This window comes from Treponema sp. OMZ 790, assembly GCF_024181285.1.
Taxonomy (GTDB): Bacteria; Spirochaetota; Spirochaetia; order Treponematales; family Treponemataceae; genus Treponema_B.
Genome location: NZ_CP051201.1, coordinates 2,535,563 through 2,593,233 on the forward strand (window position 1 = coordinate 2,535,563; position 57,671 = coordinate 2,593,233).

A 57,671-nucleotide genomic window follows, 5' to 3' on the forward strand; every position below is an offset into this window, starting at 1 on the left:
GTTTGCCAGTTCACCGTATTTAGGAAATGTAGAAATGTCGTAGTAAAGATTTCCTCCGGCCATGTAAGTATGCCCGTTTGCTTCTATTCTTTTTATGAGCTCTATCATATCGTTTATGTGCTCGGTCGCCTTACATACAATGCCGGGTCTTTCTATATTTAGTCTTTCGGTATCGTTAAAAAATGCCTTTGTGTAAAATTCTGCAATTTCAAGAACCGATTTACCCCGCTCTTCAGCGGATTTTACCATCTTATCTTCACCCGAATCTTCGTCATCAGTCAGATGCCCGACATCGGTTATGTTCATAACATGGGTAACATCATAGCCCAAAAATCTTAAAGTTTTAACAAGGACATCTTGAAAAACATAGGTGCGTAAGTTTCCGATATGTGCATAGTCATACACTGTAGGCCCGCATCCGTAAACACCGGCCTTACCTTCTTTAATCGGAATAAATTCTTCTTTTTTATTGCCTAATGTATTATATAATTTTAAACTCATGCCTTACCCCTTTCAATATCTCTTGCTATTTCGATACATAATGATATATACTGAAATTTAATGAACAGTCTATTTAGTATACTTCATAATAACCCTTTATTTCAAGAGGGAACAGTCAAATTCGATGCACCTGTAAGCGGACTCACATCATATAAAATCGGAGGCCCGGCAGAAGCTCTTTTTTACCCAAAAGACGAAGAAAATTTAAAAGCAGCTATAGCTTTCTTACGTAAAAATAAGGTTTTAACTTCTTTGATCGGAGGAGGAGCAAACATTCTTGTATCGGATAAGGGATTTAAGGGAGTATTAATAAATCTAAAAAACTTAAACAAGATAGAAATCATAGGCGAAACTGAAGGCAAGGTTTTTGTGAGAGCGGGAGCCGGAGTTCTTATCGATGATCTTACAAAATGGGCTGCAGAAAACTCTCTTTCGGGTTTGGAGTGTTTTGGAGGACTCCCCGGAACTGTTGGGGGCGCCGTATTTATGAATGCCCGCTGTTATGAAGTTTCAATCTCGGATATAATAAAATCGGTAAAATACATTTTAACCGAGAATGAAAAAGCAGAATTTGCAGAATATCAATACAAGCCATCCGACTGGGATTATAAAATTTCACCTTTTCAACAAAATCCGGTGAGCACGGAAATTAAGGACGGCAGAAAGATCATACTTTCAGCTGTGTTTAGTTTAACGCATGGAGTAAAAGAAAAAATTGCTGCAAAAACCGATGAAAAAATTCAAGACAGAATTGCAAAGGGGCATTTTAAGGCTCCATCTGCCGGAAGCACCTTTAAAAACAACAGAACATTCGGTCAACCCAGCGGTAAATTGATAGAGAATGCAGGATTAAAAGGCCTTTGTGAAGGAGGAGCTCAGGTAGCACCTTGGCACGGAAATTTTATAATTAACAAAGAAAAAGCTGCGGCTGCCGATGTGAAAAATCTAATAGAAAAAGTGCAAACAGCTGTTAAAAATAAAACCGGTTTTACCCTTGAACCGGAAGTCATTTTTGCAGGTGATTGGGGTTAGATTTTTTAGAGATTACCGCAATAAACCGCAATAAATGTAATTTTTTTATGTATTTTTCTGTAAAAACGCAAGAAAAAGATAGTTTTTCTCGTAAATTCGCTTGACTTATTTTTTCTTTTAAAGTATAGTATATATATCAAATGCAGGTAAAACTGCAAATATCTTTTAAAGGAGAAAAAGATGAAAACATTATTAAAATTTATTAAATCAACCAGGAAAAACGGAACACCCCAAAGATCTGAAGTGTTAACACCCCAAGAAAAAATCCATGAGCAGACTCTTGTTTGGAAGGCTCATGTAGGAACCAATTATTTTACAATCTAATTTTGTAAACTTTTTAGGCTATAAAATCTTTAGGTAAAGATTTATCCATAAAACTAAGACCCGCGAAAGCGGGTCTTTTTTTGTCTTTTGCCTGTCATAATAATTTCTATAATATATCTAAATCTGAAGAAGTTTCTTGTAATAAAAATTGTTCCAGACCTATATATAAAATCCCTGTATTATCATGCCTTGGAACAATCTTATCTTTTACAACAATTATCTTCTTAAATGAATCTCCTATTTTTTTTAAAGATGCTGTTTCCTGCTCTTTTTTTTCCTTATCTGCCACAGATAATGCCGATTGAATATAGTATCTTCTATGTCCCTTATTTACGACAAAATCAACTTCCAACTGTATTTTTTTTCTAGCTCCATCCTTATTCACTTCATGCTCTACCACTCCTACATCAACATTATAACCTCTTCTCCTCAAATCATTATATATAATGTTTTCCATAATGTGAGTTTCTTCCACTTGCCTAAAATTCAATCTGGCATTTCTAAGGCCTACATCGGCAAAATAATACTTGACCGGTGTGCTAAAATATCGTGCCCCCTTAACATCATAACGCTTTGCACAATACAATAAATAAGCCTCCTCAAAATATGCAAGATATTTAGAAATTGTTAAAGAAGAAATCTTTATCTTTTTTTCGGATAAGAATCTTTTTGCTAATTTATTCGGGTTAGTTAAAGATCCGATGGCAGATGATACAAAATCCAACAAGGTTTCAAAAATTTCGTTTTCATTTTGAATCTTATGTCTTTCAAGAATATCTTTTAAGTATGTTTCATAAAACAAATCCTTTAAATATTTACTTTTTTCTTCATCGCTCTCCAAAGAAAAAATATAGGGCATACCTCCATAAATAGCATAATCTTGAAAAGCCTGTACTTTATCTTCATACAAATCGTATATTTCAGAAAAAGATAAGGGATTTACATGGATTTCATCACCTCGATCCCTAAATTGTGTCAGGATATCGCTTGACAGCATTTTTGAATTACTACCCGTTACATAAATATCTAAATTTTCAATTTTCATTAAACCAAGAAGTACATCAACAAAGGTAATATTGTTTTCAGAATTTTCAATGTAAGGGTTTTTTATGGTTTCTGATAATTGAATTTCGTCAATAAATATATAGTATTTTTTATTTTTATTCTTAGCCTTATCTTTTATATATTCATTCAACTTAAATGGGTTTCTATATTCTATATTTTCAATCTCATCTAAGGCGATTGAGATAATCTGATTTTCTTTTACGCCTTTCGATAACAAATACTCTCGGTATAACTTAAATAGCAAATAAGATTTTCCACAGCGCCTAATACCCGTAATTATTTTAACACGGCCATTGTCTTTTTTACGGATCAGCTGTTTTAGATAATAATCTCTTTTAATCATCACATGCACCTCACTCGAAAAATTTAGGCGTATTTCCACCTTTTTTTTTCGTATATATAATAACATAGATTACAGTTTTTTACAATACAATCTGCACACTATACTAAACAAGAATTTATGTGTAAAATATAAGGGCTGTTTTTTTAGGCAGTAAAGGAGCTAAATATGAGCAAAATTGTAGTGGTAGGTGCCAATCACGCCGGAACATCGGCCATTAATTTTTTAACGGATCTTTCAAAAGAAAATGAAGTAGTTGTTTTTGACAAAAACACCAATATCAGCTTTTTAGGCTGCGGAATGGCCCTTTGGATAGGAAATCAAATCAGGGGCTCCGAGGGCCTCTTTTATTCCAATAAGGAAAAACTGGAAGCAAAGGGGGCTAAGGTTACAATGGAAGCCGATATTACCCGAATCGACTTCGATAAAAAAATCGTATACGGAACAGTGAAGGGCTCACAGCCGATAGAAGAATCCTACGATAAATTAATCCTTGCAACAGGTTCAATTCCCATAATGCCTAAGATTAAGGGCATGGACTTGGAAAATGTTCAGCAGGTAAAGATTTTTCAAAACGCCCAAGAGGTTATCGACAAACTAAAAAATCCCGAAATCAAAAACATTGCCGTAGTGGGAGCAGGCTACATCGGTGTCGAACTTGCCGAAGCTTTCCAACGCCATCAAAAAAATGTAGTCCTCATCGATGCAATGCCTTCAAGTCTTTCAAACTATTACGATAAACCCTTTACCGATTTGATGGATAAAAATCTAAGCGATCACGGAATAAAACTTGCATATAACCAACTCGTTCAAGAGATTAAGGGAACAACAAAGGTAGAAGCCGTTGTTACCGACAAGGGAGAATATCCTGCCGATATGGTAGTGGTCTGCATCGGGTTTAGACCCAACACCGACCTCGGAAAGGATAAGATTGAAACCTTTAAAAACGGAGCTTATTCGGTCAACCTAAAACAAGAAACAAGCATAAAGGATGTTTACGCAATAGGAGACTGTGCAACCGTTTTCGATAATTCTTTAGGAGAAAAATCCTACATCGCCCTTGCAACAAATGCAGTAAGAAGCGGAATTGTGGCCGCCCATAACGCAGCCGGCGTTCCCTTAGAAAGCATCGGCGTTCAAGGTTCTAACGGCATCAATATCTATGACTTAAAGATGGTATCAAGCGGTGTTACTGTAGAGCGCGCAAAAAAACTCGGCCTTGACGTTGACTTTACCGACTTTGAAGACTTGCAGCGCCCCGAATTTATGGATCACAATAATCCTCCCGTAAAATTGAGAATCGTATACGACAAAAAAACAAGGGTTATAATCGGAGCTCAAATGGCTTCAACCTATGATATGTCTATGGGCATCCACATGTTCTCCCTTGCTATTCAGGAGAAGCTTACAATCGATAAGCTTAAACTCTTGGACATCTTCTTTTTGCCCCACTTCAATAAACCGTATAATTATATAACGATGGCTGCCTTGGGTGCAAAATAAGCTTTAACAATTTGTACGGCTTGCAATTTTAAACGAGCCGTACAAGAGTTAGAACGACGCGCTAACGCACGAAAAAAAGAAAAAATTAGTATATATTTATTTAATATATTAAAATATTTTTATTTATCCATTGACAAATATGCACTGTAATGCATATAATATAAATATGTGGAAAGTTAATGTAACAGAAGAATACGAAGAAAGGTATAAATCTTTGGACAAGGATAGTATGTCAGAGTTATACTATTTGACGGAGCTTTTGAGATTAAATGGTCCTGAATTAAGCGTCCATATGCGGATATTATCCATGGTTCAAAGAAGATAAAAAATTTAAAAGAATTAAGAGGCCGAACTTCTGAAACAGTTTTAAGAGTTTCTTTTTTCTTTGATAAGGAAAGAAAAGCAATTTTGCTTATAGGCGGGGATAAAAAAGGTGTAAATGAAAAGAAGTTTTATAAAAATTTAATAAAACGATCGGAAGAAATTGCTGAAAAATATGGATATATTTAGGAGGTTAATATGAAAGATGCGTTTGAAATGATGGAAAGATATATGAGTGAGGAAGAAATAAAGAAAGCCAAATTAAAAGCAGAAAGAGAAAATTTTTCAATCAAATTAGCTAGGATTAGAGAATTACAGGAACTGAAGCAAAACGAGATTGCAAATTTTAGTCAGTCATCTGTTTCAAGATTAGAAAAAAGAAAGGATATAAAGCTATCAACACTTATTGATTATATTGATAGTATTGGAATGGGGCTAGAAATAAAAATATATCCTAAATTAACTAATTCAAAAGTAAAAGAAGAAGTTTTATTAAGAACATAAGATATCCTAACACCTGCTTCAACCTGACAACAAGGACTTTAGCCCTGTTGTCAGGTTAAGCAAATTCTATCTAAAAAAATCTATCGGAATTGTAATTTCAGGCAAGCCTTCAGAATACGGAGCGACCTGATATTGCTCAAAAATAATTTTTATCTTTCCTTTTTCAATTTTAAAAATTTTGAAATTTTCAAGCTTGGGCTCTGTTCCTTCTTTTATCATTCCCTCATCGGAGGATAATTCGCCTTTCTTCACCTTTTCCATTAACTGCTTTCTTGCCTCATTTGAGAGCTTGACAAGCCAATTCTTTGAATTGGAACGTGCAACATCGGCCAAAGACACAAGCTTTTTTGTTTTTATATCGTAGTTTACGGGAACCAATTGCGTAAGGCCGTGGGCACCTCCCATGTATTCATAAACCGATAGAACAAAGCTTATATAATTTCCATCCCGTATGATATCATCATAGCCGATAACCAGTTCAAAATTTCGGGCAGTAGGCGACTTTGCCATATCATCGGGTGAAACGGAATAATAGTCATTCCAAAATGAGGTAATCTGACTTTTTACCGTTTTTGAAACAATAGCATTTAAAGCCGGAACATCTTCAAAAATAGGAAAATCTATTTTCAATTCGCAATGAACGGCTTCCTTTTCAACCGCAGCCATAGAATTACTTTCGGTAGCGCCTCCTACTGCATCATAATAATAAGTTTCCGCAGCACCTACGGCATTAAGCGAAAAAACAAAAAGAATAAGGCAAAACATAGCCATAATTTTTGATTTCATTATATTTCTCCATAATAAAAATATTTTGGAACATTGTATAATATACGGTAAAAATGTAAAGAGGGGCTTACCTTATTTTTAGAACATTATTGCATAAAAATTCTTTTTATTATATAGTTATTTATGAGTGTGCCAGATATGAAACTTTTTACATGGGAAGAAAAAGATGAGACCGCACAAAGATTGAAAAATCTATTAAAAAATCAAAATAAATTTTCTTTTACCGAAAACAAGATAAAAAGTTTTAATGCAGACATTGCAAAAAATTTATATATAGAATCGGATAACCTCTATGCCCTCCTTTTTTTACAAAAAGATTATAAAGAAAAAATAAAAATAATATACATTGACCCTCCGTATAATACAGGTAAAAAATTTACTTATGCCGATAATTTTCAAAGCAAGGCCGAATGGATGAATTATCTTTATATAAGATTGAGCCTCGCAAAAACCTTATTAAGTAATGACGGACTTATTTTTATAAGCATTGACGATAAGGCCTATCCTTATTTAAGAATCATCCTTGATGAAATTTTCGGTATGGAAAATTTTATTTCTACCCTCGTCTGGAATAATTCTACCGGCGGAGGCTTGCGGAAAAAACATATCAACACATCGCATGAGTACATCGTCTTATATGCCAAGGATAAAACTAAGGTAAAGCCCATGACAGCCCCGATGCCTGAAAAGGCAAAAAAAATGTATAAATACAAGGATGATGACGGACGATTTTTTAGGTACCAGCAATTTGCGTGGAAAAATAAAACGCAAGCCAAAAACCAAAGATATCCTATAAAAACTCCTGACGGAAATTTTATAATCCCAAAAGATGGTTATATTTACCGCTTTGTCGAAAAAACTTTTTTAAACCTTTTAGAAAAAAATTTAATAGTATTTAAAAAAACGGACAAATCCGTTTTTAAAGAGATAAACGGCAATCCTACCCGGTGGACGGTTTGGGTAAAAACCTATCTTAAAAAAGAAGAAAAAACCGTTCCTAAATCGCTCCTCCCAACGGAGTATGTTAAAACAAATATACAAAGTGCTTATGAACAAAAAGTTTTATTTGGAGCAAAGGTTTTCGATTATGCAAAGCCTGTAACTCTTTTAAAATATCTTTTTAAACTGGTTCCCGATTCTGAGGATGCAATTATCTTAGATTTTTTTTCGGGCTCGGCAGCAACAGCCCAAGCTGTAATGGAACTAAACGCAGAGTTTAACGAAACCCGAAAATTTATTTTGGTACAAAGGGACGAGCCCTGCCCTGAGGACTCCCCTGCCCTCAAAGCCGGTTTTAAAACGATAGCCGAGCTGGGCAGGGAAAGAATTATAAGAGCCTCCGCCCTAATCCAAAAACGGTTCCCGGAAAAAACTTTCGGGTTCAAGTATTTGGAATTAAGCGGAGAGAATGGCCCTACTTTTTAAGATGTTTTTCAAACCAGTTGAAGATCTCGGTTAAACGGCGGATTCGGTGCTTGGGCTTTCCTGTTCGGGAGAGGTCATGATTTTCCCCGTGGAACAAAACAAGCTTAGCTTCGCAGCCGTGATATTTGAGGGCCGTAAACATTTGGAAGGCGCAGGCCTCAAAACAGCGGTAGTCCTCATCCGATTGAATAAAAAGAGTCGGAGTCTTGCACTTATCGGCATACTTGAGGGGACTGTGATCCCACATTTTTTCTACCCCCTTCCAAGGCGTAACATCTCCGTTTTGATCCGAGTTAAAATAATAACCGATATCGGTTATTCCGAATTTGGAAATCCAGTTAGAAATAGAACGCTGGGAGCAGGCTGCAGCAAAGCGGTTTGTGTGGCCGATAATCCAGTTAGTCATAAAGCCGCCGTAGGAGCCGCCCATAACGCCTACCCTATCCTTGTCGATGTCCTTGTATTTTTTTAGAACTTCATCGGTTAATTTCATTAAGTCGGAGTAATCGATTGTACCGTACTTGCCCCGAATGTCGGCAAAGCCCCGGCCCATTCCGTCGGCACCGCGAGGGTTTGTATAAAACACAAAGTAGCCTGATTGGGCTAAAAACTGCATCTCGTGATAAAAGATTGAACCGTAAACAGTCTTAGGCCCACCGTGGATGGTCAAAATACCGGGATATTTTTTTCCGGCCTTGTAGTTTAAGGGTTTTAAAACAAAGCCGTGGAGTTTAACGCCGTCATTTGTAAACTCGAATTCTTCGGGAACAATCTTTTGAAGTTTTGAAGCGTAAGCATTGTGCTTTGTAAGACAGTTTTCTTTTTCGCCGTCAAAAAGATAAACTTCCTGCAATTCCTGCTTTCTAAACCCGATAAAAAGAATTTTTTCTTCATTAACGGCAAAGCAATCTACCGAGCCCTTTTCTGTAATAACTTGTTTTAATTCTCCTTTTTCGTCAATGACATTTACAAAAGAAGAATCATCCTCGGTTGTAATAAAATAATATTTTCCGTCCTTGACATGGGAGTTAGCTCCGCCCCCGTACCTTGAATCTGAACCTACGGAATTCCATAAGCTCTTGTCGTAATTCTTGGGCGAAATCATCTTGGCTCCGGTTCCGGTTTTGGGGATAAGATAAATATCGGCATCTTGATTTACGCCGTATTTTTTGCCGTCGGCACCCGTATAAAGAATTTTATCTGCGAAGAATTTGGCATCGGCATACATAAAATCTTGACCGGCATTTAAGAGCTTTGCTTTTTTGGTTTTTAAGGGCATGAGCATGAGCTCGTTATAGATGGGCATCTTATCTGTATAAGTAGACTTTGTAAATAAAATCTCTTGGGTCTTTTTATTGAAGTCAAAGCCGTCAACCTGAGTAAACTCATCTGTGAGGGCCGTACCCTTCATGTTTGAAAGATTGTAAACAAAGAGCCTGTTCCTCTTGCGTGAGGTAAAACCGCCTCCGTTGCTCCAAAAAGGAATCTCTTCAAAGGTCTCATAATCAGCCTCGTCTTTTTTTGCTTCTTCGGCCTTTTCTTTAGGCAGCTTTTTAAACGGGTCATCCTTCCATGAGTGTAAAACGACAGCCGTCTTTTTATCGGCAAATTCCATTTTTAAAACGGGATGGGGAAAGGTGTAGGCAAGCAAGGCTTCACCGCCCGACACTGGAATAGAATAAACAAAGGTTTTCTCTTTTTCTTCCTTTTCCTTTTTTGTTCTTCTTGCAGAAAAAAGAAGCCTGTCTCCGTCAAAGCCGTAAAAAGAATTTACGTCCTCGCCCGTCAACTGTTTGGTCTTTTTTGTTTCCATGTCCAAAAGAAAAAGGGCCTTGTTATAATCGTTTTCGGTCAAGTCGGCATGGGCACACACATAGGCCGCATATTTTCCGTCTTCCGAAAATTTAACATTGCTTAAAAAAGCGTAATTTTTAAAATCGTCCAACTTTATTGTTTTCATCAAAGTTCTCCTTTAAAATTTTTGTTAAATAACTATAACACTATTAAGAAGTTTGAACAAGGGGAGACATCCTTATTTTGAAATTAAAACTACAACCGTACGGGCCAGTACAACATACACTTGCTGGTTCATAATTTGCTCGGCAGCTTCTTCATCCAAAAAATCTTTGCCGCTTGTGTACGAGGTGTCTATCAGGCGGTGCCAAATTTTTCCGCCTGAAGAAGGAGGAGGAAGTCTTACCGTCATATCGTTATTGTAACTATTGGCCATAACATAAAAATCGTTGTCGTCTTCATCACTTTCCAAATTGATTTTATTTCCGTCTATTAAAAAGGCTAAAAAATTAGAAGGCTTGGTCCAGTCCGGAGTTTTAGCCTGATAATCAAACCATGTAATATCATTCGGGGTTCCGTTATTTTTAGGCACACCTGTAAAAAAATGTTTTCTTAAAAAAGAAAAATGTCTTTTTCTCAAGTTTACAAGTTTTTTTGTGAATTCAAAAAAGTCCTTATTTTCTTCAACAAGTTCCCAATCAAACCAAGACATTTCATTGTCCTGGCAATAGGTATTGTTGTTACCGTTTTGTGTACGGAATACCTCATCTCCCATGTTAATCATAGGTGTGCCCGCCGAAAGAATAAGGGTTGTCAAAATATTTTTTGCAGACCTCATCCTCATAAGCTCAACCTCGTTAGAAGCCCGTCCCTCTATTCCGTGATTATAGCTTAAATTTTCATTTGAACCGTCACGGTTATTTTCTCCGTTTTCTTCATTATGTTTTTCGGAGTAGCTTAATAAGTCCCAGAGGGTAAAGCCGTCATGGCAGCAAACAAAATTTATTGACTGATAAGGCCGTCTTCCGCTCTGAAAATATAAATCCGATGAACCGGTTACCCTGCTTGCTAAGTGCTTTATGTCGGGATTCGGCTGAAGCCAAAACTGCCTGACCGAATTCCTAAATAAATCGTTCCACTCTGCCCAGCGTCCCGGGAATTTTCCAACCATGTAGGCGCCGGCGGCATCCCAAGCTTCAGCTATAATCTTTGTAGAATGAAGCGCAGGATCATCCGCTATAGCCTGTATCATAAAAGAATTGAAATCTATATTTCCGGTTTTATTTCGTGCCAAAACAGGAGCCAAATCAAAACGGAATCCGTCCACATGCATTTCGGTTACCCAATAACGTAAGCAATCCAGAATAAATTTTATGACCGGAGTTTCCGATGCCTTTATACTATTACCGCAGCCTGAAAAGTTTTTATAATAAAGCTTATTATCTTCAAGATGATAGTAAATGGAATTATCAAATCCTTTAAAAGAAAAAACGGGTCCGTTTTCGTTTCCCTCTGCGGTATGATTAAACACCACATCCAATATTATTTCGATACCTGCCTTATGAAACTCCCTCACCATGAATTTAAACTCGTTTACGGCATTGCCAGGATCTTCGGCATAGAGGGCCTTAGGGGCAAAAAAAGCAATGGTACTGTAACCCCAATAATTTTTTAACCTGAGGCCTGTTTTCGGGTTCACGTTCATATTTTCGTTTTCATCAAATTCAAAAACCGGCAGGAGCTCAAGAGAGGTAATTCCCAAATCCTTTAAATACGGAATCAGCTCCACGAGCCCCGAATATTTACCGCGCTTTGTAGGGCTTATCTTATCATTCAAAAAAGAAAAACCTTTTACATGAGCTTCATATATTACACATTTTTGAAGCGGAATGTTTAAGGGCCTATCCCCCTGCCAATCGAATTCCCTTTCATCTACAACAACACATTTAGGAAAGCCTTTTGCCGTCGGCTTATGTTGATTTTTACCGCCTGCAGCCTTACCGCTTATTTGATTAAAAGTCTGCTCCGAATTGAATATGGAATGAGCACTTATAAGCCGCGCATAAGGATCGAGCAAGTAATTATTTGTATCGAATAAATGGCCGGCTGAGGGTAAAAAATCCCCGTCTGCCGTATACAGATAAAAGGCCCAATTTTTCAGCCCGGCAACAAAAACATGCCAAATATCCCCTGTCCTATTTATTTGAGGATCAAGCCTATAGGAAATTGCAGGTTCGGAATCTTCCAATGTTTCAAATAAATGAAGAACTATTTCTTTTGCATTTCCGGAAAAAATACTAAAATTTACACCATCGGGGTTCAGCTGTGCCCCAAGAGGAGTTGTTCTTCCTTGAAAAAAAGATAAATCGTTCATATTCATCATTAAAGTATAGTATGTATTTCAAATTTATGCTATAATATAAGATATATTTTAAAGGAAATAATGATGAAAAAGGTACCTATAATAAGCACAATAAAAACTACAGTAAACGGCTTAAAAGATGCTGCAGCAAATATTGAAAACGTAGACATTGCAGTTCTTGACAAGTATGAAAACATTGTTTCATTCTTTAAATATGAAATGCCTGAAATTAAAATTATTGATTTCGCGGATCCCAATATCGACGCCGAATCTTGTGTCAGAATTATAAAAGAAGACCCATGGCTTTTGTTCGGAGGAATCATTGCAATTACCGAAACTCGCCATGAAAAAGCAAAACTTGAACAAATAAAAGAACCTAACTTTTTGTTTGTCTGTACAAGAAAAGATTTTGAAAAAAACACACAACAAATTATAAAGATTTTAAACCAACATCAACATTTTCTTTTTAATCGAGGAATGCATCAAAGACCTGATGAAAAAGAAACAGGGCACTTTGTAAGTGATACCGATCCGTTCGAAATAGTTTTTTATGCTAACCTAATCGGAACTTATCTTTACAACACCGACAGAGTTAATGAAGAGGAAAGATCTTCACTTCAAACGGCAATGATGGAGTTTTTACTTAATGCAGTAGAACACGGAAACTGCAACATCTCTTATGAAGAAAAAAACAAATGGCTGCGAAGCGGAAAAAACATGCTTGATTTAATTGCTGAAAAACAAAAACAGCCCGAAATCAAAAAGAAAAAAGTTTATATCACATATTCTGTACTGCCCGAAAAAACAAAGATAACCATTAAGGATGAAGGAAACGGCTTCGATTGGAAAAGTCATCTTGAAGCAGATTTTGAAGCCGGCCTGCACGGTATGGGCATCAAGCTTTCGCAGACTCTCGTAAAAAATATCAGATACAATAATATCGGAAATGAAGTTTCATTTGAAGTACCCAATCAAAGAAATATAGCCAACCTTACGCCGGCTATTTTAAAATCGCAGCAGCTTTTAACCTTTAAACATATGCAAATTGTCTGCCGCGAAAACGAAGATTCAAGCGATCTTTTTTACATAAGCTCGGGCCGGTATGCTGTATATGTAAACAATAAACTAATGTCTGTTCTGACTCCCGCAGATATTTTTATAGGCGAAATGGCTTTCTTGATGAATGACAGAAGATCCGCTACGGTCGTATCAATTGGAGAAGGATCTCTCATTAAAATTCCTAAGATGAATTTTATGAAATTGATCGAGAAATATCCTCATTACGGAATCTTCTTGTCCCGGCTTTTAGCAAACCGTCTGGCACGTCAATCAAAAATTACGGCAAAGCTAAAAGAAGAACAAGAAAACTTGGGCAAATCAGAAACCGATTAATGAATACAAAAATTAATTAGCGGAATTCGTTTAAAATTTCTTTTAAACTTTTAACAAAGATTTCAAGTTCTTCCTTTTGTGTTGCAGGGCCTATCGAAACTCTGACTGAATTTAACTGCATTTTAGGTTCCACTTTCATCGCTTCCAAAACCGGGCGAGTCTGTTTTTTTGAAGAGCAGGCAGAACCTGTCGAAATGCAAATTCCTTTTTCGGACAAACAACGCACAAGCACTTCACCCGTCAATTCTTTAACCGCAAACTGTAAAATCCACAGCGAAAACTTATCTTTTTGCTGAGGACGAACTTCCGGAATAAAACTTAAACCCTCAATGCCGGCCAGTTCTTCAATTAAAAAATCCATTAATTCTTTTGCATGAAAAAGATAATCACCTAAGTTTTCATGATATTTTTTAAGACAGCCGGAAAGGGCTAAAATACCTGCAAGGTTTTCAGTTCCGGGTCTAATACCTCCTTCTTGCCCGCCCCCGCGGATAAAGGCTTCAATATTTTTTGCAAGATACAAAAAACCGATTCCTCTGGGCGCGCCTATTTTATGCCCGCTAAACGATGCGGAATGAACGGGCAGTTTTGAAAGCTCAAACGGAATCTTACCTATAGCCTGCACCGCATCGGTATGAAAGTGAATTTTTCTTTTTCCCTTAGAATACTCTTCAAGGGCCTTGCCTATTTCGGATATGGGTTGGATTGCTCCGGTTTCATTGTTTACGGCCATAACCGAAACAAAGGCCGTCTCTGAATCTATGGTTTTTAAAACCGCATCGGCACTTATAAAACCGTTTTTATCGGCCGGAATTTGCAAAATCTTATAACCTCTGGCCTTCATTACATGAGCCTGCTCCCGGACTGCAGAATGCTCTATATTGCTTACCGCAATCGAACATGCAGAAGGTAAAGATAAAAGAGAAAGCATCGGAATGTTATCGCCTTCGGTTCCTCCGGACGTAAAAATTATATGCTGAGAAGATATGTTTAAAATCTCTGCAAGTTCTGCACGGGCTTCCTCAAGAATTTTTCGAGCTTCTTTACCCATAAAATGTTTTGCAGAAGGGTTTGCAAAGTATTCAAAAGATTTTTTTAAGGCCTCAGTAATTATGACCTCTTGAGGGAGAGCTGTCGCGGCCCAATCCAAATAAATCATAACACCTCCCTGATATCTTTTTCGGAAACTTCGTAAGCAAAGGTTTCGCAAATATTTTTTTGTAAAATTAAGCGGATTTTACCGTTTATGTTTTTTTTATCTTTTTTCATTGCTTCAATTATTGAATCTGCATCAGGCAAAACCGATTGATTCATTCGGCTGTAAGACCTTATAAGAGAACAAACTTCGTCTGCATAAGCCGGATCAGTCAAGCCCAATCGCCGGCCTATAAGCATTGCCTTTGAAATGCCCCAAGCAACAGCTTCCCCATGCGAAATTTTTGAAAAGTTTAAAACCGATTCCAAAGCATGCCCAAAACTGTGGCCTAGGTTTAAAAAAGCTCTTTCATTTTTTTCGTCAAAGTCGCGGCTGACAACCATGGCCTTAGCTTCGATGGCTTTTTTTACAAGCTCTAAACAAAGAGCATCATCTCTTTTTAATATTTTTTCTTTTTGCAAAGCGAAAGCTCGATAAATATCTTTAGAATACAAAAGCCCCATTTTAAATATTTCGGCCAAACCTGAAAGATATTCTTTTTTGCTCAAGGTTTTTAAAACCCCGGTACTTATGTAAATTTCATCAGCTTTAAAAAAAGTCCCGACCATGTTTTTATAGCCGTCAAAGTTTATTGCGGTCTTTCCCCCTATTGCGGCATCCGACATAGCCAAAAGGCTGGTCGGAACGAGAGTACATTTTGCGCCTCTCATATAAACTGAAGCCGCAAAGGCAGCCAAATCGCAGACGAGTCCGCCGCCGACACCGATAAAAACCGAATTTCGGCTTAAGCCCGCATCAAGGGCTGTTTTCAATATGAGAAGAAGCGAAGTGAAATTCTTATTTTCTTCTCCGGCTTCAATAATAACCAAGGGTAAATCGGAGCGGAAATTCTTTGCGCTCTTTGCAATAGGAGCAGTATTGGAATCGGCAATATACATTCCGCCATGCGAATCTACACACGGCAAAAATAGAGCATCACAATAAAAAACTTCGGTTTTTCCTTGAACTGTTGTAAAACTAAAACTATCCATAATTATCAAAATACTTTACAGCATTTTCAGCATTTGCAATACCAAAAGTGAAGAATCCTTTGCTGCCTGTGCCGAAAAAACATCATAAGAAATTTTAGCCGCATCATCTTTTCCGGCTGTATCGGAAATGCTTCTCAAAATTAAAAACGGAATTTTATTTATTTTACAAACTTGGGCTGCGGCGGCTCCTTCCATTTCAACACAGGCAGGGTTAAATTCTTTGATAATCTTTGCCCTGATTTTTTCATCGGAAACAAAAACATCCCCCGAAGCGATGCGGCCTTCAATAAGTTTTAAGTTTTTTATGTGCTCGTCATCATGTTCTTTTTGCATGGCCTTAAATGCCTTTACGGCAAGATTTTTAAGCTTTTTATCGGCAGGCCAAAAAGGAGATTTTGTCATAGGAACCTGCCCGAGCGGATAGCCGAAAGCAACAGCATCCACGTCATGCTGAACAGCCTCTGACGATACAACAATATCAAAAACGTTTAAATCGGTTAAAAGACCGCCGGCCGCTCCGGTGTTTATTACGGCATCAACCTTAAACTCCGAAATAAGAATCTGACAGCAAAGAGCGGCATTAACCTTGCCTATTCCGCTGCAAACAAGAACAACATCTTTTTCCATAATCTTGCCTGTAAAAAAACTAAGACCGGCAATTTTACGGATTTCTCCTACTAAATGCTTTTTTAAAAGTTTAACTTCCTGTTCTTCCGCTCCAAAAATTCCTATTTTCATGTACTTACCTCTTTTAAATTCAAAATAGAAAAACCATTGTAACAAAGGTTTTGTAGTTTTTCAATGGCTTATAATTCTTCCGTTTTCCATTCGCCGATAGTTCTTTCTTCTTCATCAAAACTTGAACCTATCAGGATTATTTTTTTGCGGGCAGCTGTAAATTGATCGGCATAGCCTTTTTCTTTTATCTGCGCTATTGCATCTTCCGCCGTACCCGCACTCATCAGTTTAAACTCAAAGATATAGATTGAATCCTTTGTATGCACTATACAATCAACTCGGCCCTTTGCACAGTGTATCTCTGTTTCTACAAATTGCCCCATGAGTTTAAAGATTAAGTAGACAGCCGTCTGGTAGTTTTGTTCTCTTAATTTTAGCTTGTCTTTAGGCAAATTATCGTAAGGAACGCCCGATATTATCGCCTGAATTCTTTCCATAAAGCTGTCTACATTCCCCGCTTTTACATCCTCTACAAATTCCCATACCGACACACCTGTTTCGTCAAGCCCAAGAGAGCAGTATGCAGGTAAAAGATTTTTTAAAAAGCCGTAACGCACCTCATCATTGGGAAAGCCTAAACGGTATATATTCGCATCTTCGATATATTCTTTTATCGTTAAATATCCAGATTGAAAAAGTATGGGCAGGGGATTTTTTGCATCTGCCCTATATAGCTCTATACCGGACTCATCAAGCTCAACATTCCCGTCCAAAGCGGGCACATTGTAATAAGCATCTTTTAGGTAATTCACCAAAAATGTAGGAGTGCCGGTTGCAAACCAATAGTTTTTTAATTCGCCTGAATTAAGAGTGTTTAGTATGCTGAAAGGATTATAAACCGATTCTCCTAAAACACTGAACTTATAACCGTCATAACGCTTTTTTAATTCTTCAAGCATTTTATCATAAGAGTTTTTGGTGTTATTCGCCAATCGCTCTATTTCGGGTTTAAAAGTATTCTCTATTTCGCTTTGAGTTAATCCGCATATTTCCGCATAATTATTCAGCATACTTATATCCTGTAAATTGTTTAAATCGCTGAAGATGCTCACCTTACTGAACTTTGTTACACCCGTCAAAAAAGCAAAGCGGATATATTGGTCGCAGGTTTTTATTACCGAATAAAAGGCTTTGAGGGTGTTGCGGTACTCTTCGTTCAAGGCTTCGTTTAATCCCATAGTTTGTAATAGAGGCTTGTCGTACTCGTCTACCAAGATAACTGCTTGACGGCCGGTCTTTTCATAAGCCCGCTTTATTATACCTGCAAAGCGTTGCGCAGGTTCTTCTTCTTGTTTATGTGCTCCATATATTTCTTCAAACTGACTTAAAACAAGATTGAGATGACTGTTTAAAGACCGGGGATCCTCGTACTTACCAATGTTAAAATCCATATAAAGAACCGGATACTCAATCCAAGCCTCTGTTTTTTCGATTTCAGCCCTCTTTTCTTCGGCTTTTTCGAGGTATAAACCCTTAAACATCTCTTTTTGTCCTAAAAAGTAAGACCGTAATGTAGAAAGAAAGAGGCTTTTACCGAAACGGCGCGGACGGCTTAAAAAGTATACCCGGTTTGAATGCGCAAGTTTGAATAAAAAGTGAGTTTTATCGACATAGAGAAATTTATCGTTACGCATTACCTCAAAACTCTGAACCCCTATCGGTATCTTTCGTGAAAAATCAAATTCCATTTTTAACACCTCTCGATAATGATTATACCATAAAAAGATGGGATTATTCAATGTTACATTATAGAACAATAAAAAACCCCGCTCAAATTGAGCGGGGCAATAATTACATCAGGTAAATACCTTATGTAAGATTAGTATTTAACTTTAACACCGAGCACAAATTTTCCATTGTGGTTTCGATAGTTTGCAGGAGCTTTAATCATACCGGGGCCTTCATATTTATTATCTTCTGTCTCACCATGAGACCATTTGGCATCAATTTCAACTTTTTCCATCGGAGAGAAAGTCATACCTGCTTCATAAGCAACACCGAAATAATGTTTGTTCGATGTAGTTCCATCAGCGCGGCTTGTGTGGTTGGATTCTGCCCAAACTGTTGTATAGGGCTTAATCCACATTGAATCGGTAAGGGCATACTTGTAGCTGACCCAAGATGTAATACCCATAGGCATAATCTTCAAATTATCTTTATCGGCTTTGCTGATAGCTGTCAACATATGGTTAAGTCTGAAATCGACACCGAATGCCAAACCTTCAACAAAGTTTGTATCGCCTGAGTCTTCAGAGTTAAATGCGAGCATCGCAGCCATATCACCTATATCTTTACCGTCCTTGTCTTTTCCTGCATAGTTAGACAATTCGTTACCATAGTAAAGTCCCATTTTTACCCACTTATATGAAGCGTCAAACACAAGGTCAAATGCAACCTTTGAATCTTTACCTACATTCATAAAGGCATCCATACCAAAGTTTAAAGCAAGACCGTCAACAGGTTTTGATCCGAGTTTGAAACCCATACCTATATAAGGCTTCTCCATATTTGATACCGACTTGGCTCCTTTTTTATAGGAATCCACACCGGCTTCACCAAATGATTCTATAGGATCAAATGTAGCATTTATACCGAAATCAAAAGTTACCCATTTATCGAAACCTAAGCTTAAATCAAAACCGAAAGCATATTTATTTGCTGCAGGACCTGTAGCAGCAGATTTAGACTTTGCTAAATATTTTCCGGCTTCACCCGCAGCTACTGTGGGAAGACTCGTTACAGGATCTGCCACACCTGTGAAAACAGTAGCAGTAGAACTAAATATAGGCTTACCTTCTTCATTTAAACCATTTTGCTTAAAATATTCTGTACCTGGAGTTTGCTTGTCACCGTCTTTTAGATCTACAACCTTAAATTCATCTTTGGCAGCTTTTCCTTCCGCATTCCATGCACCATTTGAACCAAATTTTAAACCGGTATCAAGTTTAAGTCCCGTTCCTGCAAGATCATCGCTTGCATAACCGAGTTTTGTACCAAAACCGGTAATATCACCAGATGTTTGCGGTCGATTTATTCCACGTCCATCATCTGTGATTGGAGTCCAAATTTTTGCAAAGTTTGTAGAAAAATCTGGGCGACCATAAACATTCATATAACCGCCAAAAAAGTGAATAGAAGCTGACATACCGCTTAAAGTTTTTCTCCAAAGAGCAAGTTCCATGTCTGACTTATGAGGTAAATGAGGTGAATCACTGTTAGATTTCTCATCATAAAATCTATAAGCCAAATTTACTCCAAGGTCAAAGTTCATGTGAACATCGCCTTCGGTTTTTGAGTTTAGTTTACCCATATAGAGGGGGACAACAACCTTAGCAAGAAAGTAATTTTCAAAACCATGTTGAGGTTTCGCATCTTTTCCTGCGCCGAGATCAATACCCCATTTTACTGCAGCACTTGCTGTAACTTCAGGCGTAAGTTGAGCAAAGGCGACTCCGCCCACAAGAGCCAAAATCATCAAAATTGACAGAATTTTTTTCATAAAAAATTCCTCCTTGTTATTTATTTAATGCGATTATAACACACGCAATTTCAGTTGTCAAGCAAAAACAAAAAAAAGTTACACAAAATACAAATTTTTTTATAAATTTATGCCGTAATTTACTATTTTTTTCAAATAATCCCTATAAATATAATAAAGAGGATAAATATAAAAAATTTAAGGAGAAAACGAATGTTAAAAAAATTTGAAGATTTAACATTGCAAGATGACTTTATGTTCTACAAAGTCATGCAGAATGCAGATTTATGTAAAAAACTTATCGAAATGGTACTGTCAAGTACAATAGGCAAAATTATATATATCTCAGTACAACATAATATTAAAACCTACAAACAAGCGAAATCTGTAAGATTTGATGTATTGGTACAAACAGAAAACGGAAGACTTTATGATGTTGAAATGCAGATACGCAATGAACGAAACATACCTAAACGAATGCGGTTTTACCAGGCGGCTATTGATATTTCTTTTTTGGACACAGGAAATTCCTATAGCAATTTAAACGACAGCTTTATAATTTTTATCTGTTTATTTGATGTTATAGGTCAAAAAAGGCCCGTTTATACTTTTGAAAATATTTGTCTTGAAGATAAAAACATATCTTTACAAGATGGAACAAAAAAGATTATAATAAATGCGGAAGCCTTTAAGAAAACAGAAAATGGAGAATTAAAAGAATTTTTAAAATATCTTAAAACGGGCAAGGCAAAAACCGAATTTACAAGGAGGATAGAAACTATGATACAAAGAATAAAAAATAATGAACGAGCACGGCAAGAATACAGATTAATGTCTACTTTTGAGATGGATGCTAGGGATAAAGGATTTTCAGAAGGCGTAAAACAAACTGCAAAAATGTTAAAATCTATGAATTTACCTATAACTCAAATAATTCAGGCCACAGGCCTTTCTGAAGCCGAAATAGAAAAACTTTAGTCTATTTGTAAAAAAGCCCATTTTTAAGACAATTTTAATTCTATTGACAAAAACTTTTTAGTATGTAAACTATGAGCTATGATAAAAGCCTTAAACAATTTACTCAAATGGGTAAAAAAAATTTATATTCATCCTAACACGCTAAAAATAGCAACTCTGGTAATTCTTGCAGAACTTATGATTCTGCCTTTTAATATGAGCAGGATGGACTTGATTAATCCGGCACATAATGCGGTAAATCTTTACCCTTTGACCGTATTATTTTCAGACTATGCGCAAAGAGGGCTAAACTTTTTTTATGTGAGCAGTTTTTTGTTGTTCATATTGCCCATAGCGTTTATGGTAATCTTTATATCGATTTTTCAAAGAAAAATATCGCAAAAAACCGTTTATTTAACGTCATTAATTTCGATCAGTTTTTATCTTGCAGCCGCAATCTCCGGAATGAACTCTTTTGCGAACACACCGCGCTGGTTCTATTCTTTAAGCACTTTTACCTACATTGCTTTTTTTACGGCCCTTATCTTTCATATCTTTTTAATAGCACACGGAATAATATCCATAAAAAAACAAAACAGCGCCTATATGGAATATAAAAAACTGTTAAAGGATGAAGAAAAACGGGAAGAAACCGTAAAAAAGCGCATAACCGAAAAATTGAAGCGGCAAAAAGATAAACTAAAAAAGCAAAAAGGCACCCAAGCAAAAGAAGAGCTCCTTTCTGTAGAAAATTTATTAAAAAAATCCGTAGATCAATTTGCAACCGTAAAAAAAAGGACTCACATAAAAACAAAAATTACAATAGTTATTATTTTTACTATATTAGTGATTCTTTCGACATTTATTTATACCGATTTGCGAAACTACAACATGCTCCTAACACAAAACGTAAATACTACGGGTAAAAATCAGGCAGAGCAAGTTGCGGCGATATACAGTTTTTCGGACGGACTTCATGCTAAAATAAGAGCATTTCTTGAAGGAATCAAAAAAACAAACGATTCTTCGCCATTTCCTTTTCAAAGAGTCGATATAATAACTACAAGCAGTAAACAGCCTATTTTCCTCGAAGAAATAGACGAATATACCGAATTACCCTTATTCGATGTGTTTTCATATACGACTGCGGTAGGTCATGTAAAACTGATACCCGATGAAGAAAAAATAATAACGCCTGAAGAAGCGGCTCTTTATATAGAACATTGCAAAAACGAATCTACAGTCAGCACCCCGATTTACAAAAACGAAAAGGGAACATGTCTTTATGTCTACCCCATAACTTTTACAAAAAAAGAAGGGCAAAGACTTTTAGGGTTTTCCGTCGTTACATATCTCAGAGAAATCCTTGACCGGCCTTATTTTCAGGCCCTGGTATTTGTGCTTTCTATTTCTGCCGTTTTTTTCTATGCATCTATTATAATTGTCCTTTTTTTGGCTGACTTTATCGCAAATCCGATTATATTTTTATGCGGAAACATAAGAAAAACTGCAAATATTTTAAGCGATATGATTGCAAGCAGCGCCTCGGTCGAACCCGACAGGCTTATTTTTGAAGAAAATGTCAAAACCCATGACGAAATAAAAACTCTTTCGGTAGAGCTAAAAAATATTATTTCGCTTATCCGCGGAATTTTGCCCTATGTTTCTTTCCACACTATTCAAAATGCCGAAAAAAACCTTGCGCGCAAAAGCTATAACCGCGACTTATGCTTTTTGTTTACCGATATCAGAGGCTTTACAACTATGTGCGAAAACATGCAGCCGAAAGAAGTTATCTCCATATTAAACCGCTATTTGGATATAGAAACAAAGATAATCTTTGAAAACGGCGGCGATGTGGATAAATATGTCGGCGATGAAATTATGGCTTTTTTCTCGGGCACCAAGAAAGAAATAAACGCTTGTAAGGCTGCCATGGAGATCCGAAAAGCAATGCGAAGAGAGCAAAGGGCGGCCGCCCAAGAAGGTTCGGCAACAATTTCAATAGGTATAGGTATAAATTCGGGCCCTGTAGTATTCGGCCCCGTAGGTTCTAAAACAAGAAAAGATTTTACTTCGATAGGCGATACGGTAAATCTTGCCGCCCGGCTTGAGGGAGCAAATAAAGAATACGGTTCAAAATCGATTATTTCTGAAGCTGTATATGAAAATCTTGACAGCAGCTTTATCTGCCGAGAACTTGATCTTGTTACAGTAAAAGGAAAAACCGAACCTGTAAGAATCTTTGAAATTCTGCAGCCCACGGAAAAATTGCCTATAGAATCCATCAAAGAAATAAAAAAACTCTTTGAAACAGGCCTTGCTTATTACCGAAAAAGAAAATGGAAACAGGCAGAAAAATTCTTTTTGACTTGTGTTGAAAGATATAACGACACACCGTCAAAGGTATTTTTAAAACGTATAGCACACTATCAAGTTTCTCCGCCTAAGCCGAGATGGAGCGGAGTTTTCGTAATGAATGTAAAATAAGGCCTTAAAAATTAAAGCCTAAGGAGTTTTTATGGAATTTAAACAGCTTGAAATCTTTATAAAACTTGTTGAAAATTTAAGTTTTTCGACCACGGCAAGCGAATTAAACATATCGCAGCCTACAGTTAGTTTAACACTAAAACAGCTTGAAGAGGAATTGGATGTACCTTTATTTATACGGTCAACACGAGAGCTAAAACTCACGGAAGCAGGCAGCAAACTATACGAAGAATCAAAAAATATTTTAGCCGAACGGGACAAGCTTGTAGAAAAATTTATACATCCCGAAAGAAAAATTATCACTATCGGAGCCTCGACAATTCCGGCCGGATATCTTCTTCCTTCCATAGTGAGGGAGTTTAAAAAGAAACATCCCGATATTTATATAAAGGTTGAAGAAAAAAACAGTCTTGAAACAATAAAAAAAGTATCGTTAAATACCGTCGATATAGGCATCGTCGGAATGAAGGTAGAAGATGAAAATTGCGCATTCCTTCCTATTTATAAAGATGAATTTGTGTTTATCAGTGCAAACAATGCTTATTATCAAAAGTTAAAAAAATCAAATCCCAATTTAAAACGCATTGCCGAAGAGCCATTTATTATCAGAGAAGCAGGGTCTGCCGTCAAGCAAAACATGGAGCTGATTTTAAAATCACAAAAGATAGATTTAAACTCGATAAATATAAGCGCCTCGATAAACGACACTGAGGTCATCAAGCAATTGACTGCAGAAGGACTGGGTACATCTTTTATATCGAGAATAGCAGTTGAAGACATGGTAAAAAATAAAAAGTTGATAGCCTTTGAGCTGGGTGATGTTCCCCACCAATACCGAAATATCTATCTTGTATGGAATAAAAAAATAAACTATGCAAGCCACATCAAGGATTTTTTAAACTGCACGGAATGTTTTAAGGTAAAAACAACGATTGAAAAAAAAACTACTTGACAGTGAAAGGGCTGTCTAAAAGCGATAGCAACTCAATTTTTTAGACGGCCCTTTCAGATATTTTTACTTATACATTTTTTAAATATTCGGCAACGAGCAAGCCGCATTCCAACTGTATGGATACCAGCTTTTTAATGGGGACAACACTATACTTAATATTGGCTTCCAATTCGTCGCTTAATACCTGGAGTTTCTTTTCCGCTGCGTTAAATTCATTAGATAAAGCTTTTCCTTTTTCTTTATTTTCCTCCTTTGCTTTTCTCATTTTAAAAAGCTCTGTTTCATTGGCTCTTGTTAAAAGGCCGAAAGACAACATCTTATAAAATTTTTTAATCCATTCATTGTCAAATTTTTCTGCAACCGTAGCATTCTTTTTACTGTAATTTTCATCTTCGTAAGTCATTTTAACGGCAGCATCATAATCATCCTGTCTTCCGGTAAAAGCATCTAAGGCAAGCAAAAATGGATTATTTTTAGCCATATACTTTCTTGTCTTTTCTAAAGAATCCAAAATGAACGCTTCGCTTTTTCTGTTTTCCTCTAAAGATTTTCTCACTATCTCACCTCGGTTTTCTCCGCTGTCCGATAGGTCAATAATCTTTTCGCTATAAAAATACGGAAGTTCAGTCAACATTGTAAAAGATTTATATTTTTCTCCGGCATAGTCTGCGCTGCATGTTCCGACACCAATTGCTTTTGGAATATCTTTTACACCGTATTTTTCCAAGTAGTCGTAATTATCGCGAATACCGAGTTCTTTATAAATTGCAGGAGCAAAGGCTTTGCAGTATGGAGCTTCAGGTTCCCCCAAATTTAACGGAACATTTTGTTTTTTTGCCGCTTCTTTTAAGCTGCCGTATACTTTTGGAATATCGCGCGATAAATACCAGTAGACCCCGCCAAACCCTGCGTTGTGAAGCGAATAAATGAATCGGGGTTTAATTTTATCAATTAGATTCATCATTGCAATAGTTTCGGGAATAGACTTGGTAAATTTCAATTCCTTGTATTCTATCGGGAATGTCCAATCCACTTGCTGATGTCCTGCAGGCCTAAAAAAATTTCTTGCGTAGTTATAAAGCGTAAATGGCCCCTTAAACCAGCCTTCATTCAGTCTGGTCCCATCAGAATCCCAAGCTTTTACAATATACCACGTGTAATCCAGTTCATCTCGGAGCTTTTTATTTTCAGCCAATTCTTTTGTAAAATAATCCAGCATCATAGTACCTATAGGTTCATTCGGATGAGGAAGACCAAAAATAAGGGCATTTTGCCTTCCTTTTCCTATTTTTAACCCTATAATTTTATCGCCGTCTCTGGTCGTCCCGAATTCGAACTCTTCCACTATGGCGGGATATTGTTTTGCAAGGGCTTTACTTGCCGAATTCATTTCATCGACAGTCATAAACTCTTTATAATCGGGTACCCTGTTGATAACATCTTCAAATATTTTATTCACTTTATTACCCTTCCCTGTTATTTCACTTTTTCAGTAAATGTATATTCTTGCCAACCCCATTTTCCTGTTCCGTCTATAGGTAAATTTTTAAAATTTACTGAATTTGCATCGTAGGATGCAAACCCTACTATAGGAATAAAAGGTAAATCTTCGGCTAAAATTTTTTGGGCTTCTTTATAAATTGCAGCTCGTTCTTCTTTATTACCTACAGTCAAGCCTTTTTTACATAGCTCATCAAACTTTATATTGGAATACCCGCTCCAATTATTGGACTCACCTGTTCCATATCTGGAATAAAGAGCTGCAGGATCAGGCCCCATAAAACCACCTTGAAGTTCCATTATAAAATCTTTATTTGTTCCAACCTTGTCCGCCCATGCATTAAATTCTGAAACATTTACTTTTAATTCAATGCCGGCTTTTGCAAGTGTCGCCTGCATTAATTTTGCTGCATCGGGATATCCTCCGCCCTCAAAAACTTCTATTTGTAAGCCGCGTACAAAAAATCCGTCTTTATCAGCCTTGTATCCTGCATCCTGCAAAATTTTTCTTGCAACATCAATATTAAACTGAGGAGATGCATTTTCCGTATTGCTTAGCCATTTTATAAATTCAGGATACATAGCATACTCAGGTTTTTGCACTCCATCAAAAATTTTATCGGAAATTTCTTTTTTGTTTATTGCACTTGCAATCGCCCTTCTTAAATGTACATCCTTAACTTTTTCATTCCTCATATTGAATATAATACGCATCGGTGACGGATATTCATTGAATACCAGTCTAAGCTGAGGATTTGCTAAAAGTTCCCTATTGTTTGCAGCCGGCACATTTTCCAATACATCTATCTCTCCGTTTACAAGAGCTTGTACAGCCGTAGCATTATCAGGAATCATCGTAAAAATCACATTGTCTACTTTCGGAGCTCCCATAAAATAATTTTTGTTTGCTTCAAGCGTAACCGATTCGCCCTGTTTAAACTTTAAAAGTTTAAAAGGTCCCGAGCCTATGGGCATTTCTTTGGTTGCAATATTATCTTCCCATTCCTGTCCGTTATCAAAAATATGCTTCGGGAGAACGAATGACGCATACCAGCCGAGGTTTGCCACAAGCGATACATCCGGGTATTTTAATTTAAACACGACCGTCTTACTATCTTTTACAACTATCTTGTCAATGATTTGAAGCCTCGAATACAACAAATATGTATTTTTCTTTGCAATATAATCAAAAGTATATTTTACATCGTCGGCCGTTACCGGTTTTCCGTCATGCCATTCCGCCGTGTGAAGATAAAACGTTATTTCTTTTCCATCGGGTGAAATATCCCATGACTCGGCTAAATCCGGTATAATATTTTTTGATGCATCCAATTTAACCAACCGGTTAAATATATTTTGGAAAATCGGATACCCGTTGTCATCGGGCAGGCTGTCCGGATTCCAACTCATCGGATCTCCGCCGGCTCTTACAATTATAGTCGTTTTTTCCGTTGCTTTTTTACCGGTTCCCATTTCTGCCTCATTCTTACTGCATGAAATTACCAATACAGTAACCGTCAAGACCGCTGCCGTAAGCAGCATTGCGATTCTTTTTTTCATTTTCTCTTCTCCTATTATTTATAATTTATGACAAGCAGCACTGTGCCCTTCATACAATTTTTTAGTGTCCGGATAAGAACCGAAACATTCATCCGTCGCCATAAAACACCTCGGTGCAAAATAACACATATCTTTTGGGTCAATCGGAGTTGGCGGCTCTCCTTGTATAAAAATTTTTTCGGTTTTTTCCGTAGGGTCGGACGAACCGCAGTTTGATATTAAAACTTTTGTATACGGATGTTTGGGATTTTTGATTATATCATCAGCATCTCCATATTCTACAATACGCCCTAAGTACATAACAGCAATTTTATCCGAAATATACCGTGTTAAACTTATATCATGGCTGATAAAGACAATAGTTGCATTATATTGCTTTTTTAAATTAAGAAGCATATTTATAATATCTGCCCTAACCGATACATCCAGCATTGAAACGGGTTCATCGGCAATTATAAATTGCGGTTTTAATAGCATTGCGCGTATAATCGAAATTCTTTGTAATTGACCGCCCGATAATTGATGAGGATACCGTTTTAAAAAATCGGCTGCAGGATGTAATCCTCCGTTTTCCAATTCCGTTATGAGAATCTTTTTTCTTTCAGCATCATTTTCTGCAATATTGTGTATTTTTAACGGACGCAATAATATTTCTTCTATGGTATTTTTCGGTGTAAAGGAATCATACGGGTTTTGAAATATAATTTGCACTAATCTTCTAAAACCTTTAGAGTCGTTTTTCATTATCTGCTTTGTTGAAAGTCCATCTATATATACATCGCCGTCCGTCGGCTCTTCCAACCGGCTTAATATTCTTCCTAATGTAGATTTTCCGCAGCCGCTTTCGCCGATTAAACCCAAAATTTCACCTTGTTTTAATTCCAAGTTGATATTATCAAGGGCTTTAACAAATGAACGGCTTTTTGTAAATAATGATTTTCCTTTTTTTACCGGATAAAATTTTTTTATATTTTGAATACTGATAAATTCTTTCATTTTGCCGCCTCCTTGTAAAGATGACAATACACATCCCCGTCTTTAAATTCGGTTTTCTGAGGTTTATGGGATTTGCATATATCCATTGCATTCTTACAACGCGGAGCAAAGATGCATCCTTTGTATTGCTGCGATAAATCGGGAATAAAGCCTTCTATGGATTTAAGCGGTTTTTTTTCTCCGTACAAGGAGGGAAAGGATTCTATAAGCGCTTTGGTATAAGGATGTTTAGGATTTTTTAAAACGGTTTCCGTAGATCCTATTTCCATTAATTCTCCTGCATACATAATTCCTACTTTATTACATGATTGCGAAACAACACTTATATCATGAGTAATCATAATACGAGTCATATTCATTTCGGTTTCGAGCTTAACTATTTCATCCAATATTTGTCCCTGTGTAACCGTGTCCAGAGCCGTCGTAGCTTCATCTAAAATTAAGAGCTTAGGCGAAAACAATAGACTGATTGCAATCGATATGCGCTGCAGCATTCCGCCGCTTAGCTCATGAGGATATAAATTATAAACACGGCTGGAAAGATTAACCAGTGAAAATAAATACAATGCCCTCTCTTTAATTTTCTGAGACGGAGCATCTGGATAATGGACGCGGTAAATATCTTCTATTTGTACGCTGATTCTATGCACAGGACTTAATGCATTCATTGATTTTTGAAACACGACAGAGATTTCTTTCCATCGCAGTTCGTTATATTGCCGGTCAGTTAATTCCAATAAATTTTTTTTATCGAATTCGACGCGTCCTGTAATAGCTGTACTGCGGGCGGGTAATAACTTTAAAAGCCCCATAGCTAATGTAGACTTGCCGGAACCGGATTCACCTACAATTCCCAGCGAGTCTCCTTGATTCAGCATAAACGAAATATCTTTTACAGCATAGACATTTTTATGTTTGTTTTTGTATGTTATATTTATTTTTTCTAAGTTTAAAACGGCTCCCATATTTACCTGCCTCCGCTTGATATGTTTTTCGGGTTTAAGATATGATTTAATCCGTCACCTAAAAGATAAAATGTAGTTACCGTTACTACGATCCCTATCCCTGCAAATGTCGATATCCACCATGCGGTTGTGATATATGGCTTTCCCTGATATATCATTTGCCCCCATGAGATAATATTCGGATCTCCCAATCCTAAAAAAGAAAGACCTGCTTCAGTTAAAATAGCATTAGACATTCCGACCGTAGTGTTCGCAATTACGGGAAAGATGCCATTCGGAATAATATATTTAAATAAAATTTGCCTGTTATTTTCTCCGAGAGCTTTTGCTGACTTAACATATGTGCGTTCGCGTATCGAAAGGGCTTGAGCTCGCATTAATTTTGCATTACTCGGCCATGTTGTAATTCCGATAACCACCATTACATTATAAATGCTGCTCCCGAAAAGAGCTATAATCAATAGAATTAAAAAGAAAGTGGGGAGCATCATAAAAATATTTATACATTCGGATATTATTTGATCTACTTTTCCTCCAAAAAATCCTGCTATCCCGCCGATTATTACGCCGAGGATTCCCGATATTAAGGCTGAAATGACCGCAACTTTTAATGATGTCGCTGTTCCGTAAACAATCATACTGAAAACATCTTGCCCCATATGGTTGGTTCCTAAAATATGCCCATTTTCTCCTAAGCCGGATAGAATATCATCTCCATACTCATAAGGATTAAAATTTGTAATCTGAGATGCAAATGCTATGATTACCAACAGTACGAAAAGACAGATTAGACCCAACCGCATTTGCTTATCGGAATAAGAAGCTTTACACAGTTCCCGTATTTTTTCGATTTTCATAATTCATCTCCCTTAATACCTGATTCTGGGATCTACTATTGCATACACAATATCTACAACCATCATCATAACAGCGATTGCAATACTCATAATGAGATAAATACCCATTAAAACGGGATAATCTCTTTGATTAATGGCATTTAATACAAGCCTTCCCGTTCCCGGCCATGCAAAAACAATTTCGATAAGAGCTACACCTGTAATTAAATATGCCAAAGATATGCCGAAAACAGTAATTGTAGGTAAAATTGCATTTTTAAAAATATATTTTCTAAAAATCTTCTTTTCACTCATTCCCACAGCCCTTAATGTCATAACAAAATCTTCATTTGTTACTTGTAGAACTGAAGATTTTGCAATTCTGAAATATAGCGGAAGTTCTATTAATACTAAAGTTGTTATAGGTAAAATTAAGTGGACAATTACATCTTTTACATATTTAATTCCTGAATACTCAGCTCTGGGGTCGGTCATTCCGAATGTCGGCAGCCATTTCAATTTTGTAGAAAATAAAATAATCAGCATTAATGCCAGCCAAAAAGACGGTAAAGCGTTTAAAACATAGTTTATACCCGATAAGCTTACATCAATAAAACCTCCTTCTTTTCGAGCAGCGACTATTCCCACAGCCGTACCAAGAAGAAGCGATATAACTGCAGCTGTAAGTACAAGAAGGATTGTAGGCCCTATTTTCTCTAAAATCATTTTTGAAACGGGTTTATTGTATATAATTGAAATTCCTAAATCTCCTGTTGAAATATTTTTTAAATATCGGAAATATTGCTCATATAGAGGCTTGTTTAAGCCATATTTTTCTTCAAGAGCTTTAGTTTGCTCAATATTATCGGTTTCTTTTCCCATCATAGTCTTAATGGGATTGCCGGGGGCAATATTAATAATTATAAAATTAATGGTAAAAACGACAATAATCGTTATAAAAGCTGAAAAACTCCTTTTCAAAATATACTTTTTCATTAAGCCACCTACTCATAAAAAAATCTTAAAACAATCACATTCCTATAATGCATAGTGAACATGTTCACTTTAAGAAAAGTATAACACGGTTTTAAATGGCTGTCAACAAAAAAAATAAAAATATTGCTTTTTTTGCTAAATTATTATACAATGTTAGTTAATGTCAAACGTATATCAAATTATTGGAGAATCTCAGAAAAATGCCTAAATCCACTTTTTTAAAATTATCCGATGAACGGAAAGAAAAATTACGTAAAATTATATATAATGTGTTTATAAAAAAAGATTATGAATCTATTTCAATAAGAGATTTAGTAAAAGAAATGGATATATCCATAGGTAGTTTTTATAAATATTTTGATGATAAGGCGGAAATGTACCTATTTTTCTTCTCTGAGATAGAAAAGAAAATTTTTGACGAGGAAAAAAGACGGAATGCGTCTTTTTTTTATCCGGCGAAACTGCTTGATCTGCATGAAATTTTGACTCAGGAAGAGATAGATTTCAGTTCTTCATGGTTGAATGTTCCCGAAGAAGTATTGTATAGATTTTATTTTAAAGGACATGCGAAACAGCTTTATCGCTCAATTCTTGATGAGCTTATCGAAATGCAGCAAAAGTCGCAGCTTAATCCGAATATTAAGGCAAATATAGCATACCATATAATAATTACGTCAATGTTCAGTTTTATGTTATACATAAAAGAAAATAAAATCATGGATAAGAAAGATTTCTTTAGTAGAAAAACAACTTATTATCAAACGGTAATTTTACCGGGTATATTATCCGAAAAATATTATAAGCAAAAATATTCTAAAAATGCAATAAAAAGTGAGATTATATTATAAAAATATCTCAAACTACCGTAATGAGTTTTTAAACGGAACTACTCAAACATAGCGATAAAATTTTATATATTTATCCCAACCAGTTGTAATTTTTTTAATAAATATTAACATATTATAATAAATATAGAGTTACTTAATCTAAATCATTTTGGAGTATGATTATGAACAATTTGCCTAAGGGTTTTGAGAGTTTGGCTGAAGCTCAACAGAAAAAAATCTATAATCCTACATAAAAAATAAAAAGTCAATAGATATATTAGGAATTTTATTAATTTATTAAAATTTATATTGACTCTTTTACAATATCATAGTATCTTGAAATATCTAATTATAATTTTGGAGGGCAAAATGAAAAAAATTATTTTTGCTGCACTATTTTTATTGCTTGCAAGTACCCTTGTATTTGCAGCCGGTTCTTCCGAAAAAGAATCAAAGGAACTTTCGGGAAAAACATTGAACGTGGTTGCAACAAGTGCTTACAAGGAACTCTTTGATGCATTTACTGCAAAAACAAACGTAAAAGTTGAATTTCTTTCGATGTCGAGCGGAGAGGTTTTAGCAAGAACAAGGGCAGAGGGCAAATCGATGGCTGATGTTTGGTTCGGAGGCGGAATTGATGCCTTTATGGCAGCAAAGGCCGACGGCCTTTTGGAAAACTATATTTCTCCCAACTCTAAAGATATTCCTGCACAATATAAGGATCCGGACGGAGCTTGGATTGCAAAAGGCATTACCGTTGTAGGCTTTATCGGAAACAAGGATGTCTTAGCCGAAAAAAATCTTCCCATGCCAAAAACTTGGGCTGAGCTTGCCGATCCCAAATACAAGGGAGAGGTTATTATGAGTGATCCTTCAATTTCGGGTACGAATTACGGCGCTGTAAAAGGCTTACTCGATCTTTTCGGCGAAGAAAAAGGCTGGGCTTATTGGGAAAAAATAAACGCAAATATTCCTTTTTTGGGAAAGAGAGGAAAGGATCCGCAAGAAAAAACAGCTCAGGGTGAATTTGCAGTTGGCATTATTCCTGCAGATGAAAAAGCTTTTAAACTTGCAGACGATAAAAACCTAATTGTAGTATATCCCGAAGACGGAATCCCATGGGTACCGGAAGGAACTGCAATCTTTAAATCATGTCCGAATCTTGATGCGGCAAAGGCTTTTATCGATTTTATGCTTACAAAAGAGGCTCAGGAAATTATCGCAAGGCTTGACGGAAAAGATTCCGCTCAAATTGTAAAGCCGGGCATTAAGGGGCTTTCATTAGGCTTGCCGAAAGATAAGCTAATAAAGGAAGATTTAAGCAGCTTCGGAAAAGACAGGCAAAGAATCTTAGATAAATTTGCTTCGTTAAGACCGAAAAACTAAAGAAAAAAAACAATCACCGGTTTAATATAAAAAATCGGTGATTGTTTTTTAGTATACATTATAAATTTTATCCGTTAAAATAATCGAAACACAATTCTTAGTTTTGATATATTGTTTTTCACTTTCATTATGAGAGATATAAAAAACGGTTTTACCTTTTTCAACCTTATCAAAAAGTATATCTATGAGGTGTTTTTTATTTTTAATATCCAAATGAGCGGAAATTTCATCAATAAGATAAATATCTTTATCAGAGAATTCAATACGCAATAGCTCAATTAATAATTTTTCACCGGAACTCAAATTTTCTGAAGCCCAGTCAAATTTTCTTTTAAAGCCTCCCAATTGTTTTACTATATCCTGTATTTTTTCATTTTTATAATTAATTATTAAATCTTTATCAATATTAGAGGATAACATAATATTTTCCAAAACCGTTCCCGAAATAATTAAGGCTTCAGGACTATGATACGAAACAGAAGAATTTGTATTATCCTTATGGAGAATCGTTTTACTTTCTTCCTGTGTATCTATTTTTATATTTAGAATTCCTGCAAAATTTTTAAGCAAACTTGATTTACCTATTCCGTTAGCCCCTTCAATTAAATAAAATGCAGGCTTATTAAAATAGAGTTCATATTCACTTTTTGAAAATAAAATGCCGTTTTCAGCCGTATTTTCTTTATACCCATTTAAAAATAAAAAGATTCTTTGTATTGAGGCTCTTTTTGAGCTTATAAGAATAATGGAATTCAAGATATTTGAAACGGGAGCAAAGATATTGCCAATCATCAATTGAATAGCTAAAAAGCCGCCTATTGAAGGAGCGGCAGATTTGTTTTCGATCACAAAAAAGAAGGCTGCAATTACTTGTGTAAGGATGGTAATAAGTCTTAAAATATTTTTTCCAAATTGTTCGGCCCTTGCAGCTTGTGCAGACATACTATAAAAGCCCTTATTAAGCACACCGAATTCTTTTTGCATATATTCATTGTGTTTATTTGCATAAATATAAGAATATCGCTCATGGATATAAACAATAAAATCCTGTTTTTCTTTTAATTTTTCTCTGCTTATTTTACTAAGTACCGAATTCTTTTTTGAAATAACCAAGGCTATTATAATATTTGTAAAAGAAGCTATTATACATAATAAAAATATATTTAAAGATTCTATTTTAATATAGCGTAAAGCAAAAGTTAAAAATAAAATTTCTACAATTAACTTAGGATAAAATTGCGTTATATATGAGAAAAAAGAATTTATATCATTATTTAAAAGTGTAATAATTTCTCCAGAGGAATAACTTATACTTTTGGCAGGTTCCTCCGTTTGATATTTATAAAAGACCGTATCGGATATAAAATAATATATTTTTTCAAGTAACCGGGTTAAAACAGAAACAGACAATATACAAAAGATAAAATCACAACAGAAAAAAATTATGAGAAAGAGATAATCAGATAATTTAATATTCGGCAAATTAAACAGTTTATCTATAAATTGTTTAACCATAATAGGTTCAAAATAAATAAGTAAATTTTGCAAACCTAATAGGATAAATATCCATAGATCATAAAAACATATTTTTTTATAAAATATCTTTCTTCGATGCATTTATCTTGATTTTAGATTTTTTTATAATTTTTTTCAAGCTATAGCCGTATTTTTACTTATATCTTCTTACAACAGTGATGGCAAGGCCTAACCAGTTTTCTGTTCAGCGTATGGGCTTTTTGTTTGCTTCTTCACAGGTTACAAACGGCCCCACCAACGCCCATTTTTATCTCCCAGTGTTCCACGGCCAGTGCCTTCACCGTGATTACAAAATTGGCATGTTCCATAATGAATTATGGCTTTATCAGATGCTACCCAATTTTCATAGATATAAAAGGCCATAGTTTTTCTCTCCTTGCAATTTACAAAATGAGTATAGCTGTCCCGTAAGCTAAAAATCGCTCAAGCATATATTTATATTAAGTCAAAACCTAGAATCTGTCAAGCCTGAGTAAAACGGGTTTCCTGTATCAATCACCTAAAATTTATTCCATATCATATACTAGTAAATTTATTAAAAATAATATAGACTTATAGGATAATTTAATGAAACAACAGCTTAAAAAAAATTATAACGGCCTCATCGACTATATCCTCATACTAAGCTTAATTTTAAGTATTTTTATATTTATAGCTATGCCTTTTTTTTATGTATTTAAAGAAAGCCTTGTTATAAATGGACACCTTAGCTTTGAGCTTTTTGAAGATGTGTTTAAAAATCATCTTCATCTTTTAAAAAATTCCTTATCGGTAGGACTTTATACGACGGTTTTAACGGCAATCGCAGGGATAAGCACAGCCTTGTTTTCTTATATGATGCCTAAAAAAATAAAACGCCTGATTTTTTTAATTTTAGCTGTAACGATGATAAGCCCGCCCTTTGTAACAGCCCTCAGTTATATAAACCTCTTTGGAAGGAGAGGCCTTGTTTCTTATTATCTTTTAGGTATTTCAAAAAGTCCGTACGGAATTACCGGCATTGTGCTGATGCAGTCTTTAAGTAATTTTTCTTTAGCGGCTTTAATCTTAATCGGGTTTTTAAATAATTTGGATAGATCTCAATTGGATAGTGCCCGCAACCTCGGAGCAAAGACAAACCGCCTGATTATCGATATAATTCTTCCCTTTCTTTTTCCTGCAATCAAATCGGTTATGCTCTTAACTTTTTTGCGAAGTTTGTCGGATTTCGGAACTCCTGCAATCATAGGGGGCTCTTTTAATGTGCTTGCAACCGAAAGCTATTTTGCAGTAATAGCTCAAGGCAACTTAGGTAAGGCTTCCGCAATAAATGTGCTTCTTTTAATTCCTGCAATTATTATTTTTATTCTTTATCAAAAAAGTTTTAAAAATATTTCCATCTCTTCACACGGTACGGCCACGTCAGAGATTGAAATAAAAAGGCAGGGAATTCTTTTTTATCTTATAAGCATAATTGCCGTTTTCTTTTTATTATGGATAAGCATTCAATATTCTTCTATTATATTATCCGCATTTACAAAAATGAAAAAAGGGAAAATGATTTTTACCTTTGCAAATATTTTAGAAACAAGAGATCATATCACAAGCACGGTTATAAGGAGCATAGTCTACAGTCTTATCGCTGCAGGCGGAGGCAGCATAATCGGTTTGCTAATCGCTTATTATAAGCAAATAAGAAAAATAAAGATAATGCAGGCTGTAGATTTTGCCGCAACTCTTCCCTATATAATTCCGGGAACTTTTTTCGGCCTCGGCTATTTATTGGCCTTTAATTCAAAACCCTTAATGCTTACAGGAACGGCAGCAATAGTTGTTTTAAACATACTATTTAAACAGCTTCCATTTTCTACCAAGATAGGGAATGCGGCAATGGAAGAAATAAACATCGACACTCTAAATTCGATCAGAGATTTAGGCGGTAAAAAAATAAACGAGATTACCGATGCAGTTATTCCGTTAAGCAAAAATGCACTTGGAGTTTCTTTTATAAACGGATTTACAACGACGATGACAACAATAGGCTCAATTATTTTTTTGGTATATCCGAGTCAAAAAGTTTTAACCCTTGTTATGTTCGATGTAATTCAAAGCGGGTATTATGAAATAGGTTCCGTCATTGCCTTGCTTATAATTATAATTTGTTTAATTGTAAATTTAATTTACTTTTTGGTTTTAAAGAAAAAATAAATTTAAAATGCCGGAGGTTTTATGTATCTTGAATTGAAAAACTTAACAAAAACATATAAAGAAAAAAATGCAGTAAAAAATATCAGCTTCAATCTTGAAAAAGGAAAACTCCTCTGTCTTTTAGGCCCATCCGGCTGCGGAAAAAGCACGGTGCTAAAATCGATAGGAGGTTTTTTAAAACCGGACAGCGGAAAAATAATTCTTGACGGTAAAGAAATTACAAATGAACTGCCTGAAAATCGAAATGTTTCTACGGTCTTTCAATCTTACGGACTTTTTCCTCACATGAATGTTTTATCTAATATTATTTACGGTTTAAAATTTAAAAAAATACCTAAGAGCGAGCGTATCGAAGCCGGAATGAAGATGATCAAAACAATGGGCTTATCCGGTTATGAAAAAAAACATATAAGCGAACTTTCCGGCGGGGAGCAGCAGAGGGTCGCCCTTGCACGCAGTTTGATTATAAAACCTAAACTCCTTTTGCTGGATGAACCTTTGAGTAATTTGGATGCAAAACTAAGAATCAATATGCGTAAAGAAATAAAACAAATTCAAAAAGAATTTAACATCACCACAATTTTTGTCACTCATGATCAGAGCGAAGCCTTTGAAATTGCCGACAAAATTATTTTGATGAACAATGGAGAAATTATTCAGGAAGGAACAGCCGAAGCTCTTTACAATCAGCCTGCAAACGATTTTGCTCTTGACTTTATCGGCACAAACAATAAAATAGAAAACTCATATATCAGACCCGAAAAAATAAGAGTATTTAAATCTTTACCGGAAGGAGATGATACTGAAAATTTTGAAGAGGCTCAAATTACCAATATTATCTTTAAGGGTGAAATAATTGAACTCTTTCTTAAAAACAAAGAAAAAGAATTAAAGGCCGTTGTTTTAAACAATGACTGTAATTATCAAAAAGATGAAAGAGTCTACATCAGTTATATTAAGGAGAATTTAAATTGAAGATACTTCACTGTCTTGCGCAATTACCGATGAAAACAGGAAGCGGGGTTTATTTTAGTACCCTCGTCGAAGGAATGATAAAAAAAGGACATAAAAACGCCGTTCTTTATGGAACACAGCTTCCCTTTGCCGAAAAAACTTTTAATGAATCTTTACCGGACAATTTACAAGGAAGAGTAAAAGAATATCCTGTTAAATTTTTATCCGGTTATGAACAAGAAGAAAAAACTTTTAATGAAGACTTGCCCTTTCCGATTGCAGGCATGAGCGACATAATGCCTTACACCTCAACCGTATATTCAGAAATGAGCGAGGAGATGTACCAAAAATGGATTTCGGTTTTTGAAAAAAATCTTCTCCGCATAAGAGAAGAATTTAATCCCGATGTCATCATAAGCCATCATCTTTTTATCTTAACCTCTTTGGTAAAAAAAATATTTCCCGGCAAAAAAATAATCGGCATAAGCCACGGCACGGATATAAGGCAGATTAAAAAGAATCCTTGGATAAAGACACAGTACATACAAAATTTAGATAAGCTAGATTTATATTTTACGGTAAGCCCTAAGGATATTGCCGAGGTGCAAAATATTTTTTCGGCAAACCCTGAAAAAATTAAATTGGCAGGCGGAGGCTTTAATCCGGATATTTTTAACGATAAGGATAGGCATGTTTTTGACGGAACATTCAGACTCTGCTATGCAGGAAAAATATCCGATTCAAAGGGAGTTTTTGAACTTGCAAAACCCCTTCCGCTTATTTTAAAAAAATATCCTGATACGGAATTAACCTTAGTCGGAAATGCAACGGAAGAACAAAAAGCTGTTCTTTTAAAAAATGCCGGATACAGTGAAAACTTAAAAATAGTAAATGCTTCATCGCAAATCTGTATGTGTAAAATTTTAAAACAAAACGATATTTTTATTTTGCCCTCGTACTATGAGGCTTTGGGACTTGTAGCAGTTGAAGCCTTAGCCTGCGGTCTTTTTACAGTTACAACGGAAATAGAAGGCTTAATAAACCTCCTCGGCGAAAAAATTAACACAAGCGGCCTTATAGAATTTGTAAAACTCCCACGCATTTACGATGTGGACAAGGCCTATGAAGAAGATAAACCCGCCTTTGTCGAAGCCCTGACCGAAAAAATAATGCTTCAAATGGAAAGACTTAAATCACAAAAAGATTTTTATTCTCCCCTTGCAGAAGAAATAAAAAAACATTCTTGGGACAGCATTATCGATAGAATTGAAAAAATGATAACAGCTATTTAATTCTCCTGTAGAAGCTCATATATTTTAGGTTTCACAATACACCCTGCACAGGATAGATAGGTAATATTATCTTTCTTTAGAATTGCAAATACTTTATTAATTTTTTTTATTGTCGCTATGTTTTTTGATATTTTCAGTAAAGCTTCTGCTGCGTACATACGTCCTGCAGGATTTTCTCCTATCAATATGTTTTCAAAAATTTTTGAATCTTTTAATTCTAAAAGATGCCCCATAGCTTTACGTCCATACGGAATTTCATTTGTAATTCCAATATTATAACCATAGGGTATATTATCTTCAGGGTAAAAAAGAGCATTATAGTCTTTCTGATAATCTTCAGGTAATTTAATTTTATTCGGTTTCCCGACTAAAATATTCTTTTCATATAAATATTTTTTTTCAATATTATTATCAACAAATGTATAAGAATAAGAATTATTCATGGGATCATGAATAAAAAAATTATTAAATTCCGTTTCAATATTTTTATATTTTTTAAATAAACCGGATAATCTCTCTTTTACAAAATTCTCAATCGTGATATTTACTTTATATCCTGCATTTTTATATAAAAAGTAATCAATGTTAAATCTCACATCAACTCCGTTTTTTGAAAACGAAATTTTTGAAATATTAAAACCCAAGTTGTCAGGGTCGATTTCTTTTTTTGATAATTCTTTAATATCATTTTCCGCTAAAGATTTTTTGTATATAAATTTAAAAACAGCATCGACGGCTTGTTTATTTTTTTTATCTCTATCAGCACGATTATATTTATTAAGAAGTTCTGCTGTGGAATTTTCATCATAGAACGTAACTATTTTTTCCATTAGCTTTTTATCGATTTCAAAAAAGCGTTTTTTGTCTAAGTGTTCTTTAAAATAATCGCTCCGTATTTCAGATGTTAGTTCTACTTGAAGTGTATTTTTAAAGACTTTAAAATCTTCGTTGAGTTTTTTGCCGTAAGCCCTAGCTTCATCAGTATAATATAAATAATTATGGCCTCGATTATTATAATCAATAAAAGTAAACCGGCTGTTATCTTTAAATTTTTTATAAAACTCTTTATAATTATTTTCAAAAGAAACGCTGTCATCATCTGAACTGTGAATAAGCATTATCTTTGTATTAGAATTTTCAAATCCATTAATGCAAGAGTATTTTGCATACCTTCCGAATTTGATTTTTTCTATTAACGAAAAATAAGGTATAAAAAAGTTAATCCATTTTCCAATGAAATCGGCTCCCCTATCCCTTATTATAGAGATAGAAGAATTAAAACCGGCTGCCATCACAACAGCTGCTATATCCTTATGTACATTTAAAACACTTCCAACGGAATAGCCGCCCCAACTGTGACCGAAAAGCATAATCGGTAAATTTTTAAATTCTTCATTTTCTTTTACAAACCTGATTGCATAATCAAGATCGATAATCCCCTGAGGTAAGCCTCCGGCTCCGCTTCCTTCGCTTTCATCATTTCCCGTAGCATCATAGGAAAAAATTAAATAGCCGCTTCCCGCTAAATAATCGGCAACATCCATATAAGAATTATGTCCGCCGCCGCCCAAGCCGTGAGCTATTATTATAAGCCCCTTATAATTGCTATCTTCTTTATAATATTTATACGCAGTAAGTTTTTGTCCTTTATTTGAAGTAAAAAAATATTGCTTTAGTTTCAAACCTTTAAATTCTTCTATCTGCCGTTTCATATGAGAAGCGGTTGTATACCTTTCAGAAAAAATATCTTTATACATAAAGTAAGCAATGCCCATCGGCACAATAAAAAAGATAAGCAGCACAAGAGCTGCTATCCACAAAATCAGTTTTCTTTTTCTTTTCATACAAAATACTCTTTAAGTTGATATCAGATAATTATAGATATTCTCTATCCTCACGCAATAGTGTTACAGGATTTGGCAGTTGATTTGCTTCAATATTAAGATCTTCTATTTTTTTAAATATAAGACGTCTTTTATTTTTATTCCCTATCCTTTTATAAATACTATCTTGTAACATTAAAATTGTCTGTTGTGTTATGGTTCTGTGCTCTTTTTGTGCAAGAAGATGTATTTGTGAATAAATTTCATCAGGTAAATCGTGTACTTGAAGTATAGGCATAATCCCTCCTTACCCTAAATTATACCATATTTATATATATAACACAATCTATAAAATAACCAAGATGTTATTTAAAAGAAGGCTTAAAATACTCTTCTCTTTTGTTTCCTTCATCTGCGGCCATATAGGTGAGAAGTTCCTTGTAAACTTTTTTTGCCTTTTCAAAAATTTCTGAGGCGGTTTCATTGCCGATACGGGTTGCGTATTCGGAAGCAGCTTTCGCTCCGCTTTTTTGATATGTCCTTGTAAGTTCCTTATCTTTTTTGTACTGCTCTTTGATAAGTTTATCTTCATATGAGCTCCAGAGCTTTCTTATATTCTTGCCGAATTTTTCTCGATCGAGTGCAGAAAAAACGTTGATAGCCCTCATTGTCCAATAAAAAGAATCGGGATTAAATTCTCCGTCATCTACCTTGTAAGAAGAAATTGTATCATTTATATTTCCATGGAACGGAAGGTACACCGAATGTTCGGCGTTAGCCATTGCAAGCCAAATTATACCGCCCACAGCCTTGGGAAGATTCGGCTTTAGTTGAAGAATGTGACATTCCATTGAAGTAGGATCTCCGATCGGGCGTATGTCATCCTCGACATTGGCATCCAGCTCAGTTCCCTCATAGCGGTATCTTTGTAATTCCATAACATCCTTTATAGTGATTTTTTTATCCGGTTTTCTCCAAAGAGAAAAAACATCTTGGCCATGCTCTACTTTTTTTGAAGGTGAAAGTTTATTTTGTCCGCCCCATATTCTATCTCTTTCGTAATCGCCTATCTCATCGGCATAGGTAAGGGCAACATGGAATTTTCCTTCATACTCTTCATAAAAGCCTTTTTGCTGCGGAAGAGAAATTAAATTCCTAGAAGCAATTACATCCGGGCTGTTTACATCAACATAGCCCAATAAAAAATGGTTGGGGATAACGGCATAAGAATCATCAGGAACCTTCACAGCCGCATACTGATGGCCGGATAAAATTTCCATATACCATATTTCTTTGTCATCTGCAAAGAATAAAATATTTCCTTCAGCTGATCCGTATTTATCTATTATGGAGGCTGTCCGTTCAACAGCTTCACGCGCAGTTTTTGCATAAGGGAGAACAACGGTAGTAATAGAGGCCTCAGATATTCCGCCTGAAACAAGGGGGTCGTACTTTTGGGCTGAAGCTCCGGGATTGGCCGAAACTGTAGCACTCATTGCAAGCCCGTATTCGTTAAAGCCTGCGGCATCATAGATTCCTCCGCCTTGGTCGGCATCGCAGATTGCTGTGTACTTATAACTTATTTTCGGAAGTTCCATTTTAAAACCTGACGGATCTTCAAAAATAATAGTTTCTTTATTTTCTTTACGGGGATAAACCTTAAAAAGCTTATTTTTTGCTCCTTCCAAATCTTCCGTTCTTGCTATAATGCGGCTTCCGTCTGCAGTAGCATTTTTTCCTGCAACAAAACCTGTACATGCAAAAAGAGGTGAAGTCTTTACCAACATTAATAAAACAATAAAAATAAGAGCTTTTTTCATAAATTCCTCCACAGCTTATTATAGTATGTTTTTTTATCGGTATCAAGCTTTAATCGAAGTTATCAGCAAAATATTTCTTTTACCTTTTCTTTAAATTTATTGCCGCGGTCGAATTCGTTTTTGAACATACCGAAGGAGGCAGCTCCCGGCGACAGGATTACAATGTCGCCCGCTTCTAAATTTTCTTTTAATGAAAGCAAAAGAGAATCCAAACCGTCAAAGGGGCCTTTATATTCAACCGATTTTTCTTTAAGTAAAGGAATTAAAAGATCCGTTCCTGTGCCTGCAAGAAGATAGATGCTTTTAGTCAGCTTTGCTTTTTCGGCAAGCGGAATAAAATTTAAATTTTTATTTGTTCCGCCGCAAATTAAGATCGGCGGTTTATCAAAAGCTTCTATGGCAGCGGCAGAAGCTTCAGGAATTGTTGCCGCCGTATCGTTATAAAATTTTATTCCGTTTTTTTCATAAAAGAATTCCAAGCGATGCTCAATTCCCGAATACTCGTCCATAAATTTACGGATAATCTCAGCTTGATCTTTGTTTTTCTTTTCTTTTAAATTTTCTGCCTGATGAAATTTTTGGTAAAGCAAAAGAGCGAGACCAGCATTCAAGACATTTTGTTTAAGTTTAAGCCCGGGAACTTTTGCATCTTTTGAAAGTAATAGCCTTTCTTCATCATTTAAATTGCAGACGCCTTCTTGCCGGTTATTAAAAAAAACGCCTCGGCATTCTTCAGGCAAATTTTTCTCGCTGTACCAAAAAACATTTGCTCTTGTTTCTTCTGCAAAAATTTTACCCCACCCGTCATCAAAGTTGCAGATTAGATAATCCGCTTCATCCATATTTTCATAGATGATTTTTTTGTCGGCAACATATTTTTCCATTGTGCCGTACCAATTTAAGTGATCGGGCATTATGGGCGTAATAATCGCAGCCTTTGGTTTAAGAAGACCCTTGGTTTTTAAATCGGCAAGCTGCCAGCTGGAAAGCTCAAGCACCACGGGAGTATCCTTCGAGGTTTCTTCAAAAAAACTTAAGGGGCTGACCGTAATGTTCCCGCCCAAAAAAGCATTGTACCCTAATTTTTTAAGCCCGTAATAAAGGGCGCTTACCGTGGAGGACTTTCCCTTGCTTCCGGTTACCGCCAAAACCGGAGCCTTTGAAAGAGCGAGAAAAACGGAAATATCCGATTCTACTTGTTTTGCAGCTTCCAAAAAAACATTCCCTTCAAGTTTTACACCTGGGTTTTTAATAACAAGATCGGACTCTTTAAAATCTTCTATTCTGTGTTCTCCGAGAACAAATCTTATATTTGTAAAGGAGGATAATTTTTCGATTGAAGGTCTTAGCTCTTCCGAAGTTTTTAAATCGGTTACGGTAACCTCGGCTCCGTACCGGGCAAAAAATCGGGCAGCCGCAACCCCGCCGCCGTTGAGCCCTAAGCCCATAACGGTTACTTTTTTATTCTTTATATTTTCTAAGCTTATTTGCATGACGGATATTATAACAAAAAATTTTAGGAAGTTCCAGATGATGAAGAATCGCAGTAGCAAACAATATAATAGAAAGAAACAAACCGATACTGTAGATGCCTAGGCTGTCTGCAAGGAAGCCGCAAAGAGGAGCAAGAGCTGCGACTGCCAAGGTTTTAGCTTGCGAAGCTATAGAAAGAATTCCTGCCTGATCTGACGAGTCCGAATAGTTATCGTATTGAGCGATATTTATCGGAACCCATAAATTCATAAGAATGGAAAGTATTAGATAAGAAGCTATTGTAATGCCGTAGAGCTCTGTGTAAAATCCAAAACCGGAAATTAAAAGCAGAACACAGCCCATAACCAAAAGTAAAAAAACAGCCCTTTCATCTGACCTTGCTCTTTTTACAAAGCGGTACGCATTCCGCGAGCTAAAAGCCGATAAGATATTTAAAAGAAAATAAACGCATCCGATTAAAATAGGCGTTCCGAGATTTTCTGAAAGAAGCAAGCTTGAAGCCAAGGCAGCCGCTTGGAGTTTTAGAAGTGGCTGTAAATATTTTTCGCTCACCGAAAAACTTCCCGAAAAGCTCATATTTTGAATAATGAGTGTTCTGATTTGCCGGCTTGTAAAAGATTTTTTTATAACTCTAAAAGTATGAGCCATGACTTCTTTAAAAGAACAAACAGATACTGCCGGCTTAGTGTTTAGACTCTTAGGGTACATTGCCATATTCCACACGCCCAAAAGAGCCGGAATAATCGAAAGGATAAAAACATAGCGGTAGTTTTGCATGTAGATCACTATGAAGGCAGCTATAATAACGGAAAATGCACTCCCGTATTTTGACCATGAGCGGGTATATCCGTAAACATAAGTTTTTTCGCTGAGCCTGTTATTTTGCTTTAGCCATTCAAAAATAATAGCCTTGTGAGTTCCGGTTCTAAACGCATCGCCTACAGCATAAAAGAAAAGAGCCGGAAAAAGAAAACCAAAGGAAGAAGCAAGAGAAAAAAACACAAAGGAAATAACATAGCTTATTAGGGAAACCGGCATGGCAGTCTTTTTCCCGTAAAGGTCAGCAAAGGAACCGCTTGGAATTTCCATCAAGTTTATAAGCACATTTAAAAATGCAGTTAAAATTCCTATCTGAAAAAAATTCAATCCAAGCGAAAGATAAAACAAAATAATAAAGGGTTCCGAAAAATCAAAATTTTTTAAAAACCCGTACAAACAAAATCTTTTTATCATGCAGCACAGCTTACTCTATCGGGTATTATAGCATAGAAAGAGGGGATCGTCGATTGATGGGAATTTGGTTAAAATGAGAAGTCCGAAGGCCCTAGCACTGTTATAAAACAGGAGAAGGAACACTTCGGCTCACAATAAGTATTATATAATATTTTATGATTTTTTACAAGAGGTGGTATATGAATATTTTATTTTATGCAGGCATTGAAAAAATTCTCACAAAAAGCCGGCTTTCAGTTTATAGACAAGATGGATGTGATAATATAACAGCTATAGCTCGTTATTTATATAATATTGAAATATGTAAGTCTTTATATCCCGCTCTTCACATTTTTGAAATAAGTCTTAGAAACTCAATAGACTCAGCTCTTACAATATATGCCAAAGATCAAAAATGGTATGATATAGTCAAACTCAACCACCACTCTCAATTAAAAATTGATGAAGCAAAAAAGAAAATTATGAAAAAGAATAAAACCGTTACTCATGATAGACTTATAGCAGAATTGACACTAGGGTTTTGGACAATATTTTTGACAAAAACATATTCTCAATGCGCTTTTCAGAGCTTTATAATAAAAAATTGTCTTAGGCAGATGCCTAAGAATCTACGAAATATAGGCTCAATACAGATAATTTTTGAAAAACTTCGTACATTACGGAATAGAGTTTCTCATTATGAACGGCTAATTCACTGGACAGATTTAATTCAACAGCATAATCAATTGTTAGAGTGTATAAAATATCTCAATCAAAATGCCTATGATATGATAAAAGAAATTGATACCTTTGAAAAGACAATAAATTTAGGTATTAATCCATTTGTCTCATTTGTAAAAAGTCACTGGAAATTGATAAAGAAATTACTTTCCGCTTCACTAATATAGTATTAGCTATAAAATAAGTATTGCATCCATTAATTTTAAATTATTTTCCGTAAATTTCACGAAATTTTATGAAAATACACGAAAATAATATTGACAGTCTATAAAAAATCGTTTATTATGATGAAGCAAAGAATTTAAAAAAGGAGAAATTTTGCTTTATGAATAAAGCCTATAAGCGTTTTTTATGACTATGGCTGCTTTAGCCCTTGTGTCGGCCATGACATCGTTGGCAGCACCTTTTCTGTTAAGTTTTTGGGCAAAAACCGGTGTCGAGATGAATTTAAAAAGAGTTTTTCTTATAATATCGGTATTGGTGCTGATGTTTTTGCTTAAAATAGCTATAATTTTTTTACGTGAAAATTTTGCAAAACATTTTAATATAAAAAATGCCAAAAATATTATCGAAAAAATTTTAGACCTAAAATACGATACAATTATTTCTCAGAGAAATATGAATTTAATTGAACGGATGGCACAGGCTGTAAACAATATGTACATATATATGACAGGAGATGCCGTTCAAATATGGTCAAGCATAATCACAACTATAATTATTTTAATCGCAATATTTTTTGATAATTATATTATCGGTTTAATACTGCTTGCCTTAATTCCAATAAATTATTTAGGTTATAAAGCCTTGAATGCCGAATTAAAAAAGCGTTCTCAAGTTATGCAAACAAGTACGTCAATGGGGTTTCAAAAAATACTCTCGCTTGTAAACCAAACGGATTATTTAAAACAATGTCCCGATTATGATATTCTACTAAACCAATTAAAACCTTCATTGAATAAAATTTACGAAAGTATAGCTCAGGTGAACAAATATGCTCAAACTTCTTCATCGTTTATATCATCTCTTAATTCAATGCTGCAAACAGTTTGTATTTTAGTTGTCATGTACAATTATTTAAGCGGAGAAAATCAAATTTTACCGATTGTGATTTATACAATTGTACTTCCTCTATTTTTTTCCAATGTCAGCATAATTACAAATATTAATTTAAACAAAAATAATTTAAAAGTCTCACAAGATTTTATTGCATTTTTAGATTCGGAAAAAGAAAAAAATTCTGGTGAAAAAATCAAATCGATTGAAACAATCGAATTTGATATAAATGAAATACGAATAGGTGAACAAACATTTAAAACTAATATAAACGATAAGTTTATGAAAGGTGATATTGTTTGGGTGCAGGGAAAAAGCGGTTCGGGAAAATCAAGTTTAATGAAACAGCTTGTAAAATTTAGAAAGGCCTCAGGTATTTTAATAAATGAAAAACCGATTTCTTCTATTAGTAATAACAGTATCCGTTCTTTTATTGATTATATCCCGCAAAATAATTCAATTATCAATGGGACAATTCGAGATAATTTATTTTTAAACAAAAAATATTCAATTGAAGCCGAAGAAAACCTAAAGAAAAGTGAGCTCCTTACATCAATTTTACAAAATAAAAACTACGACACAATGATAATGGATACAGGAGCCAATCTTTCGGGAGGGGAAAAACAAAAACTTGCCATAGCCCGAAGTTTATATTCGGATGCAGAAGTTTTAATCTTTGATGAGGTTACAGCCAATATTGATTCAGAAAGCACTGCCTTGATTTTGAATACAATAAAAAGCACTTGTAAGAATAAAATAGTTTTTATAATCTCACATGAAGCTTTGCCTAAAAATTATGCCGATAAAATTATAAGAATATCATAAAACTTACAAAGCCCGATTGTAATCAAAGAAATTTTATTGTAAAATTATAAAAAAGGAGAAAAGGTTTGGAAAAATTATATACAATGAATCAGATTGCCGAAATGCTTGAACTCAGTGTAAGAACAATTCAAAATTACTTAAAAGAAGGCAAACTTACAGGAAAAAAAATAGGCTCTCAATGGCGTTTTACCGAAAAAGATATTGAACCGCTTTTTTCGGATAAGAGTTTTATCGATAAAAAAAATACTGATGAGAAAAGGAGATTAGAAGAATTTTTAAAAAAAGATTCCATTGAAAAGCCTGAAATCTTTTCAATCTTATGCTATCCGTATAGCAAAGATTTTAAACTAAAAGAATTAATGAAAAAAATAAATGAAAATATTGAGAAAGCAAGTAAATGCCGATTTTATTTTGTGTCAACGGAAAACACTTTTAAATTTTTTTTGGAAGGAGATATTGAATCGGTAATTAACTTACAAAAAATAATAGATGAAAATTCTACCTAAAAAAGGAGTTTTTATGAAACCGGAATCGATTATCGTTTTATGTCTTTACTCACTTTTAATTATCGCTTTAATTACAGCCTGTGTGAGTCTTCCTAAAATTGAAGAAGACAATAGTCAAGATAAAATCTTTTTAGATTTTGCAAAGTATGAAGATCTTTATAGATCGGGTGTAATTTATTATCCTTGGGCTTTTGATAATATAGACTCTCCCAACCTTTTTTCCAACGAAAAAATAAAACTAAATCCAAGCGAAATAAAAAAACGAATTTTAAAAAATATTTTTTTTGAAGAAGATTATGACGGCAATTTAAAAATAAACTATAATGCTCAAATTCCGCTTCCTCATTATATAAGCTTCAATAAGATTAAGGAAAACATATATAAGGCTGAAGCCCAAGTTGCCGTTCCGCAATCCGTAGGCGATTTTGAATTTACGGCAAATGAAATCGGCATAACAAAGAGCTTCGACAATCTTCATATCAAACTTCTCGAAATAAAAGACAATGAAGCGGTTTTCTTTATACGGGATATGGGAATAAAATACGATTACTCTTACACAAAAGACGATTATATCGATGATGAAAATGAAGAAGATGAAAATTCCAATGAAACCGAAACTAAGGCTGATGAAGAATTTTCTTATGATAAGATGCTCGAATACGAAAGAAAATACGATATTTCCCGCCGAGGTTACAGCCTTTCTTATCGGGTCAATGAAAAACCCAACGAATTATTTTATAAAACAAACAAGATACATGCTGTTGTACATGGAACGGGCGGTGAAGATTTAAACTTTGAAAGTTTTTCGGCCGACTTCCGGCATTACCTCTGGTATCGAAACATGGACATGCCCTATCCATGGCTTGCGGAATATTTCTATGATATAAAAGAACACTATATCGAAACCGAAAATCACGAAAAAACCGAGTATCATCCTTTTTTTATTGCAAAACTTAGAGCCGCAGGAAAAATAAAATCCGTCAGTTTATCGGTTTTATCCGACAAGATAAAAAAACATAAAATTGATTTAGACTTTTTGAATGTGGAAGAAAATAAAAGAGATGGGCAAAGCGGAAATACAGAGAGACAGAAAGAACCGGCTTATCAAAATTATACGGCCGAAGAGTTAGAGCAAAAAATAAAAATTGAACCTTACAGCTTACACATTGCAAATAAGCAAATTACTCTTTCAGCTTTTTTTCCTCTTACGGCAAACACCCAAGATTTTTCTGATGCATCGATAAGTTTAAATGATATAAGGCTGATAGACAGCGATGGAAACTTATATGAAATAGGAGATGCTGAAAGATCTGACATTGAAGGTATTCTTTTAATAAACAATCCATACATCCGGCATACCGCTTCGTATTCTATACCTATAGTTGAACCTCCTTTTAAGGTACTGTGCAATGTAGAATTCTCTTATCCGATATATAAAAAAAATGAAGACGGAAATTTTATTATTACGGAATATGCCGACGGAGAATATCCGGCCGAAATCGAAATAAATTTACCGGAGTTTTAGCGACTATAGCCCCATTACTCTATAGTTATAGAATATTTTCTTATTTTCTCTTTCCTGCCAAATTATATACTTCGTTGTCCGCTCTTGCTGAAATTACAAGTATATACATTTCATTTTTAGTACGAAATAATTTATAAACAACTCTAATTCCGATTTTTTTATATTTTATTTTTAGTAAATGGGTTAAATTATTTTTATTCTTATTTCCCAAAGGTTTCCCATAACCGCCCTCACTTTGAGGAAGAGGATTTTCTGATACTTTAATAATTCCTTTAAGAACAATCTTTTTTACCGAGTCATCTAATTTTTTTAAATCTTTTTCTGCATCAGGATGATACTTTATTTTCCACATAAGCTATTCCAATTCAACATCAATATCATCCAGGTCTTCATTTGTAAGCTCTAACCGTTTCATAAGTTCTTGGTGAGAAATAGGTTTTGTTTTTTCACTCATTCTTTTTTCTGCTTCAGATAAAAGAACGGCATTTTCATATTCCTCGACCATGTATTGATAATCTTTAGGACTTATTAAAACACATTCGGGTACATTGTTTTTTACGACAATCCTCACCCCGTTCTTTTTTACTTCAGAAAAAATCTTATTTGCTTCTCCCTTATTAAATCTGCTGATGGGAATAATTGAGTCCAATAAATCTACAGTTCTTAATGCATTCATACAAAACCTCCGCAAGATTATTATACATATAAATATAATTATTGTCAAATTTATTAGCAAATTTACAATATTTATATTGATATATATCTTTCCACCGCCCTTGCATTATAAGCCTTAAGCCTGTATAATCTTTAATTGTTATGGACAAGGTTGAAAATAAAAATAAATCTCTCGTAAAAAGCGGGTCGAAACTTTCTCTTTTGGTTTTTGGGTCAAGAATTTTAGGGCTTGTCCGCCAGATGACTATGTCGCATTTTTTGGGAACGGGGCCCTTGGCGGATGCCTTTGCTACAGCCTTTATGCTGCCTAATCTATTTAGGAGACTCTTTGCCGAAAACAGTATAACCGTTGCTTTTATTCCGACCTTTAATGCCTACCTGCAAAAGCACAAGGATGCGGAAGAATCCGAAAGTACAAAGACAGAAATAAACGAGTTTTTAAGTTCTATTTTTACTCTTGTAAGTTTTGCAACTGCCGTTGTTGTAACACTGGGCATTGTGCTTTCTCCCCTGATAGTAAAAATCTTTTTTGAAGACATTGCAGATTATGATTCTACCGTTTTTTTAACGCGGATAATGTTTCCGTATTTATTTTTAATTTCCGTTGCAGCTTTTTTTCAAGGCATTTTAAACGGAGTAAAGATTTTTACTCCCTCAGGTTTTACGCCTATTTTGTTCAACATAATCGTCATAAGTTCAACATATCTTTTTGCAAAACCCTTCGGAGATCCTGCTGTTGCAATGTCATACGGTGTTGTTGCAGGCGGTCTTGTTCAGGCTGTTTTTCAGCTTCCCTTTGTTCTAAAGACAGGCTTTAGTTTTAAATTCACAAGTCTTGCAAAAACCCTTTCAAATCCGGGAACAAAAAAAGTACTGGCCCTTATCGGCCCTACCATAATCGGCATGGCAGCCTATCAGATAAACGACTTAGTTTCCACCTCGCTTGCAACCTCAGCAGGACTCGGAATAGCTTCGAGCTTACAATACTCTTTGCGCTTGCAAGAGCTCTTACTCGGAATCTTTGCAGTTTCGATAGGCACGGTAATTCTCCCTGAAATGTCGGCCATAGCCTTGCGCAAAGATTGGGATGCCTTTCAAACCATATTATTGCAGGCAATAAAAGTGATAGCCTTAATCACAATACCGGCAACCTTTTTCTCCCTTTTATCGGGAGAAAATTTAATTATCCTCATTTATAAGAGCAATAAATTCGACGATACTTCGGTAAAATTAACATTGGGAATTTTTAACTTTCACATAATCGGACTTTTTGCAATCGCCGCAAACAGAATCATCGCACCGGCCTTTTATGCCCAAAGCGATTCAAAGTCGCCTACAATCGCAGGAATAATCTGCTTTGCCGTAAATATTCTGCTTGCCCTTATCTTGGTAGGCCCCATGGGCGGAAACGGAGTAGCCCTCGCCCTGACAATAGCTTCATTTATAAACACGGTCATCCTTTTATTCTTCTTAAAAAATAACAATGCCCTGGATGTAAAAAGACTCATCTTTCCGGCTCTTTTATTTATAACAAAAATATTTGCTTTTTCGATTATTGCTTCAATTCCGCTTTATTTTTTGAAAGATAAGATTTATTCTCCGTTTGCTTCATTCGGAAAAATTATCGGTCAGGGAGTTCCGCTTTTTATTTCTTTTATTATTTTTGCGGGGCTTGGGGCCGGTCTTTTGCTTATAACAAAAGACCGAACCGCCGGCATAATTTTAAAACGCTTTAAGAAATCTTAAGATTTTATAAAAGCATAAACTAGCCGGCCAAGCCTATGGTAATACCAATTATCATTATATTGAAAAAATCAATAAATAAGGAGCCGACTATAGGAACGACAAAGAAGGCTATCTTTGAATAACCGTATTTTTCGCATATAGAGCCCATATTAGCCATGGCGTTAGGGGTTGCGGCAAAACCGAAACCGATGTGTCCTGCCGTAATGACCGCTGCATCGTAGTCCCCGCCCATAACCTTAAATGTGACAAAGCGGGTATAAAAATACAGAAGAATGATTTGAGCGCTTAAAATAATCATCAGGGGAACAGCCAAACTTACAAGCTGCCAAAGTTTTAACGAAACAAGAGCGAGAGCCAAAAACATATTCAAAGAAATATTTCCGAGTGCATCAATTTCATCCATATTCACTTTGAATTTTTTTGAGGTATCTGCAATGTTCCGTATAACGGCAGCACAGATCATCGCCCCGATATAAATAGGGAATTTAAATTTGGGCGACAAAGAATTAAGATAATTGGTAACAAAAAGACCAAAACCTGAAGCCAGAACTAAAAGCATAAATGACATTAACAGTTTTTCACTGCTAAGATGCTTTTCGGAGCTGGTTGTCGAGTTATCGACTTCACCTTTTGCGGAAGCTTTGTGGATAACTTCTTCTTGAACGGTTACGACTTCTTTAGCTTCTTCTCTGCCTTTTGTAGGGTTAAAGAAAAGCCTTTTTATAAAGCTCGGATGAACGGCTTCTATTTTTTTAACGACTTTTGTCGTTTTTATAATATTACCCGATTCATCGATCCTTACGCTTTCATTGGCATTTGAAGGCTGTAAGCCGTATTTTTTTATCAGGCGGTCTCCGACCGGGCCACCTAAGATGGAGCTTATCAAAGAGCCGAAGGTGGGAACGGCTACTGCGAGGGATAAGGCTCCCAAGGTGCTTTCGGGATCAACAATCGGTGCAAAGGAGGCCGCTGTACCGAAACCGCCCGTAAAGGATGTTGAACCCAGCATGACGGCGAGCATCGGAGAAAAGTTTATCAGCCTTGCAACTCCTTGAGCCGTTACATTTTGCAAAATTGCAAAAACTACAGCCACAGCCAAAAAGACAAAAACTTTTTTCCCGCCGTCTCTTAAAATCGAAAACCCTGCATTGTATCCCACAGAGGTAAAAAACATTACCATCCAATAGGTTTGCAGGGTTGTGTCAAATTCGAAGTCGAGTACCTTTGCTGCGTGAAGTGCTAACGAAATCAGCGCAAACAAAAAGCCGCCCACGATTGGGGCAGGTATACAATACTTTTGAAAAAACTCGAACTTCGCCTTAATGAATCGTCCGACCAGCAACCAAGCGATTGCAAAGCCGAGCGACTGGTACATATTCATACGAATTACCATAACTCCTCTCCTTTTGCGTGCGTCTAACGCAATTCGGGATGCAACAAAGAGTATAGGCCTTTTATATAAATATGTCAATCTGTTGATATAAGTTCCTTTTCATTTTTGTCTTCTTTTTTGGGCAGCGGAACGGCAGATCGAGTTTCTTCTATAGAAGCTTGAATTGCCTTGACAGTTAGGTCAATATGGTGAGTTAGTATCTTTGTTTTATACCTTCCTGTCAGGCTTTTTATAAATGTCTTTTTCATCACACCTTAAACTTTCCTACTTCTGCCGAAAGGTTTTCAATACTGAGCTTATTCTTTTGGCTTATATTGTTTACATCTTGTACAGCGTTGGTGATTTGTACGGCACCGGAAGCCATTTCGTTCATACTGTCAGTTATAATTCGTGTAAGCTCATCCAGCTTTCTCATTTCACCGGCTACAGTTTCTCCTCCCTTGAGCATCTCGGCAGAGCCGTCATTTACTTGAGTAGTAACCATATTGATGTCGCGAATAGCGGTAAGAACTTCTTTACTGCCGTTTTCTTGCTCCCGCATAGCATTCATCAAATTTTGACTCATAGTTTTAACCTGATCCGATAAATTGAAAATAATGTTAAATTTTTCTTCTGCAGTTTTTGCAGAAGCAGAAAGAGTTTCAATTTCTCCTGAGAGGACTTTAAGAGTTGAGGTGATGGTTTTTCCTTGAGTGCTTGATTCTTCCGCCAGCTTACGAATTTCATCTGCAACGACTGCAAAGCCTTTTCCGGCTTCACCTGCATGAGCCGCTTCAATAGCAGCATTCATTGCAAGCAAGTTTGTTTGGCTTGCGATATGCTGAATTACATTAGAAGCTTCCAAAAGACTGCCTGATTCTTCAGCAACTTTTTGAGTTACTTCATTTGAGGTAACAATAGTATTCTTTCCGTCAGCTGTAGCACTTGCGAGAGTTTTAATCACATCATTTGTTTTATCGAGGGTTTGAGTTATGGAAGCAATATTCCCGACCATTTGTTCAACTGCAGAAGAAGATTCTGCAACACTGGCTGCTTGGGTATCTATACTGGAATTAAGCTGCTTTATTGTTCGGATAATTTCTTCAACAGTAGCCGCTGTTTCCGTAACGCTTGCAGCTTGATTTATTGCTTGTTGTTTTACGCCCTCAATGTTGGCACTTATTTGCTGTATGGCACCGGCAGTCTCAGTCATATTATTTGCAAGTTCAGTACCGATATTGGTCATCTCAATACTGTTATCGCCTACGGTTTTTATGGAAGAGCCGATTTTAGAAATAGTTTGGTTAAAATATTCAGATAAATCCGTAATTTCATCATTTCCAACAAGCGGAAGACGAACCGTCAAATCGCCTTCTCCTTGAGCTATGTCTTTAAGGGCATTCACTACAACATTTATAGGTTTGACCATCCTGCGGGCAACAAAAAAAGTTATGGATAAAGCAATTACCAAAATTATTATACCCATAACCATCATTCGGCTTCTTAAGTCATCTACCGTGTCCATAAATTCTTCTACAGGAGCATTTATTATAATAGTCCAGTCGGTAGTTTTCATCGTAGCATAAGAAGCAATCTTTTTAATTCCATCGTATTCATAAAATCCGATTGACGGCTCATCAATATCTACCGCCATTTTTTCAAATGCTGCAAGAGAGCTAAATCTTTTATCGGTTTTTGCTATCTCTTGATAGTTTTCTTGCTTTTGAACAATTTCGGAATTTTTATGTGCAATGATAGTTCCCTCTAAACCCAATACATAACAGTACCCGGTATCTCCTACAACGATATCATCAATATCGTCAGAAAGTTTTTGTGCAGGAATAGCTGTTGCTAAAACACCTATAATATTACGGGTATGATCATATAACGGAACGGAAATAGTCATAATCAATTTGTTATCAACAACAGAAATAAACGGTTCCGTTAAAAAATTTTTTCCTTTACTACTCATTTTAAACCACTCTGAGTTATTTATATTTATAACTCTATTGTCTGCCGTATACATATTTCCATTTATATCTGCGATAGCTGCATCATATAAAAAATCTATAAATGTTATTTCCTTATTAAGTTGTTTTGATTTTTCAGCATATGAAACAGTTTCATCAGAAAATATTGGCATCCTTGCAAGACCTTCCAAAAATTGGAACACAGCCGTTATTCGGGCATCAATAATAGTTGCAGTATCGGTTGCTTTATCGATTAAGTGTTTTTCAATCTTTTCTGTTACAGCTTGCCGTGCGGTTCTAACTGCAAGCACCCCCTCGACAATTCCGGCAATAGTTATCAATAGTCCAAAAATAATTAATAATTTTTTACGCATGGAAAAGCGTTTTTTTTCTTTTTTCATTTGATTTATATCTCCTTATTGAGTCTTATTTTTAAATTGTAAGTTATAACTATTTTTTATTATCCTGTAGATATAAAATTTTTAAGCAAACAAAGCCTTAACATAAGATTCCTCCTCATTATCAGTTAAATTTATAGAGAGGCGATTTTAATTCGTCTATCGTAGAAAGTAAATTATTGTTCGCTATACATAAAGTATAATCTACAGATTGTATCTCGTTGATTGTATATTCCAAATTGCTTTTTACTACTCGCAAATTTTCGGGTACTATACAATATTTTATAGCATTTTGTCTAGTAGTTTCTGAGAAAAAATTCATTTTTTTTAAAAAAAATACCCCGTATAAAAACATGATGAATATTATATGCCAAAGTAGTTTAGCTGTCAATATATATTTACCTGTTTTAGTCTTTATTCTTGACATACACTATATGTTGTGTTATAATCACCAAAAATCAATAAAACATACAATATATAGCGTAGTTATTTATAAGGAATAATAAAATGCAAATCATAAAAAGAAACGGCGAAACTAAAAACTATGAGCCGGAAAAAATTGAAGGAGCTATCCGCTCTGCCTTTAAAAGTGTGGAAGATTCTCCGCATACCGATTTAGATACAATCATTCCTCCTCTGGTAAAGGAAATAGAAGAAGATATCTTGGCGCTTACTAAAAGCGGAAGCCTTGTTCATGTCGAAACGATTCAGGACTTGGTCGAAAAGACTTTGATAGAGCACAACTATTATGCGGAAGTAAAAAACTTCATCCTTTACAGGGTAGACCGTACAAAGAGGCGGGATTCGCGGCAGATGATAAGCCGCTTTTTTTCTACGATAGAAATTCAGAGCGTCCTTACCGAGATTCAAAATGATTTTACTTCGGACGAATACAGCCTTAATTTACTTTCACATAAATTCCTTTCTTTTAGAAAAGAAAACATGAGCGAGGCCGAATCCCTTGCCATGCTCATCAAGGCCTCCGTCGAGCTTACCGCTCAGGATGCCCCAAACTGGGAATTTATTGCAGCTCGTCTTTTAATGCTTCAATTTAACTTAAAACTAAAAACCGAGCTTGAAAAAAGGCAGATTAATTCTTTTTATGAAAAAATAAAATATCTTGAAAACGAAGGTCTCTATGGGGCCTATATTTGCGAGGCCTACACTCGTGCCGAATTGGAAGAAGCAGCCTTATTTATAAATGAAGAAAGAAACAAGCTTTTTACCTACAGTGCCCTCGACCTCCTCTTACGCCGCTACGTTATTCACACTCATTCAAATGTCGTCCTTGAATCTCCTCAGGAAATGTTTTTAGGTATCGC

Annotated in this window: 48 protein-coding genes (2 of these 48 running past the window's edge); 21 read left to right on the plus strand and 27 right to left on the minus strand. The window is 35.5% G+C overall.

The genetic code is table 11. The features are described 5' to 3' along the window. Positions 1 to 501: the 5' portion of a cysteine--tRNA ligase gene (locus E4O01_RS12040; protein WP_253692424.1), read on the minus strand. Its footprint begins 978 nt before the window's first position; 501 of the gene's 1,479 nt are visible here — the first part of the coding sequence; it begins with the start codon at positions 499 to 501; the stop codon falls past the left edge of the window. A 60-nt stretch (positions 502 to 561) separates the two neighbouring features. On the opposite strand from E4O01_RS12040, the gene murB reads away from it, so the two are divergent. Together murB and E4O01_RS12050 are read left to right on the plus strand one after the other, a co-directional pair. Beyond that, complete coding sequence (gene murB, locus E4O01_RS12045) at positions 562 to 1,533, plus strand: UDP-N-acetylmuramate dehydrogenase (protein ID WP_253692425.1); 972 nt, start codon at positions 562 to 564, stop codon at positions 1,531 to 1,533. A gap of 180 nt (positions 1,534 to 1,713) precedes the next feature. Then, the gene (locus E4O01_RS12050; RefSeq protein ID WP_253692426.1) at positions 1,714 to 1,857 is read left to right on the plus strand and encodes a hypothetical protein; all 144 of its coding nucleotides are present in this window, start codon (positions 1,714 to 1,716) and stop codon (positions 1,855 to 1,857) included. 106 nt (positions 1,858 to 1,963) lie between these two features. Here E4O01_RS12050 and E4O01_RS12055 read toward each other — a convergent pair whose 3' ends face one another. Beyond that, positions 1,964 to 3,268, minus strand: coding sequence for an ATP-binding protein (locus tag E4O01_RS12055; protein ID WP_253692427.1), 1,305 nt, complete (start codon positions 3,266 to 3,268; stop codon positions 1,964 to 1,966). A 162-nt stretch (positions 3,269 to 3,430) separates the two neighbouring features. Between E4O01_RS12055 and nox the strand changes: the two genes are divergently transcribed. The 3 genes from nox to E4O01_RS12070 all read left to right on the plus strand — a co-directional run bounded on the left by nox (position 3,431) and on the right by E4O01_RS12070 (position 5,590). Further along, a complete protein-coding gene (gene nox / locus E4O01_RS12060) occupies positions 3,431 to 4,765 on the plus strand; it encodes a H2O-forming NADH oxidase (protein ID WP_253692428.1) in 1,335 nt (444 codons plus the stop codon). A gap of 321 nt (positions 4,766 to 5,086) precedes the next feature. Continuing rightward, on the plus strand, positions 5,087 to 5,275 hold the full coding sequence (locus E4O01_RS12065) for a type II toxin-antitoxin system RelE/ParE family toxin (protein ID WP_253695218.1): 189 nt from the start codon (positions 5,087 to 5,089) through the stop codon (positions 5,273 to 5,275). 9 nt (positions 5,276 to 5,284) lie between these two features. Then, a complete protein-coding gene (locus E4O01_RS12070) occupies positions 5,285 to 5,590 on the plus strand; it encodes a helix-turn-helix domain-containing protein (protein ID WP_253692429.1) in 306 nt (101 codons plus the stop codon). A gap of 66 nt (positions 5,591 to 5,656) precedes the next feature. Here E4O01_RS12070 and E4O01_RS12075 read toward each other — a convergent pair whose 3' ends face one another. Continuing rightward, positions 5,657 to 6,376 (minus strand): DUF3298 and DUF4163 domain-containing protein, encoded by a 720-nt coding sequence (locus E4O01_RS12075; RefSeq protein WP_253692430.1) that lies wholly within the window; start codon positions 6,374 to 6,376, stop codon positions 5,657 to 5,659. A 138-nt stretch (positions 6,377 to 6,514) separates the two neighbouring features. Here E4O01_RS12075 and E4O01_RS12080 point away from each other — a divergent pair, with 138 nt between their 5' ends. Beyond that, complete coding sequence (locus E4O01_RS12080; RefSeq protein WP_253692431.1) at positions 6,515 to 7,801, plus strand: site-specific DNA-methyltransferase; 1,287 nt, start codon at positions 6,515 to 6,517, stop codon at positions 7,799 to 7,801. On the opposite strand, the gene E4O01_RS12085 is transcribed toward E4O01_RS12080, so the two are convergent. Next, complete coding sequence (locus E4O01_RS12085; protein WP_253692432.1) at positions 7,791 to 9,761, minus strand: alpha/beta hydrolase family protein; 1,971 nt, start codon at positions 9,759 to 9,761, stop codon at positions 7,791 to 7,793. The genes E4O01_RS12080 and E4O01_RS12085 overlap by 11 nt on opposite strands. A gap of 72 nt (positions 9,762 to 9,833) precedes the next feature. Then, positions 9,834 to 11,978 (minus strand): glycogen debranching protein GlgX, encoded by a 2,145-nt coding sequence (glgX, locus tag E4O01_RS12090; RefSeq protein WP_253692433.1) that lies wholly within the window; start codon positions 11,976 to 11,978, stop codon positions 9,834 to 9,836. Between the two features lie 63 nt (positions 11,979 to 12,041). Between glgX and E4O01_RS12095 the strand changes: the two genes are divergently transcribed. Beyond that, positions 12,042 to 13,349, plus strand: coding sequence for a cyclic nucleotide-binding domain-containing protein (locus E4O01_RS12095; RefSeq protein ID WP_253692434.1), 1,308 nt, complete (start codon positions 12,042 to 12,044; stop codon positions 13,347 to 13,349). A gap of 16 nt (positions 13,350 to 13,365) precedes the next feature. Here E4O01_RS12095 and E4O01_RS12100 read toward each other — a convergent pair whose 3' ends face one another. From E4O01_RS12100 to E4O01_RS12120, 5 genes are all read right to left on the minus strand, one after another. After that, a complete protein-coding gene (locus tag E4O01_RS12100) occupies positions 13,366 to 14,508 on the minus strand; it encodes a cysteine desulfurase family protein (RefSeq protein ID WP_253692435.1) in 1,143 nt (380 codons plus the stop codon). Beyond that, positions 14,505 to 15,536: a 3-dehydroquinate synthase gene (locus E4O01_RS12105; protein WP_253692436.1), complete on the minus strand. Its 1,032-nt coding sequence runs from the start codon at positions 15,534 to 15,536 to the stop codon at positions 14,505 to 14,507. Before E4O01_RS12105 ends, E4O01_RS12100 begins: the two co-directional genes overlap by 4 nt. A gap of 15 nt (positions 15,537 to 15,551) precedes the next feature. Next, positions 15,552 to 16,274, minus strand: coding sequence for a 5'-methylthioadenosine/adenosylhomocysteine nucleosidase (locus E4O01_RS12110; protein ID WP_253692437.1), 723 nt, complete (start codon positions 16,272 to 16,274; stop codon positions 15,552 to 15,554). 68 nt (positions 16,275 to 16,342) lie between these two features. After that, entirely contained in the window at positions 16,343 to 17,962 is a 1,620-nt protein-coding gene (locus tag E4O01_RS12115) for an ATP-binding protein (RefSeq protein ID WP_253692438.1), read from the minus strand. A 131-nt stretch (positions 17,963 to 18,093) separates the two neighbouring features. After that, the gene (locus E4O01_RS12120; RefSeq protein WP_253692439.1) at positions 18,094 to 19,773 is read right to left on the minus strand and encodes a major outer sheath protein Msp; all 1,680 of its coding nucleotides are present in this window, start codon (positions 19,771 to 19,773) and stop codon (positions 18,094 to 18,096) included. A 192-nt stretch (positions 19,774 to 19,965) separates the two neighbouring features. Between E4O01_RS12120 and E4O01_RS12125 the strand changes: the two genes are divergently transcribed. From E4O01_RS12125 to E4O01_RS12135, 3 genes are all read left to right on the plus strand, one after another. After that, positions 19,966 to 20,730 (plus strand): Rpn family recombination-promoting nuclease/putative transposase, encoded by a 765-nt coding sequence (locus tag E4O01_RS12125; RefSeq protein ID WP_253692440.1) that lies wholly within the window; start codon positions 19,966 to 19,968, stop codon positions 20,728 to 20,730. Between the two features lie 78 nt (positions 20,731 to 20,808). After that, positions 20,809 to 23,199 (plus strand): adenylate/guanylate cyclase domain-containing protein, encoded by a 2,391-nt coding sequence (locus tag E4O01_RS12130; RefSeq protein WP_253692441.1) that lies wholly within the window; start codon positions 20,809 to 20,811, stop codon positions 23,197 to 23,199. A 31-nt stretch (positions 23,200 to 23,230) separates the two neighbouring features. Further along, positions 23,231 to 24,151 (plus strand): selenium metabolism-associated LysR family transcriptional regulator, encoded by a 921-nt coding sequence (locus E4O01_RS12135; RefSeq protein WP_253692442.1) that lies wholly within the window; start codon positions 23,231 to 23,233, stop codon positions 24,149 to 24,151. 67 nt (positions 24,152 to 24,218) lie between these two features. On the opposite strand, the gene E4O01_RS12140 is transcribed toward E4O01_RS12135, so the two are convergent. The 6 genes from E4O01_RS12140 to E4O01_RS12165 are packed head-to-tail and all read right to left on the minus strand — an operon-like array spanning position 24,219 to position 31,004. After that, positions 24,219 to 25,610 (minus strand): M14 family zinc carboxypeptidase, encoded by a 1,392-nt coding sequence (locus E4O01_RS12140; protein WP_253692443.1) that lies wholly within the window; start codon positions 25,608 to 25,610, stop codon positions 24,219 to 24,221. 17 nt (positions 25,611 to 25,627) lie between these two features. Beyond that, positions 25,628 to 27,211: an ABC transporter substrate-binding protein gene (locus E4O01_RS12145; protein ID WP_253692444.1), complete on the minus strand. Its 1,584-nt coding sequence runs from the start codon at positions 27,209 to 27,211 to the stop codon at positions 25,628 to 25,630. A gap of 18 nt (positions 27,212 to 27,229) precedes the next feature. Continuing rightward, on the minus strand, positions 27,230 to 28,207 hold the full coding sequence (locus tag E4O01_RS12150) for an oligopeptide/dipeptide ABC transporter ATP-binding protein (RefSeq protein WP_253692445.1): 978 nt from the start codon (positions 28,205 to 28,207) through the stop codon (positions 27,230 to 27,232). Further along, positions 28,204 to 29,172 carry an ABC transporter ATP-binding protein gene (locus tag E4O01_RS12155; RefSeq protein WP_253692446.1) on the minus strand — a complete coding sequence of 323 codons (969 nt, stop codon included), beginning with the start codon at positions 29,170 to 29,172 and terminating at the stop codon, positions 28,204 to 28,206. Before E4O01_RS12155 ends, E4O01_RS12150 begins: the two co-directional genes overlap by 4 nt. Before the next feature lie 2 nt (positions 29,173 to 29,174). Next, positions 29,175 to 30,029 (minus strand): ABC transporter permease, encoded by an 855-nt coding sequence (locus E4O01_RS12160; RefSeq protein ID WP_253692447.1) that lies wholly within the window; start codon positions 30,027 to 30,029, stop codon positions 29,175 to 29,177. Positions 30,030 to 30,041: 12 nt separating this feature from the next. Next, positions 30,042 to 31,004, minus strand: a complete 963-nt coding sequence (locus tag E4O01_RS12165) for an ABC transporter permease (protein ID WP_253692448.1) — start codon at positions 31,002 to 31,004, stop codon at positions 30,042 to 30,044. Between the two features lie 200 nt (positions 31,005 to 31,204). On the opposite strand from E4O01_RS12165, the gene E4O01_RS12170 reads away from it, so the two are divergent. Continuing rightward, positions 31,205 to 31,852, plus strand: coding sequence for a TetR/AcrR family transcriptional regulator (locus tag E4O01_RS12170; protein WP_253692449.1), 648 nt, complete (start codon positions 31,205 to 31,207; stop codon positions 31,850 to 31,852). A gap of 348 nt (positions 31,853 to 32,200) precedes the next feature. After that, positions 32,201 to 33,217, plus strand: a complete 1,017-nt coding sequence (locus E4O01_RS12175) for an ABC transporter substrate-binding protein (protein ID WP_253692450.1) — start codon at positions 32,201 to 32,203, stop codon at positions 33,215 to 33,217. Positions 33,218 to 33,265: 48 nt separating this feature from the next. On the opposite strand, the gene E4O01_RS12180 is transcribed toward E4O01_RS12175, so the two are convergent. Then, entirely contained in the window at positions 33,266 to 34,834 is a 1,569-nt protein-coding gene (locus tag E4O01_RS12180) for an ATP-binding cassette domain-containing protein (protein WP_253719279.1), read from the minus strand. Positions 34,835 to 35,320: 486 nt separating this feature from the next. Between E4O01_RS12180 and E4O01_RS12185 the strand changes: the two genes are divergently transcribed. Genes E4O01_RS12185 through E4O01_RS12195 form a run of 3 tightly spaced genes read left to right on the plus strand, consistent with a single transcriptional unit; the run spans position 35,321 to position 39,186 of the window. Beyond that, complete coding sequence (locus E4O01_RS12185; RefSeq protein WP_253692452.1) at positions 35,321 to 36,940, plus strand: ABC transporter permease; 1,620 nt, start codon at positions 35,321 to 35,323, stop codon at positions 36,938 to 36,940. A 21-nt stretch (positions 36,941 to 36,961) separates the two neighbouring features. Further along, a complete protein-coding gene (locus E4O01_RS12190; RefSeq protein WP_253692453.1) occupies positions 36,962 to 37,915 on the plus strand; it encodes an ABC transporter ATP-binding protein in 954 nt (317 codons plus the stop codon). Then, on the plus strand, positions 37,912 to 39,186 hold the full coding sequence (locus E4O01_RS12195; RefSeq protein ID WP_253692454.1) for a glycosyltransferase family 4 protein: 1,275 nt from the start codon (positions 37,912 to 37,914) through the stop codon (positions 39,184 to 39,186). Before E4O01_RS12190 ends, E4O01_RS12195 begins: the two co-directional genes overlap by 4 nt. Here E4O01_RS12195 and E4O01_RS12200 read toward each other — a convergent pair. The 5 genes from E4O01_RS12200 to E4O01_RS12220 all read right to left on the minus strand — a co-directional run bounded on the left by E4O01_RS12200 (position 39,183) and on the right by E4O01_RS12220 (position 45,556). Continuing rightward, positions 39,183 to 41,030, minus strand: a complete 1,848-nt coding sequence (locus E4O01_RS12200) for an alpha/beta hydrolase family protein (RefSeq protein WP_253692455.1) — start codon at positions 41,028 to 41,030, stop codon at positions 39,183 to 39,185. The two genes, E4O01_RS12195 and E4O01_RS12200, sit on opposite strands and share 4 nt — an antisense overlap. A gap of 31 nt (positions 41,031 to 41,061) precedes the next feature. Next, complete coding sequence (locus tag E4O01_RS12205) at positions 41,062 to 41,307, minus strand: hypothetical protein (RefSeq protein WP_253692456.1); 246 nt, start codon at positions 41,305 to 41,307, stop codon at positions 41,062 to 41,064. 67 nt (positions 41,308 to 41,374) lie between these two features. Then, on the minus strand, positions 41,375 to 42,829 hold the full coding sequence (locus E4O01_RS12210; protein ID WP_253692457.1) for a C69 family dipeptidase: 1,455 nt from the start codon (positions 42,827 to 42,829) through the stop codon (positions 41,375 to 41,377). A 62-nt stretch (positions 42,830 to 42,891) separates the two neighbouring features. Next, entirely contained in the window at positions 42,892 to 44,322 is a 1,431-nt protein-coding gene (gene murD, locus E4O01_RS12215) for a UDP-N-acetylmuramoyl-L-alanine--D-glutamate ligase (protein ID WP_253692458.1), read from the minus strand. Continuing rightward, complete coding sequence (locus E4O01_RS12220) at positions 44,291 to 45,556, minus strand: MFS transporter (protein WP_253692459.1); 1,266 nt, start codon at positions 45,554 to 45,556, stop codon at positions 44,291 to 44,293. The genes murD and E4O01_RS12220 overlap by 32 nt, the downstream gene beginning before the upstream one ends. A gap of 179 nt (positions 45,557 to 45,735) precedes the next feature. Between E4O01_RS12220 and E4O01_RS12225 the strand changes: the two genes are divergently transcribed. The 4 genes from E4O01_RS12225 to E4O01_RS12240 all read left to right on the plus strand — a co-directional run bounded on the left by E4O01_RS12225 (position 45,736) and on the right by E4O01_RS12240 (position 50,188). Beyond that, positions 45,736 to 46,443, plus strand: coding sequence for an Abi family protein (locus E4O01_RS12225; protein WP_253692460.1), 708 nt, complete (start codon positions 45,736 to 45,738; stop codon positions 46,441 to 46,443). A 184-nt stretch (positions 46,444 to 46,627) separates the two neighbouring features. Further along, positions 46,628 to 48,157 carry an ATP-binding cassette domain-containing protein gene (locus E4O01_RS12230; protein ID WP_253692461.1) on the plus strand — a complete coding sequence of 510 codons (1,530 nt, stop codon included), beginning with the start codon at positions 46,628 to 46,630 and terminating at the stop codon, positions 48,155 to 48,157. Between the two features lie 65 nt (positions 48,158 to 48,222). Next, complete coding sequence (locus E4O01_RS12235; protein WP_253692462.1) at positions 48,223 to 48,663, plus strand: helix-turn-helix domain-containing protein; 441 nt, start codon at positions 48,223 to 48,225, stop codon at positions 48,661 to 48,663. A 13-nt stretch (positions 48,664 to 48,676) separates the two neighbouring features. Next, entirely contained in the window at positions 48,677 to 50,188 is a 1,512-nt protein-coding gene (locus E4O01_RS12240; RefSeq protein WP_253692463.1) for a hypothetical protein, read from the plus strand. A gap of 40 nt (positions 50,189 to 50,228) precedes the next feature. Here the strand turns inward: E4O01_RS12240 and E4O01_RS12245 are convergent, their stop codons facing one another. Both E4O01_RS12245 and E4O01_RS12250 read right to left on the minus strand, forming a co-directional pair. Then, positions 50,229 to 50,540, minus strand: a complete 312-nt coding sequence (locus E4O01_RS12245; protein WP_253692464.1) for a type II toxin-antitoxin system RelE family toxin — start codon at positions 50,538 to 50,540, stop codon at positions 50,229 to 50,231. Between the two features lie 3 nt (positions 50,541 to 50,543). Continuing rightward, positions 50,544 to 50,864 (minus strand): type II toxin-antitoxin system Phd/YefM family antitoxin, encoded by a 321-nt coding sequence (locus tag E4O01_RS12250; RefSeq protein WP_253692465.1) that lies wholly within the window; start codon positions 50,862 to 50,864, stop codon positions 50,544 to 50,546. A gap of 140 nt (positions 50,865 to 51,004) precedes the next feature. On the opposite strand from E4O01_RS12250, the gene murJ reads away from it, so the two are divergent. Then, the gene (murJ, locus tag E4O01_RS12255; RefSeq protein ID WP_253692466.1) at positions 51,005 to 52,609 is read left to right on the plus strand and encodes a murein biosynthesis integral membrane protein MurJ; all 1,605 of its coding nucleotides are present in this window, start codon (positions 51,005 to 51,007) and stop codon (positions 52,607 to 52,609) included. A 19-nt stretch (positions 52,610 to 52,628) separates the two neighbouring features. On the opposite strand, the gene E4O01_RS12260 is transcribed toward murJ, so the two are convergent. The 3 genes from E4O01_RS12260 to E4O01_RS12270 all read right to left on the minus strand — a co-directional run bounded on the left by E4O01_RS12260 (position 52,629) and on the right by E4O01_RS12270 (position 56,352). Beyond that, positions 52,629 to 54,002 carry a sodium/glutamate symporter gene (locus E4O01_RS12260; RefSeq protein ID WP_253719280.1) on the minus strand — a complete coding sequence of 458 codons (1,374 nt, stop codon included), beginning with the start codon at positions 54,000 to 54,002 and terminating at the stop codon, positions 52,629 to 52,631. A gap of 74 nt (positions 54,003 to 54,076) precedes the next feature. After that, positions 54,077 to 54,250, minus strand: a complete 174-nt coding sequence (locus tag E4O01_RS12265; RefSeq protein WP_253692468.1) for a hypothetical protein — start codon at positions 54,248 to 54,250, stop codon at positions 54,077 to 54,079. Further along, a complete protein-coding gene (locus E4O01_RS12270) occupies positions 54,250 to 56,352 on the minus strand; it encodes a methyl-accepting chemotaxis protein (RefSeq protein ID WP_253692469.1) in 2,103 nt (700 codons plus the stop codon). The genes E4O01_RS12265 and E4O01_RS12270 overlap by 1 nt, the downstream gene beginning before the upstream one ends. Before the next feature lie 504 nt (positions 56,353 to 56,856). Here E4O01_RS12270 and E4O01_RS12275 point away from each other — a divergent pair. Continuing rightward, positions 56,857 to 57,671, plus strand: the start of a protein-coding gene (locus tag E4O01_RS12275; RefSeq protein ID WP_253692470.1) for a ribonucleoside-diphosphate reductase subunit alpha. 1,723 nt of this gene lie beyond the right edge of the window; 815 of the gene's 2,538 nt are visible here — the first part of the coding sequence; the start codon lies at positions 56,857 to 56,859; the stop codon falls past the right edge of the window.

Bases quoted from the DNA above. Each gene is read 5' to 3' on its own strand.
- murB (WP_253692425.1), top strand. From the start codon at position 562: ATGAACAGTCTATTTAGTATACTTCATAATAACCCTTTATTTCAAGAG.
- E4O01_RS12050 (WP_253692426.1), top strand. From the start codon at position 1,714: ATGAAAACATTATTAAAATTTATTAAATCAACCAGGAAAAACGGAACA.
- nox (WP_253692428.1), top strand. From the start codon at position 3,431: ATGAGCAAAATTGTAGTGGTAGGTGCCAATCACGCCGGAACATCGGCC.
- E4O01_RS12070 (WP_253692429.1), top strand. From the start codon at position 5,285: ATGAAAGATGCGTTTGAAATGATGGAAAGATATATGAGTGAGGAAGAA.
- E4O01_RS12075 (WP_253692430.1), bottom strand. From the start codon at position 6,376: ATGAAATCAAAAATTATGGCTATGTTTTGCCTTATTCTTTTTGTTTTT.
- E4O01_RS12080 (WP_253692431.1), top strand. From the start codon at position 6,515: ATGAAACTTTTTACATGGGAAGAAAAAGATGAGACCGCACAAAGATTG.
- E4O01_RS12085 (WP_253692432.1), bottom strand. From the start codon at position 9,761: ATGAAAACAATAAAGTTGGACGATTTTAAAAATTACGCTTTTTTAAGC.
- glgX (WP_253692433.1), bottom strand. From the start codon at position 11,978: ATGATGAATATGAACGATTTATCTTTTTTTCAAGGAAGAACAACTCCT.
- E4O01_RS12095 (WP_253692434.1), top strand. From the start codon at position 12,042: ATGAAAAAGGTACCTATAATAAGCACAATAAAAACTACAGTAAACGGC.
- E4O01_RS12100 (WP_253692435.1), bottom strand. From the start codon at position 14,508: ATGATTTATTTGGATTGGGCCGCGACAGCTCTCCCTCAAGAGGTCATA.
- E4O01_RS12105 (WP_253692436.1), bottom strand. From the start codon at position 15,536: ATGGATAGTTTTAGTTTTACAACAGTTCAAGGAAAAACCGAAGTTTTT.
- E4O01_RS12110 (WP_253692437.1), bottom strand. From the start codon at position 16,274: ATGAAAATAGGAATTTTTGGAGCGGAAGAACAGGAAGTTAAACTTTTA.
- E4O01_RS12115 (WP_253692438.1), bottom strand. From the start codon at position 17,962: ATGGAATTTGATTTTTCACGAAAGATACCGATAGGGGTTCAGAGTTTT.
- E4O01_RS12120 (WP_253692439.1), bottom strand. From the start codon at position 19,773: ATGAAAAAAATTCTGTCAATTTTGATGATTTTGGCTCTTGTGGGCGGA.
- E4O01_RS12125 (WP_253692440.1), top strand. From the start codon at position 19,966: ATGTTAAAAAAATTTGAAGATTTAACATTGCAAGATGACTTTATGTTC.
- E4O01_RS12130 (WP_253692441.1), top strand. From the start codon at position 20,809: ATGATAAAAGCCTTAAACAATTTACTCAAATGGGTAAAAAAAATTTAT.
- E4O01_RS12135 (WP_253692442.1), top strand. From the start codon at position 23,231: ATGGAATTTAAACAGCTTGAAATCTTTATAAAACTTGTTGAAAATTTA.
- E4O01_RS12145 (WP_253692444.1), bottom strand. From the start codon at position 27,211: ATGAAAAAAAGAATCGCAATGCTGCTTACGGCAGCGGTCTTGACGGTT.
- E4O01_RS12150 (WP_253692445.1), bottom strand. From the start codon at position 28,207: ATGAAAGAATTTATCAGTATTCAAAATATAAAAAAATTTTATCCGGTA.
- E4O01_RS12155 (WP_253692446.1), bottom strand. From the start codon at position 29,172: ATGGGAGCCGTTTTAAACTTAGAAAAAATAAATATAACATACAAAAAC.
- E4O01_RS12160 (WP_253692447.1), bottom strand. From the start codon at position 30,029: ATGAAAATCGAAAAAATACGGGAACTGTGTAAAGCTTCTTATTCCGAT.
- E4O01_RS12165 (WP_253692448.1), bottom strand. From the start codon at position 31,004: ATGAAAAAGTATATTTTGAAAAGGAGTTTTTCAGCTTTTATAACGATT.
- E4O01_RS12170 (WP_253692449.1), top strand. From the start codon at position 31,205: ATGCCTAAATCCACTTTTTTAAAATTATCCGATGAACGGAAAGAAAAA.
- E4O01_RS12175 (WP_253692450.1), top strand. From the start codon at position 32,201: ATGAAAAAAATTATTTTTGCTGCACTATTTTTATTGCTTGCAAGTACC.
- E4O01_RS12180 (WP_253719279.1), bottom strand. From the start codon at position 34,834: ATGCATCGAAGAAAGATATTTTATAAAAAAATATGTTTTTATGATCTA.
- E4O01_RS12185 (WP_253692452.1), top strand. From the start codon at position 35,321: ATGAAACAACAGCTTAAAAAAAATTATAACGGCCTCATCGACTATATC.
- E4O01_RS12190 (WP_253692453.1), top strand. From the start codon at position 36,962: ATGTATCTTGAATTGAAAAACTTAACAAAAACATATAAAGAAAAAAAT.
- E4O01_RS12200 (WP_253692455.1), bottom strand. From the start codon at position 41,030: ATGAAAAGAAAAAGAAAACTGATTTTGTGGATAGCAGCTCTTGTGCTG.
- E4O01_RS12205 (WP_253692456.1), bottom strand. From the start codon at position 41,307: ATGCCTATACTTCAAGTACACGATTTACCTGATGAAATTTATTCACAA.
- E4O01_RS12210 (WP_253692457.1), bottom strand. From the start codon at position 42,829: ATGAAAAAAGCTCTTATTTTTATTGTTTTATTAATGTTGGTAAAGACT.
- murD (WP_253692458.1), bottom strand. From the start codon at position 44,322: ATGCAAATAAGCTTAGAAAATATAAAGAATAAAAAAGTAACCGTTATG.
- E4O01_RS12220 (WP_253692459.1), bottom strand. From the start codon at position 45,556: ATGATAAAAAGATTTTGTTTGTACGGGTTTTTAAAAAATTTTGATTTT.
- E4O01_RS12225 (WP_253692460.1), top strand. From the start codon at position 45,736: ATGAATATTTTATTTTATGCAGGCATTGAAAAAATTCTCACAAAAAGC.
- E4O01_RS12230 (WP_253692461.1), top strand. From the start codon at position 46,628: ATGACTATGGCTGCTTTAGCCCTTGTGTCGGCCATGACATCGTTGGCA.
- E4O01_RS12240 (WP_253692463.1), top strand. From the start codon at position 48,677: ATGAAACCGGAATCGATTATCGTTTTATGTCTTTACTCACTTTTAATT.
- E4O01_RS12245 (WP_253692464.1), bottom strand. From the start codon at position 50,540: ATGTGGAAAATAAAGTATCATCCTGATGCAGAAAAAGATTTAAAAAAA.
- E4O01_RS12250 (WP_253692465.1), bottom strand. From the start codon at position 50,864: ATGAATGCATTAAGAACTGTAGATTTATTGGACTCAATTATTCCCATC.
- murJ (WP_253692466.1), top strand. From the start codon at position 51,005: ATGGACAAGGTTGAAAATAAAAATAAATCTCTCGTAAAAAGCGGGTCG.
- E4O01_RS12260 (WP_253719280.1), bottom strand. From the start codon at position 54,002: ATGGTAATTCGTATGAATATGTACCAGTCGCTCGGCTTTGCAATCGCT.
- E4O01_RS12265 (WP_253692468.1), bottom strand. From the start codon at position 54,250: ATGAAAAAGACATTTATAAAAAGCCTGACAGGAAGGTATAAAACAAAG.
- E4O01_RS12270 (WP_253692469.1), bottom strand. From the start codon at position 56,352: ATGAAAAAAGAAAAAAAACGCTTTTCCATGCGTAAAAAATTATTAATT.